This is a genomic window from Glycomyces niveus (assembly GCF_017592475.1).
Taxonomy (GTDB): Bacteria; Actinomycetota; Actinomycetes; order Mycobacteriales; family Micromonosporaceae; genus Glycomyces; species Glycomyces niveus.
Window position 1 is genome coordinate 169,972 of sequence record NZ_JAGFNP010000010.1, and the last position, 55,997, is coordinate 225,968.

The following is a 55,997-nucleotide window of genomic DNA, read 5'->3' on the forward strand; positions in this document are numbered from 1 at the left end:
GGGGGAGCGATCGGCCAGCGCGGTCCCGGCCGCTTCCGGGGATACCGCCTTGAATTTGTCTGGTCGCCCGTCGTAATGTCGTAGGGGACTGACACCGACCGATAGGACGAGCATGACCGCTCCCGTGTACCTCGACCCCGCCAGGCCCGTCGCCGAACGCGTGGAGGCGATCCTCGCCCTCATGAGCGACGAGCAGAAGCTCGCGTGCCTCAACGGCGTGCCCGAGACCGTCCTCGCCGACGGCTACACCCTCCCGGCCCTCTCGAACGCCTTCAACGAGGTCCTCCACAGCTCCGGCAAGAAGCCGGACGCCACGTTCTTTCCGCAGGCCATCGGCCTCGGCGCGACCTGGGACACCGAGCTCATTGAGGCCGTCGGCGCGGCCGTGGCCCACGAGGTGCGCGCCCGCGACACCGACGTCTTCGCGTCCTTCGGGCCCGTCGCCGACATCCGCTCCAACCCGCTCGCCGGGCGCTTCGAGGAGGGCTTCGGCGAGGACCCGCTCCATGTCGGCACGATGACGACCGCCTACGCCTGGGGCCTGCGCGGGCGCCACCCCGAGTACGTCAAGACCTTCACGCAGATGAAGCACTTCCTCGCGTACAACCACGAGTGGCACCGCTCGCAGAGCTCCGCCTCCATGGGCGCGCGCGCCTACCACGAGTACCAGGTCGTGCCGTACCGGATGCCGGTCGAGGCGGGCGCGGTGATGGGCGCGATGACCTCGTACAACAACGTCAACGGCGTGCCCTCGATCATCAACCCGATCCTGGAGACCGTGCGCTCGGAATGGACCGGGAACGGCCGGTTCTTCTTCCTGCCCGACGGCTGGGACGGCGTCAACCTCCACACCACCAAGGGCGAGCCGTGGGACACCTGGGAGGTCGACCCGCGCGGCGACGTGCCCTACCCGACCGCCCTCGCCGCCGAGGAAGGCCGCGCGATCGACGCGGACGAGAACGGCGTCTACGCCTCGGCCCTCATGCTCCACGCCGGGGTCACCCACTTCGCCGACGGCTCGGACCTGCCGTTCATCCCCAACGCGGCCGAAGCGGTCCGCCGCGGACTCCTCGGCGTGAACATGTCCCATGTGGACCGCTCGGTGCGCGACTGGCTCGACTTCCTCATCCGCACCGGCAAGCTCGACGGCGACGCCTGCGAGTACAACCTCATCCCGGCCGACCCGCACCCGCAGGACCGGCCCGAGCACATCGAACTCGCCCACCGCGCCGCCCGGGAGCAGCTCGTCCTGCTCAAGAACGACCAGGCCGCGCTGCCGCTGCCCGACACCGCGAGCCTCGCCGTCGTCGGCCCCCTCGCCGAGCTCAACCTCCGCGACTTCTACAGCCCCACCGTCCCCGCCGACCGCCGCCCCGCGCCCCTCCAGGCCCTGCGCGACCGCTTCGGCGCCGTGACCCACCACAGCGGCAACGACACCGTCGCCTGGCAGGTCGACGGCAAGTACCTCACCGTCGCCGAAGACGGCACCCTCCGCGCCACCGCCGAGCAGGCCGGCGGCACCGAGACGTTCGAGGTCTGGGACTGGGCGCACGACCAGCACATGTTCCGCCACAACGCCACCGGCAAGTTCGTCCAGGCGAACCTCCTCAAGCGCGACGACGGCCCCGCCACCTTCGAGAACCAGGCCGGCGCCTCCGGCGGCGGCGGACCGGTCCTCGAAGCGGTCACCACCGCGATGGAGGACGGCGACGCCTGGTTCACCCACCAGAACCTCCACTACCGCCGCCTCGGCGACGGCAACGTCGAACTGTTCGGCGTCAACCACGTCTCCGCCGAGGCCGACGGGCCCTACCGTCCGCGCCTCGCCGACGACGGGTCCCTGCCGCTCGCCAAGGGCGACAACGGCCTCCTCCTGGCCGAGACCGTCGTCGAGGACGGCCCCGCGGCCGCCGCCGCCGTCGCGGCCGAAGCGGACTGGGCCGTCGTCCTCGTCGGCAACCACCCGATGGTCAACGCCCGCGAATGCTTCGACCGCCCCGGCCTCGACCTCGCCCCCCGCCAGGCCGACCTCGTCCGCGAAGTCGCCGCCGCCAAGCCCGGCCGCACCATCGTGGTCGTCGTCTCCGCCTACCCGCTCGCGATCGGCGACATCGCCGCCGACCCGAACGTCGCCGCCATCATCTACACCTCCCACGCCGGGCAGGCGCTCGCGCCCGCGCTGGCCGAGGCCCTGGCCGGGGACTTCTCGCCGGCGGGCCGCCTGACCTCGACGTGGCTCGCGGACACGTCCTCGCTCCCGCAGGCCGGTCCCCGCGCCGAGGCGTTCCGCGTCAGCGACGTCGACATGCTCGAGTACGACGTCATCAGCGCCGGTCTCACCTACCAGTACTCGAAGGCCGAACCGGTCTTCGCGTTCGGGCACGGCCTGAGCTACACCGAGTTCGCTTACGGCGCACTCGAAGTCCCGGCCGAAGCCGAAGCCGAGACGCCGTTCGCGGCGGCGGTGAACGTGACGAACACCGGCGAGCGCACCTCCGACGAGGTCGTGCTGCTCTTCGCGGCCATCGCCGAATCCGCCTACGGCGACCGCGTCCCGGCCCGCCGCCTCGCGGGCTTCGCGCGCGCCAAGGACATCGCGCCCGGCGAGACCCGCCGCGTCGAGATCGAGGTCGACCCGCAGCACCTGTTCGTGTGGGACGTCGTGAGCGGCAAGCGCATCGTCGAGACCGGCGACTACCGCTTCACCGCCGGCGGCGCCGAGGCCGAGGTCCGCATCCAGGGCGAGGCCATCGCCGCGCTCGACCTCTCCGAGACCGCGAACGTCTGGGAGAAGTCCACGATCGCAGAGGGCCTCACCTACTGGGAGGTCTCGAAGCTCCACACCCTCAAGCGCGAGGGCGGCTACCACTCGACCGGCTCGCGCCGCGCGGGCAGCCACGTGGGCTTCACCAAGGCGGTCCTGGACGGCGCCAACGAGATCCACCTCCGCACCGCCACCACCACGGCCGACTGGACCGACCTCGCCGACCCGGTGATCGAAGTCCGCGCGGGCGCGGCCGACGGCCCCCTCCTGGCCGAAGTCGAGGTCCCCAAGACCGCCGGCTTCCAGTCCTTCGCGGACGTCACCGCCCCCCTGACCGGCGCCGAAGGCACGCAAGACCTCTACCTGGTCTTCCGCACCGGAGGCATCTACATCGACACCATCCGCCTGGCCCGCTAGGCGAATGCGAAAGGGGGCGCCGGGCCACAGGCCCGGCGCCCCCTTTGCCTTGTCGACTACTCCTCGAACAGGCCCGCTGCTGAACCGGAGGAGATGAACTTCGCAATCCAGGCCTCAAGCTCTTGGCGGTCGGTCGAAGCCTCGATGCGCTCGCGCTGCTCGGCGGTGATGCCGGTTTGCGTGGCCTCGAGCATGCTCACGAGGATGCGCCGCGATTGCAGGATGGCACCCTCTTCCCGGCCCTCTTCGCGGCCCTCGAAACGCAGGCGGTCGCTGTATTCGGAGTGGTACGGGCGGGTCTGCGTGCGCATGAGGTCCTCCAGCATCTGGGCGGGCTCGTCTTCCAGGATCGTGAGCAATTGCATGATGTAGTCGGCGGCTCGCCCCGGTTCGATGGTACCGAGGCGGCGGTCGAGTGTCGAGATGAGCAGTTCCGCTCTGCGCCCCTTCGGGGACTTGCTGATGGCGGCGGTCACCACTGCCGCAGCGGCCGTGGGCAGGTCCGAGACGCTGACCATCTCCGGAAGGTTCGAGGGACCGAGCGCGTGGACCTTGATGTTGTTGCTCGGCCCGAGCTGGATACCGCCCCGGAACCTGTGCGCCAGGGCGTCGGTGGAGCATATGACCAGCAGCTCGACCGGCAGCCGGTAGTCCTCGAAAGCGCGGGCCATGTAGCCGGGCAGCCGGTAGTACTTTTCGTTCTTCCATACATTCTGGACTTCGACGATGACAATCCGGTCGTCTTCGCCGGGGAACGAAAGCTTCACGACTGCATCGGCACGACGTTCGGTTCTTCCCGGCGAGCCGAGTGAGGTCGAGCGGGTTTCGGCGGCAGTGCAGCGCGCGAACTGCCGGTTCCAGTCGACCAGGTCCATCAGCCAGGCGGTGGTATGCGGTTCGTCTTCGATGGCCTTGATGATGAGCTCATGCGCGTCTCCGGGCATCAGGGGGATCCCTCTCGTCTCGTGGTGCTCCTGTGAAACGAGTGGGTTACACCCGAAGACGTGCCTTTGTCGGAAAACCGACAGTCTGCTCGAAAAAGGCTAGTCGTGGTGCTCGGTCGCCACCAGTTCGCCCGCGGCGGTGTGGAAGACCACGAAGGCGCCCTTCTCCAAGGGGGCCAGCGACACCGGTGTGCCGAGGCGGCCGCTCACATACGTGATCATCTCGTCGATGTGCTCGCCGTGGCCGCAGATCACCGCCGGCTTTCCGGCGGCGACGATCTCGTCCATGCGGGCGGCGACCTCGGCGGGCTTGCCGGTGCCCAAGGTGAACTCGGGCAGGCCCGTCACCGGGACCGACTCGGCCGCGCAGAACGGCAGCAGGGTCTCCAGGCAGCGGGCGCTGGTCGAGCTGTAGGCGCTGCCGGTCGGGTACCCGGCGAGCAGGACCTCGAGCTGCTGGGCCCGCTCGCGGCCGCGCTGGTTCAGGGGCCGCAGCTCGTCCTGGTCGAACCAGTCGGCCTTGGACATGGCGATCGCGTGGCGCACGAAGACGATCGGGACCGTCTCCCGGGCGAGCCGCCGGGAGAAGTCCTCCAGGACCGGCTGGTCCCGTTCGTAGGTGAGCCGGTCCGAGACCGCCGGGAGCGGGACCCATTCGAGGTCGTCGACCTCGCGCGGGTCCACCGCTTCGTCGACCGCGTCGCCCGCCGCCGGGGTGGCGCACCAGTAGTCGACGCGCTTGAGCTTGCCTTCCTTGTCGTAGAAGGAGGGCGCGAGCGGACGGCCCAGCACCGGGCGGATGCCCGTCTCCTCGAACACCTCCCGCTGCGCGGCCGCGAGCAGGTGCTCGCCGCGCTTCAGCTTGCCCTTCGGGAACGTCCAGTCGCCGTACTTGGGCCGGTGGATGAGGGCCAGCTCGGGCCCCTCATCGCCCTCGCGCCACAGGACGGCGCCGGCGGCGAAGATCTCTGGTTGGGTCAACGGTGCTCCTGCATGAGTTGTTCCTGGAGGTCGCTCCCGCTGCGCTGGCGGGTCCACAGGCCCAGCGGGCCGAGCCTCCAGGTCCGGATGTCGGCGTCCATACCGCGGTCGAGCAGCGAGGTGAGCTGCGCGCGGTGGGCGTCGCCTTCGACTCGCACGAGCACCTCGACCCGGCGGTCGAGGTTGCGGTGCATGAGGTCCGCGCTGCCCAACCATACTTCCGGGTCGCCGCCGTTCTCGAACACGTACACCCGGGAGTGTTCCAGGAAGCGCCCCAGGACGCTGCGGACCCGGATGGTCTCCGACAATCCGGGCACGCCCGGGCGGAGCGCGCAGATGCCGCGGATGTACAGGTCGACGGGCACGCCGGCCCGGGACGCGTGGTACAGCGCGTCGATGATGCCCTCGTCGGTGAGGGAGTTGCATTTGAACCGCAGCCGCGCGGGCAGGCCCTTGCGGTGGTTCTCGATCTCCCGCTCGATCCGCTCGATCAGGCCCTGCCGCAGCGAGTTCGGGGCGACGAGCAGCCGGTGGAGGTCCTCGTCGCGGGAGAACCCGGTGAGGTGGTTGAACACGGCGTTGACGTCTTCGCCGACCTCGGGGTCGGTGGTGAGGAGCCCGACGTCCTCGTAGAGCCGGGCCGTCGTCGGGTGGTAGTTGCCGGTGCCGACATGGCTGTACCGCAGGAGGGTCCCGTCGGCCTCCTGGCGCACCACGAGCGCGAGCTTGCAGTGGGTCTTGAGCCCGACGATGCCGTACATGACGTGGCAGCCGGCCTGCTCGAGCTTCTGCGCCCAGTCGATGTTGGCCTGCTCGTCGAAGCGGGCCTTGATCTCCACGACCACGACGACCTGCTTGCCGGCGTCGGCGGCGCTGATGAGCGCGTCGACGATGGGGGACTTGCCGCTCGTGCGGTACAGGGTCTGCTTGATCGCCAGGACCTTCGGGTCCGCGGCGGCCTCCTCGATGAGCCGCTCCACCGAGGCGGTGAACGAGTCGTAGGGGTGGTGGACGAGGACGTCGCGGTCGCGCATGACCGCGAACAGGTCGGCGTCGGGCGGGAGGACCTTCTCGGAGGGCCGGAACCGGGGGTACTTCATCTCGGTGCGGTCGAGGTCGGCGATCGCGTCGAGCCCGGCCAGGTCGAGCGGCCCGGGGAGCTTGTACACGACCTGCTCGTCCACGCCGAGTTCGGCGATGAGCCGGTCGAGGACCTTCGTGTCGATGGTGTCCTCGACCTCGAGGCGCACCACGGGCCCGAAGCGGCGGCGCAGCAGCTCCCGCTCGAGGGTCTGCAGCAGGTTCTCGGTGATGTCCTCGTCGATCTCGAGGTCCTGGTTGCGAGTGACGCGGAACGTGTGGTGCCCCAGCACGTCCATGCCCGGGAACAGCTGCGCGAGGTGCGCGGCGATGACGTCTTCGAGGGGCGTGAACCTGCCGGGCGCGACGGCCATGAACCGCGGGAGCAGCGGCGGCACCTTGACGCGCGCGAAGCGGGTGGTGCCGTTGCGAGGGTCGTGCACCTGGACGGCGAGGTTGAGGGACTTCCCGGAGATGTAGGGGAACGGGTGCGCGGGGTCGACGACGAGCGGGGTGAGCACGGGGTAGATGCGGGTGCGGAACAGCTCGTGCATGCGGGCCCGCTCGGATTCCTCGAGGTCGGCCCAGCGGACGATCGCGATGTCCTCCTTGGCGAGGAGCGGCGCGATCTCGTCGCGGAAGTACTCGGCGTGCTCGATGCTCAGCTGGTGGGCGAGGCGGGCGATGCGGGTGAGGACGGCGTGGGGGGAGCGGCCCGAGGAGGTGCGCACCGGCAGGCCCGTGGCGAGGCGGCGGATGAGTCCGGCGACGCGGACCATGAAGAACTCGTCGAGGTTGTTGGAGAAGATCGAGAGGAACCTGACCCGTTCGAGCAGGGGCAGTTCGGGGGACTGTGCCAGGCGCAGCACCCGGCCGTTGAACCGCAGCCAGCTCTCCTCGCGGTCGAGGAACCGGTCGGGCGGCAAACCGGTGTCAACGAGGGGAACAGGGTCACTATTCGTCATACATCACAAGGTTAACGAAGAAAATGAACTGACGGTGAACGCGCCTTGAAATTCGCTCACGATCACCGGATCACCATTCCCGCCACTCCCGCACCGCCCGAAGCGAACCGCAGACAGGCCCCGCGGCGGCCCCCGGCCGCGCCTCCGGGGTCCGAAGTGTCCACCAGGTTGCGAGCGGTGTCAAGGAGCCGCCGCCGTACGTCCGGGCGCCCGCACTGGTCTCCCGTTTCGGACAATGAGCACCGGGCACGAAAAAGCCCGCCGACGCATCGGCGGGCTTTCCATATTGCGGTCCCGACGGGATTTGAACCCGCGACCTCCACCTTGACAGGGTGGCGAGCACTCCTAGCTGCTCTACGGGACCTTGGTCGAACACTTTCGTGTCCTGCAAGGTCACAAGACCTCTGTATTTATACCAGGCGCTCACCGTGTGACCGGCGCCGCGTCTGGGCTGTACCCCCAACGGGATTCGAACCCGTGTTACCGCCTTGAAAGGGCGGCGTCCTAGGCCCCTAGACGATGGGGGCGCTCAGTGATCCTGGCACACGACCGCGAGAGTCGCATTCCGATTTCTCTGGGCTTACCACCGCGGAATTCCGCTTGGGCTCGACAATCATACGAGACCGCGGAAGCCCCGTCCACGGCGGGTCGCCGATGAGATCGCCGTCTCATCCTCCTCGGTGCCGTCCGGGACGCGGCCGGGCCGCGCCGCGCGGCTCGAAGCGCAGCTCGCGGGCCTGGTCCGGCCGGTCGCTTGCTAGCGTTGGGCCCATGGAGTTCGCTTTCCTCGGACCGCGCGGGACCTTCACGGAGGCCGCCCTCCGCCGCCTGCCCGCCGCCAAGACCGCCACCGCCACGCCGATGCCCTCGATCTTCGAAGTCCTCGACGCCGTGCGCCGCGGAGAGGTCGACGCGGGGTTCGTGCCCATCGAGAACTCCCAGGAGGGCACCGTCACGATCACCGTCGACGAGCTCGTGGGCGGGGACCCGCTCGTGATCGTCGGCGAGGTCGTCCTCCCGGTCACGTTCGTGCTCGCCTCCGAGAAGCCCGTCGGCGAGATCCGCACGGTCGCCTCGATGCCCGTCGCGCTCGCGCAGGTCCGCAAGTACCTGCGCCGCGAACTGCCCGACGCCGTGGTCCACCAGGCGCTGTCGACCGCGCAGGCGGCCCAGCGCGCCGCCGACGGCGAGTTCGACGCCGCCGTGTGCCCGCCGTTCGCCGCCGAGGCCGTCGGGCTTCCCGTGCAGGCCTTCGACATCGGCGACAACCCGAACGCCGAGACCCGCTTCGTGCACATCGTGCGCCCCACCGCGCCGCCGGAGCCGACCGGGAACGACATCACCTCGCTGGCCGTCTACATCGACTACGACCGGGTCGGGGCGCTGCTCGGCGTCCTCACCGAGTTCGCCATCCGCGGGATCAACCTCACACGGATCGAGTCGCGCCCGACCGGCGAGCGACTGGGCCGGTACGCGTTCTTCCTCGACTGCGCCGGGCACCTCGCCGACGCGCGCATGGGCGAGGCGCTCATGGGCCTGCGCCGCATCTGCGCCGACGTCCGCTACCTAGGCTCCTATCCGCGCGGCCACGCCGACAAGCCGGTCCCGCCGCCCGCCGGACTCAGCGACGCCGACTTCGCCGACGCCGCGGCGTGGCTCGACCGACTCCGCTCCGGGGGCGCGTGAACGGCCGCCGGCCGCTTTAAGCTGGGGGACATGACCTCCCTCGTCAGTGAACTCCTCCTGCTCGCCTACGACGACCGCACCGGCCGCGACCGTTCGGGCGGCTTCCTCGAGATCGGGCTGGGCGGCGCGGTCGTCCTCGAACTGGCGATCGCGGGCCGCCTCGACGTGGTCGACAAGCGCGTCCAAGTGGTCCCCGGCGCACCGCTCGGCGACCCGCTCCTCGACGAGCGCCTGGCCGCGATCGAGGCCGACAAGCCGCGCACGCCCAAGGCCGTGGTCGAGCGGACCGCGAAGAAGCTCAAGCCGGTCGTGCTCGAACAGCTGGTCGCGGGCGGCGTGCTGCGCCGCGAGCGCGACAAGGCCCTCGGGCTCTTCCCGTTCGACCGGTACCTGCCGAACGACCCGGCCGCCGAAGCCGAGGCGAAGGCTCGGCTCGGTGCGGCCGTGGACGCGGCGCGGGCCGAGGACGCGCGGACGGCGGCGCTGGCGACGCTCGTATACGCGCTGCGGCTCGAGCGGGCGGTGTTCCCGGACCGGAAGACCGGTCCGACTCGCAAGGCGCTCAAGGCGATCGCTGAGGGCTCGTGGGCGGGGGACGCGACGCGCAAGGCGGTGGAGGCCGCGCAGGCGGCGGTCATGGCCGGGGTGACGGCGGCGGTGGCCGCGAGCGTGGCGGCGTCGAGCTGAGCGAGTCCGGTGCGCCGGAGGCGCGAGGGTGTGGGGCCGGACGAAGTCCTCGGCCCGCCGCCGCGCGGGACGTGGTTAGCTTGACCTATGTCTGAAACACCTGCTTCGCGTCCTGCCGGGGTGCCTTGGCCGCCGGCCCCGTTGACGCCGCCGGCGGCGCCGCTGCCTCCGCCCGCGCCGCGTCCGGTGGACAACGAGCATGTGAAGATCACCGACCCCGAGCGGATGAAGGCGCTCGCGCATCCGGCGCGGATGGCGGTCTTCGACTTCCTGGCGGGGCAGCGGGTGTCGGGGTACGACGGGGCGACGGCGACGGAGATCGCCGAGGTCGCGGGGATGACGCCGAGCGCGATGAGCTACCACCTGCGCACGTTGGCGAAGGCGGGGTTCATCGAGGAGGCCCCGAGCCGGGGCGATGCGCGGGAGCGGTTGTGGCGCTTGAAGATCCACAGCTTCTCGATCCGCGCCGAGGCCGACGCGCCGGAGATCGACAAGGCGATCGAGCGGACCATGGGCGACGCGTTCATCGAGCAGCACGACCGGAACTTCTCGCGGTGGCTCGACAAGCGGTTCGACGTGGACCCGGCGCTGCGGGAGGCGTCGCTGACGCAGCAGGCGCAGGTGCGCTTGACGGTGGAGGAGGCGGCGGAGTTCAGCCGGCGCTTCCAGGAGCTGGAGCAGGAGTACGCGGACCTGACCGCGGAGCGGGCGGCGGCGGGCGCCGATCCTGAGGACGGCACGGTGGTGTTCTACACGATGTTCCGGTTCTTCCCGCGGGTCTGACCCGCCTGCACCGGTGCGGCCGCGGCCCGTCCCGGAAGATATGAAAGAAAAACTTCGAAAAATTTGAAAAACCTCTTTCGCATCTCGATATGAAAGAGTAGTTTCGAAACATGTCTTTCACGCCCTTCCTCGACGGGACCCGCTGGTCCGACGTCTATACTGCCGCGACCTGCGCGTTCCTCGCCGGAACCGCCATGTTCACGGCCGACTTCGCCCTCACCCTCCGCCTCCAGACGGAAGGCTTCGGTGGCTTCGCCATCGCCGCGCTCATCATCTGCGCGACCCTGCCCCTGGTCCTCCTCGCGCCGCTCACCGGGCGCATGGCCGACCGCTTCGACAGCCGCGCGCTCATGGCGTTCTCGGGCCTCGTCCAGACCGCCGCGATCGTCGCGATGGCGCTCACCGACAACCTGTACGCGCTCTACGTGTTGATGATCGTGAACGCCGCGGGGACGGCGGTCCTGCAGCCGGTGGTGAGCGCGCTCGTCCCGGCCATGGTCCGTCGGGAGGACCTGCCGCACGCGGTGGCGATGGTCCAGACCGGCACGCTGCTCGGCCTCGCGGCCGGGCCGGCCGCGGCCGGATTCCTCATCGGCGCGAACGGGGTCGGCGCGGCCCTCATGCTCGCTGCCGGCTGCGCGATGGCGCGGGTGCTGCTGTGCTGCGACATCCGCACGCGGCGCGGCGGCGTGCGCCGTGATCTGAACGCGCACCAGGCGAGTGGCGGCACCGGCTGGCGCCTGGGCGGCGACCGGCTGCTGACCGCGATGGTGCTGGGGCTCAGCGCGGTGATCGCGGCGATGTGCGCGGTGAACGTGCTGAGCGTGTTCCTGGTGCGCGAGGTCTACGGCGCGACCGAGAGCATGTACGGGCTCATCAAGGCGTGCTGGACGATCGGCATGGTCGGCGGGGCGTGGCTCGCGGCGGCCGTGATCCGGCGGCTCGACCGGGACGTCCAGCTCGCGTGGATGCTCATGGCGTGCCTCGCGGGGGTCGGGCTGGTGTGCTTCGGACAGGGGATGCCGCTGTTCACGGTGCTGCTCCTGGTGCCGCTCAACCTGATCGGCGGGATCTTCAACGCCGGGGAGAACTCGGCGCTGGGCATCGCGGTGGCACGCCGGGTCCCGGAAGCGTTCCGGGGCCGTGCGAACGCGGCGGTCGGCGGGCGGGTGAATGCGGCCCAGCTGATCGGGTTCCTGCTCGGCGGGGCGCTGTCGATGGTCCTGGACGTGCAGGTCGCGTTCGCCGCCGTCGGGCTCGTGTCGATCACGATCGTCCTCGCCTGCCTGCCGGTGATCCGCCGGGCGGCCCGCGAGGACGAGGCGGGCAAGGACGGCTCCAGCCCGGCTGCCGGCGAGACCGCCTCGGCCCGCGAACCTGAGCTCGCGGCGGCGTTAGCGCCGCCCGGTTCGGGATGGCCGCCGCGGATCGCGGTGTGAAGCTCCGGGGAAGGGTGGGTGGGGCAGGGACTACCATCCCAAACCCCCACCCACCCAGGGGAGTAGAAGGTAGGCCGATCCTCCCGCGCGGGTCCGACAAAAAGTCGGGCCCGCGCCCGTTTTGTCGCCAGATCGTGTGAGGAAAGGCGAGGGGGCATCGGAGCGGGCTCGGTGGGCGCGCGGTTGTGGAGCGCGGGCGGCGGGAGGTCGCGGGCCGAGCAGGGGCACGGGCGGCCCGGCGCGGTTGGGGCGCGGATGATGGCGACCAAGCGCGGGATCTGCGATGCGCTTGGTAGGTGATCATGCGATCAGGCCGGGTAGGCGCGGATTTCGGTCGCCTTTACCGCTGCCCAGATCCGTTGGCCCGGTTCGAGGCCGAGTTGGGCGGCCGCTGCGGGCGTCACGTCGGCGGCGGCGCGGAGGGGGCCGTCGAGTTGGACACGGAGGTGGTCGCCGTGCCGGTGGACGCCCGCGACCGTGGCCTCCCAGGTGTTGCGAGGGCTGCCGTCGGGCTCCGATCGGTACAGGGCGACCGCCGACGGCGGGAACGCCGCGAACGCCTCCCCCTCGAGCGCCTCGGCCGCAGTCAGCACCGCCCCCGAGTCCAGACGGATCGCGGTCCCGGAGGCCTTGCCCCGGTACAGGTTCAGGCCCACGAGCCGCGCGATGTAGTCCGTGCGCGGGCGGGCCGTGACCGACTCGGCGTCGCCCTCTTGGACCGCGCGGCCGTCTTCGACCACGACGAGCCGGTCGGCGAGCATGAGCGCGTCCACCGGGTCGTGCGTGACCACGATCGCGGGCCCCGTGTGCTCCGCCAGGTGCCGGTGGAGCTCCGCGCGGGTGTCGAGCCGGGTGCGCGCGTCGAGCGCCGCCAGCGGCTCGTCGAGCAGCAGCAGCGCCGGATCGGCCGCGAGCGCCCGCGCCAGCGCCACCCGCTGCGCCTGTCCGCCCGAGAGCTGCTTGGGGCGGCGTTTCCCGAAGCCGGCCAAGCCGACCCGGTCGAGCCAGGCGGACGCGAGCGCGCGGGCCTCGGCGCGTCCGGTGCCCCGGCGGCGCGGGCCGAACGCGACGTTGTCGATGGCGGTGAGGTGCGGGAACAGCAGGTAGTCCTGGAAGACGACGCCGATGCGGCGGTCTTCGGGCGGGACTGTGCTGCATGCGGCGCCGTCGAGCACGGCGCCGTTGAGGGCGATGTGCCCGTCCGTCAGCGCTTCGAGTCCGGCGAGCGCTCGCAGGGCCGTGGTCTTGCCCGCGCCGTTGGGGCCGAGGAGGGCGACGGTTTCGCCGGGGGCGACGTGGAGTCGCAGGTCGATGCGGAAGGCGCCGCGTTCGACGACGAGGTGCGCGTCCAGGCCTTCGGGCGTCGTGGCGTTCATGGGGTGGCCGTCCAGCGGTCGCGGAGCGAGGCGAGCACGATCACCGAGACCGCGAGGAGGATGAGGCTGAGGACGATGGCGGCCTCCAGGTCGGTCTGCAGCGCCAGGTAGACGGCGAGGGGCATTGTCTGGGTGCGGCCGGGGAAGTTGCCGGCGAAGGTGATCGTGGCCCCGAATTCGCCGAGGGCGCGGGCCCAGCAGAGCACGGCGCCGGCGAGGACGCCGGGGGCGACCATCGGGAGCGTGACGTGGGTGAATACGGTCCAGCGTCCGGCGCCGAGGGTCGCGGCGGCTTCTTCGAAGCGGAGGTCGGCGCCGCGGAGCGCGCCTTCGACCGAGACGACGAGGAACGGCATCGACACGAACGTCATCGCGAGGATCACTGCGGTGGTGGTGAACGGGATGGTGATGTCGAACCGGTCGTAGAGCCAGGAGCCGATGATGCCATTGCGGCCGAAGACGAGGAGCAGGGCGACGCCGCCGACGACGGGCGGGAGGACCAGCGGCACCGTCACGAGGGCGCGCAGGACGCTGCGGCCGGGGAAGTCGCCGCGGGCGAGGAGCCATGCGATGGGGACGCCGAAGAGCAGGGAGAGCGCGGTCGCGGCGGTGGCGGTGAGGAGCGAGAGCCGCAGGGCGGCGAGCATTTCGGGTTCGGCGAGACGCGCCGGGAGCTCGGCCCAGGGCGTGCGGGCGAGCAGGCCGGCGAGCGGGAGGATGAGGAACGCCAGGCCGATGACCGCGGGCGCCAGGAGTGCGGCCGGGACGCGGCGGCTTTGACGTTTCCGCTTGGCGGGCTTGGTGTTGCTCGCAGTCATGGGCGTTGGAATCCGGCGGTTTCGAGGACGGATTGGGCGTCGTCGGAGAGGACGTGGGCGGCGAACGCGGCGGCGAGTTCCGGGTTCGGGGCGTCTTCGAGCGCGGCGATCGGGTAGGTGTTCAGGGCCGCAGCGGATTCGGGGAACTCGATGCCGTCCACGTCGGTGCCGGCGGCGATGGCGTCGGTGCGGTAGACGAGGGCGGCGTCGACTTCGCCGAGGAGGAGTCTCTGGAGGGTGGATTTGACGTCGGCCTCGTAGGTGACGGGGGTGAGCCCGGTGCCGTCGAGCGCGGTCTGGGCGGCGGAGCCGCAGGGGACTTCGGTTGCGCAGGCGGCGAAGTCGAGCCCGGCGAGGTCGCCGAGGCCGGTGACGCCGTCAGGGTTGCCTTCGGGGACGGCGATCACGAGTTGGTTGAGGGCGAACGTCTCCGGTTCGGCGGCGGCGCCCGCCTCCACGACTTTGTCCATGTTGGACTCGTCGGCGGACGCGAAGACGTCGGCGGGCGCCCCCTCGGTGATCTGGGCGGCGAGGTCGGAGGAGCCGGCGAAGTTGAACTCGACCTTGACGCCGTCGTGCTCGGCCTCGAACTGCGCGCCGATCTCGGTGAAAGCCTCGGTGAGGGACGCGGCGGCGAAGACGGTCACGGTGCCGCCTGTATCGGCTTCGGCGCCGTTCCCGCACGCGGCGAGCGGGGCGAGGGCGAGCGCGGCGGCTGCGGCGATGATCGTCTTGCGGCGCATGGGGCTCCGTCCGGTACTGGTGGTCAGCGGTCGACGCGTTCGACGACGACGTTCGTGGACTTGACCACCGCGGTCCCCAGTGAGCCGACCTCGAGCCCGAGTTCGTCCACCGCTTCGCGGCTCATGAGGGAGACGACCCGGAACGGCCCCACCTGGAGATCGACCTGGGCCATGACCTGGTCTTTGGTGATCGCGGTGACGATGCCGCGCAGGCGGTTGCGCGCCGAGGAGGAGCCGGCGCCGGCGTCGGGCGCGCTGGCGCGTTCGCGCACGAACGCGGCGAGGTCGGCGCCGGAGATGAGCCGGTGGCCTTGGCCCTGGTCGTCCCGGGAGGCGGTGAGGCGCCCGGAGTCGATCCAACGGCGGACGGTGTCGGCGGAGACCCCGAGCAGTTCGGCGGCCTCCCCGATGCGGAACGTCGTCACACGGCCAGCTTAACCTCGCGGATGCAAGGATCAATAGACGATAAGACTCGTATTCACCAGACTGTTACGTGCGGACCGGCGCAGATGCTAGCCCCAGCCGAGTTCGTGGAGGCGCTCCTCTTCGATGCCGAAGTGGTGGGCGATCTCGTGAACGACCGTGACGGCGACCTCCTCGACGACCTCTTCGGGCGTCGAGCACATGCGCAGGGTCGGGCCGCGGTAGATGGTGATCGTGTCGGGCAGGACCCCGCCGTACTCCCAGCCCCGGTCGGTCAGCGCCGTGCCCTGGTAGAGGCCCAGCAGCTCCTTCTCGGGGCCGTCGGGTTCAGCCTCGACCAGGATCACCACGTTGTCGAGCATCGCCATCAGCTCCTGGGGGACCGCGTCCAGCGCGTCCGACACCGCGTCCTCGAATTCCGCCTCGCCCATATCGACCGCCACACGCCCACAATATGCGCTCGGGGCCGCGGTGAGCTGGCCGGTAATCTGGTCACGTGATTGATCTGCGTGCACTGCGAGACAACCCGGACGCCTACCGCGACAGCCAGCGCAAGAGGGGCGCGTCCGTCGGCGCCGTCGACGCCCTCCTCTCCGCGGACGCCGACCACCGCAGTGCCCTCCAGTCCTTCGAGACGCTCCGCGCCGAGCAGAAGGGCCTGGGCAAGAAGATCGCGGGCGCCGGCGCGGATGAGAAGCAGGCGCTGCTTGACCGCACCAAGGTCCTCTCGGAGGAGGTCAAGGCCGCCGAGCTGAAGGTGACGGCGACGGCTGCGGCGTTCGACGCGGCGGGGAAGGCCATCCCGAACCTGGTGGCCGAGGGCGCGCCCGCGGGCGGCGAGGACGACTACGTCGTGCTGCGCGAGGTGGGCGAGAAGAAGGCGATCGAGGACCCGAAGGACCACCTCGAGATCGGCACGGCCCTGGGTCTGCTCGACACCGAGCGGGGCGCGAAGACCTCCGGCGCGCGGTTCTACTACCTGACCGGGGACGGCGCGCTGCTGCAGCTGGCGATGCTCAACCTCGCGATCCAGCAGGCCGTCGAGACCGGGTTCACCCCGATGATCCCGCCGGTGCTGGTGCGGCCGGAGGCCATGGAGGGCACGGGTTTCCTCGGCGAGCACGCCGACGAGATCTACTACCTCGAGCGCGACGAGATGTACCTGGTGGGTACCTCGGAGGTGCCGCTCGCGGCGTACCACTCGGGGGAGAACCTGGGCGAGCTGACGTCGCCGCGGCGGTACGCGGGCTGGTCGTCGTGCTTCCGGCGCGAGGCGGGGTCGTACGGCAAGGACACGCGGGGCATCATCCGGGTGCACCAGTTCGACAAGGTCGAGATGTTCTCGTTCTGCCGGCCGGAGGACGCCGCGGCGGAGCACGAGAAGCTGCTGTCCTATGAGGAGCAGATGCTGCAGAAGATGGAGCTGCCGTACCGGGTCATCGACGTGGCCGCGGGCGACCTGGGCACTTCGGCTTCGCGGAAGTTCGACTGCGAGGCGTGGGTGCCGACGCAGGGCCGGTACCGGGAGCTGACGTCGACGTCGAACTGCACGACGTTCCAGGCGCGGCGCCTGAATGTGAAGTACCGCGACGAGCAGGGCAAGAACGCGGTGGCGGCGACCTTGAACGGGACGCTCGCGACCACGCGCTGGCTTGTGGCGATCCTCGAGAACCACCAGCAGCCGGACGGTTCGGTGGCGGTGCCGAAGGCGCTGCAGCCGTTCCTGGGCAAGGACGTGATCGAGCCGAAGAAGTAGCGCGAGAGCGCGAGCGGCCCGCCGATCCTCGGATCGGCGGGCCGTGGGCTTTTCGGGCGTTTCCGGTTGATTCGGCGACCCGACGAATTTCCGGGCCCCCGGTCGACAACCCTGACATACGGGTATGACAGACGCGGTGTGTCGCATTTCGCCGGGCTTCCCTACCAACCTGTGGGCCCCCGGTTCAACAACCCTGGCATGGGGGTCCGACAGGAATGAGGGTCATTCGGAAAGTTGCTCTTCGAGCCAGGCTTTGAGGACGAGGGCGTGATTGACGTTCTCGTCCTTGGCGGCGTAGAGGAGGGTGACGGGGCCTGAGCGTGCCGCCTCGAGGAGGGGTTCGGCGCGTTCGGGGTGGCCGTCGAGTTCGCTGCGGTAGCGGCCGGTGAACTCCTCGAACCGGTCGGCCATGTGGCCGAACCAGATGCGCAGGTTCGGGGACGGCGCGGCGTCCTGCGCCCAGGTGACCCCGTCGAGGTCCTCCTTGCTGACGCCGCGCGGCCAGAGCCGGTCGACGAGGAAGACCTTGCCGGCCCGCTGCGGGTCCCGCCGGTAGTCGTAGACGCGTTCGATCGTGATCTCGCCCATGGGGGAACCGTATGCCGCAGAGCCGCCCCGATGGGTGGGTTTGGTGTGATTGCAGGTCGTCATGAGCGCGGCGGCGTGCGTTCAAACGCCCGGTACCCCCGTGTTCACCCGGGCGGGGCTACGGTTGGAGCGTGTCATCCTCCGCCCCGGCCGCGCCCCGCACCGAACCCCCGAAGCTCGTCGCCGTCGACCTCGATGGAACGGTCGTGGACTACCACGGCCCGCGGGCGACGGTGCCCAGCCGCGCGGTGATCGACGCCCTGCAGGCCGTGCGCGACGCGGGCGTGCCGGTCGCGGTCGTCACCGGCCGCGCCATCTGGGGCGCGGTGCGCACCGCCGAGGACCTGGGGCTCGACGAGGGGTTCGCGTCCGCCTCGCACGGCGCCGGCGAATACGACCTGGGCGCCCGCGCGATCACGCACCAGCACACCGTCGACGCCGCGATCGCGGTCGAGGCGCTCATCGCCTCGGACCCGGCCGTCGAGTTCGCCGTCGAATGGGACCTCGACGGCTGGCGGCACACCAAGGGCTTCCGCCGCGACTTCCCCGCCCGGTGGGCCGGGGAGATCACCGTCGAGGAGCTCGTCTCGCGCCCGGCCCCGCGCCTGGTGGCGCGCGTGGACTCGAACAACCGGTACGGCGGGGCCGAGCGGTGCCCGCAGGCGATGCGCCTCGCCGCGGGTGCGGCGCTCGACGCCGCGGACTACCACGTCGAGGTCGGCTACAACGGCTGGGTCGACATCGGACCGCCCGGAGTCAGCAAGGCCACGGGCATCGCCCGTATCGCGGCCCGCTACGGCGTATCATCGTCCGACACCGTCGTGTTCGGCGACGCCCACAACGACCTGACCATGTTCGCGTGGGCGGGCTGGTCGGTGGCGATGGGGCAGGCGGTCCCCGAAGTGCGGGCCGCGGCCGACGAGGTCGCCCCTTCGGTGTGGGAGGACGGGGTGGCGAAGGTGCTGGCGCGGTGGTTCTGAACGCCATGGCGGGCGACGACGGAGGAGGACGCATGATCCAACTGGACCGAGTACCCCGACTGGTGGCGACGGACCTCGACGGTACCGTCGTCCGCTCCGACGAGACCGTGTCGCCGCGCACGCTGGCCGCGCTGAAGCGCCTGGCCGCCGCGGGCGTCATCCTGGTCGGCGCCACCGGGCGCGGGCCGCGGCTGCTCGAGCTGTGCCGCAACGACGTGCCTTCCGCGGACTTCCTCGTGCTCGGGCAGGGCGCGTTCGTCTACGAGTGCCGCTACGACGACACGGTCGTGCAGCTCGCGGACCGCTCCGTCGAGGGCGAGGTGCTGCACCAGGCGCTGCGCCTCATCGAGGCCGAGGTCGGGCCCGTGCGCGCGCTCGCCGAGCCCGCCGACCCCGACCGGCACATCACCGGCGACCCCATGCCCGACTGGCCGTGGACCGCCGTCACCCTCGAGACCGCGCCCCGCGACGTGGCCTTCCACGGGCCGATGGTCAAGGGCTACTTCGTGTCCGACGTCTACACCGGCCCCGAGCTGCTGGTCGCCGCGAAGGACGTCATCGACCCCTCGCTCGTCACCGTCACCGAGTCCGGCGTGGGCATGCTCGAGGTCTGCCCGGTCGGCGTCACCAAGGCCGCCGGCATCCAGGTCGTGCTCGACAAGTTCGGCATCGACTGGGCCGACGTGCTCGTCTTCGGCGACGCCACCAACGACCTGAGCATGATGGAGGCCGCCGGGCACTCCGTCGCGATGCCCAACGGGCACCCGTGGGTCCAGGCCGCCGCCACCGAGATCGCGCCCGCGGGCAACAACGACGACGGCGTCGCCCAGTACATCGAGGCGCTCCTCGAACTCCTGTAGGGCCACAAGGACACGGTCGGTGTCGGGTTCCTGACAGGACGGCCGGGAGCTGTTGCGCGCCAGACCCTCCGGCCCTAAGCTCCCATGTGGTGGGGACCACGGAGTCGGTGTCGATGGTGGGCGCAGCGGAGACATGCCGCGCCGCGATACGACAGGGCTTCGACGACCGTGCTGCCGCACCCCCAGGAGTTCCGCATGTCCAGCACCGAAGGCGCCACCGACGAAGCCCTCCCGTACGGCATGCCGTACGAGCGCGAGACCCGCTACGACCCGCCCGCCGGGCTCATGGCGTTGCAGGACAGGCCCATGCGCCCCATCCGCTACTACCCGGATGGCGCCGAGGGCTGGCTCGTCACCGGCCACGCCGAAGGCCGCAAGGTCCTCGCGGACCCCCGGTTCGTCACCGGCGAGCGGTTCACCCACTCGCCCACCGAGCTCCCGCACGTCTTCGTCTCCATCACCGAGCAGGTCCCGCCGGGGTTCTTCCTCTTCTACGACCCTCCCGAGCACACCCGTCTGCGCCGCAAGGTGACCGGCGTGTTCACCGTCAAGCGCATGAAGGACCTTGAGCCGCGCATCGAGGCCATCGTCGACGACCGCATCGCCGCGATGAGGGCGAATGGGAATGAGGCCGACCTCGTGCGCGACTTCGCGCTCCCCGTGCCCTCGCTCGTCATCTGCGAGATGCTCGGCGTCCCCTACGAGGACCGGGACGCCTTCCAGGAGAACTCGGCAACGATGCTCGATCTCTCGCTGTCCGTGGAGGACCGCAACAAGGCGATGGGCGCGATCTTCGCCTACCTCATGCAGCTCGTGCCCGCCAAGCGCGCCGCACCCGGCGACGACATGCTCAGCGCCCTCGCCGCCGATGAGGAGCTGCACGAGTCCGAAGCGGCCGGCGTCGCCCTGATCCTCCTGGTCGCCGGGCACGAGACGACCGCGAACATGCTCGCCCTGGGCACCTTCGCGCTACTCGAGCACCCCGACCAGCTGGCGCGGTTCCGCGCCGGACCCGAGACCGCGCCCCACGCCGTCGAAGAGTTGCTGCGGTACCTGACGGTGGCGCACAACGGGATCATGCGCATCGCCAAGGAGGACGCCGAGATCGACGGACAGCTCATCAAGGCCGGGCAGCACGTCACCGTGGCCCTCCAGGCCGCCAACCGCGACCCGCGCAAGTACGAGCTGCCCTGCGAACTCGACCTCGACCGGGACGCCCAGGGGCACTTGGCGTTCGGGCACGGAGTGCATCAGTGCGTGGGCCAGCAGCTCGCCCGCGTCGAGATGCGGATCGGGTTCGCCAAGCTCTTCGCGGCCTTCCCCGACCTGCGCCTCGCCGTCCCCTCCGGGGACATTCCGATGCGCAGCGAGATGAACGTGTACGGGGTCCACACCCTGCCCGTCGCCTGGTGACCGGCCCGCACCCGGCACCGGGCAACGGCCGTGCGGTCGCTCAATTGTCCTTAAAGGACTCGTAAACGCGCGGTCGGGACGCCGTTCCACCAGCGGAGGTCCCGGCCGCGCTTCACCGCACGTCCCACACCGGCTCGTCGGACTCGACCACTTCGCCGTCGTTCTGGAACACCACGAACCGGTCGAAGCCGCGCGTGAACCAGCGGTCGTGCGTGACGGCCAGGACCGTCCCGTCGAACGCCTTGAGGCCCTGCTCGAGCGCCTCCGCCGAAGCCAGGTCGAGGTTGTCCGTCGGCTCGTCGAGGAGTAGGCAGGTCGCGCCCGAGAGCTCCAGGAGCAGCACCATGAACCGCGCCTGCTGCCCGCCCGACAGCGTCTTGAAATCCTGTTCGGACTGTCCGGTGAGCTCATAGCGGTTGAGGGCGCTCATGGCCTTCGACCGGTCGAGCGAGGGCCGGTCCTCGTCGCCCTCCCAAAGGATCTCCCGGAGCGTGCGCCCGTCGAACTCCGGATGCTCGTGCGTCTGCGAGAAGTGCCCCGGATACACGCGCGCGCCCAACCGCGCGACACCGCTGTGCCGCACCGGGTCGAGCCGCCGCTTCCCCGCGACCCCGGCCTCCGGATCCGAGCCGCCCTGCGCGAGCAGGCGCAGGAAGTGGCTCTTGCCGGTCCCGTTGGCGCCCAGGACCGCCACCCGGTCCCCGTACCAGACCTCCAGGTCGAACGGGAACGTCAGGTCCTCCAGCTCCAACTGCTCGCAGACCACCGCACGCTTGCCGGTGCGCCCGCCCTCGAGCTTCACCCGGATGTCCTGCTCGCGCGGCGGCGACGGCGGCGGCCCCGCCTCCTCGAACTTCTGCAGCCGCGTCTGCGCGGCCCGGTACCGGGAGGCCATGTCGGCGTTGTACGCGGCCTTGTTCTTGTACATGAGCATCAGCTCGCGCAGCTTGTGATGCTCCTCGTCCCAACGACGGCGCAGCTCCTCGAACCGCTCGTGCCGCGCCGCGCGAGCGCCGTGCCAGCTCGCGAACCCGCCGCCGTGCGTCCAGGTCGTGCCCGCCTCGAGCGTCACGATCGAACCCGCCGCGTTCGCCAGCACCTCCCTGTCGTGCGAGACGAACAGGATCGACTTGGGCGAGTCCCGGATCGCCGCCTCCAGCTCCCGCTTCGCCGGGACGTCGAGGAAGTTGTCCGGTTCGTCCAGCACCAGCACCTCGTCGCGGCCCTGCAGCAGCAGCTGCAGGGCGAACCGCTTCTGCTCCCCGCCCGACAGCGTCCTGAGAGGACGGTCTTGCACCGCTTCCCAGGACCGGCCCAAGATCGAGACCGCGACCGTGTCGCACAACACGTCGAACTCGTACCCGCCGATCTCGCCGTAGTCCGCGAGCGCCTGCGCGTACGCCAACTGCTCGTCCGATCCGCCGCCGCCCATGCGCGACTCGGCCCGCTCCAAACGCGCTGCGGCCGTGCGCACCTGCGGCGGGGCCAGCTCGATCGCCAGGCGCCGCAACGACTGCTCGCCCTCCCGCATGCCCACGAGCTGCCGCATCACACCGAGCCCGCCCGCGTGCGAGACCGTGCCCGCGTCCGGGGCGAGCACGCCCGTCACGATGTTCAGCAGCGTCGTCTTCCCCGCGCCGTTCGCGCCGATGAGCGCGACCTTCGCGCCCTCGCCGACACGGAACGACACGTCGTCGAACAGGACGGTGCCGTCGCTGAGGCCGTACCGCACGCCGGAGAGGTCCACGAATCCCATGCACCGATTCTGTGCGGCCAACGGCACGTCGTCAAAGTCATTTGCCGTGTTGGATTCGCTGGGGTCCACTGCCTACGCTGGACGCATGAACGACACCCCTGACCCGAACGGACCCGGGCGGAAGCGCCGCTTCTGGCGCCCGAGCTCGGCGAGTGAATGGGTCGAGCTGGCGATCTACGTCTTCTTCGCCCTCATCGCCCTGCTGGCCGGCGTCGGCTGGCTCGTCGCCCGGCTGTGACCGGCGTCGATGGCGACCCGCTGTGACCGGTAGGCGCGCGGGCTCACCCCCCGGTGGCGCTTGAACGCCGTGGAGAACGCGAACGCGTCCCGGTAGCCGACCGCCGCCGCCGCCTTCGCCACCGGCACGCCCGGATCGGCGAGCAGGTCCGCGGCCAGCTCCATCCGGTGCTCGGCCACGTACCGCAGCGGCGGCTGCGCCATGACCGCGGTGAACCGCTTCGCGAAATGCGCGCGCGACACGTTCGCCTCGGCCGCAAGGGCTTCCACCGTCCACGCCCGCTGCGGGGCGCGGTGGACAGCCGCCAGCGCGGGCCCCACGACGGGGTCGAGCGCGCCCAGGTACCAGCCGGGCGCGGCGGCCTCCTGCCGGTCGAACCAGCATCCGAGAGTGCACACGAGGCCCCAGTCGAGGATCCGGTCGAGCATCGCCTGCCCGCCGGGCGCGTGCGCGCGGGCGAGGGCGACGCGCATCGAGTGGAGCCACAGCACGTCTTCGACCTCTTCGTCCAGGACGAGCGCTTCGGGCAGTGCGCGCAGGAGCCGCTGGTGCCGCGCCCCGGCGGGGCGGTAGACGCCTGCGACGAGCACGGTGGCCGCCGTTTCCTCTTGCGGCGCTTCGCTGATGGCGAGTGCCGGGAGCGGCCGGTCGAGGGTCGCGGCGGTGTCGGCGAGGTCGAAGGGGACGCGGGCGATCGCGGTCGAGCCGGCGGTGAGCCGGTGGCGGGCGCCGTCGGGGAGCACGAGTTCGGCGTGCCCGGAGACGGCGGTGACCATGGTCAGAGGCGCGTCGCCGTCGAAGCGCAGGCGCCAGGGCGGGGCGAGCGCGGCCCGGTGGGCCGAGGCGCCGTCGGAGCGGATGTCGGCGAGCATGTCGCTGAGCGGGTCCATGTCCGCAACGGTAGACGATCGCAAAGGTTTTCCCGGTTCTCGGCCATGGTCCGTCTGCGGGACCGGGGTTGTACTGGAGGGGCGCCGCCACCGCGGCGGCGCGCCGAACAGGAGGCCCTTGTGGACGTTCAACCGACTGCGCTCATCGTCGTCGCACACCACCGCGCCGATTCGCTCACTGCCGCCCTCGCCCGCCGCGCTGCGGCCCGCCTCGAGGCCGCGGGGTACTGGGTCGACCTGCTCGACCTGCACCGGGAGGGCTTCGACCCGCGGCACCGGGTCGAGGACGAGCCCGACTACGGGAACCGCGACAAGCGGTACTCCGACGAGGTGTACGCCCATGCCGAGCGGGTGCTGGCGGCCGACGTCATCGCCGCGGTGTTCCCGGTGTGGTGGTTCGGGTTGCCGGCCTTGCTGAAAGGCTGGATCGACCGGGTCTGGAACTACGGACTCACGTACGGGCGGCGCGAGAAGCCCATGGCGGGCAAGCGGATGCTGTGGGTCGGGCTGGCCGGGCTGGCCGAGGACGATCCGAACTCGGACCTCACCCGGGCACTGCTGGACGGGGCGCTGCGGCGCGGCATCGCGGAGTTCTGCGACATCACCGACGTGCATACGTTGGCGCTGTTCGACTCCGAGGCGCAGGGCCTGGTCGGAGCGGCGCGGGAGCGGCATTACGCGGCGTTGGAGGCCCGTGCGGACGAGGCGGTGGACAAGCTCGTGGCGGGGTGATCGAGGGGCTTGCGCCCTTTTGCGTATATACGTATAGTGTATCTATACGTAGGTCGCGCGGGGCGCGGCCGGAACACCACCGAGGAGACACCGATGTCAACACCCGCCGACGCTGCCGTGTCAACCGGCGACATCCCCTACGGCATCCCCCTCGAACGCGACCACCCGTTCGACCCGCCCGCCGCCGTCATGGCCCTGCACCGCGGGAGCGAGATGCGGCGCATGCGCTACTACCCCGAGGGCCGCCTGGGCTGGCTCGTCACCAGCCACCGCCTGGCGCGCAAGGTCCTGGCCGACACCCGGTTCAGCTCGACCCTCGGCGGCCCCGCGCAGGTGCCGATCCCCATGCCCGGTGTTGAGGCCTACCTCGACTTCGAGGGCGACTTCCCGCTCACCCCGGGCATGTTCATCGAGATGGACCCGCCCGACCACACCCGCCTGCGCCGCAAGCTCACCGGCGTGTTCACCGTCAAGCGGATGAAGCAGCTCGAGCCGCGCATCGCCGAGCACGTCAACGAGCGCCTGGACGCCCTCGCGGCCGGGCCGCGCCCGGCCGACCTCGTGCGCGAATTCGCGGTCCCGGTGCCCGCCATGATGATCTGCGAACTGCTGGGCGTCCCGTACGGGCAGCGTGAGCGGTTCGAGGCGGACGCGAGGGCGATCTTCACGACCGACGAGACCGGTGAGGGCAAGCAGCGGGCCATGCTGAACCTCTTCGCGTTCATCGGCGAACTGGTGGCCGCCAAGCGGGCGGACCCCACCGACGACCTGCTCTCCGACCTCGCCGCCGACGCCGACCTGACGGACGAGGAGGTGGCGGGCATGGCGATCCTCCTGCTCGTCGCCGGGCACGAGACCACCGCCAAGATGCTCGCCCTGGGCACCATGGCGCTCTTGGAGAACCGCGACCAGTGGGACCTGCTGCGCGAGCGGCCCGAGCTCATGGCCGGGGGCGTGGAGGAGCTGCTGCGCTACCTCACGATCATCCACACCGGACTCATCCGGCAGGTCAAGGAGGACTTCGAGTTCGAAGGGCACCAGATCAAGGCGCGCGAGTACGTCACGGTCTACGTGCAGACCGCCAACCGCGACGAGGCGCACTTCATCGAGCCCGAGAAGCTGGACGTTACCGGGGACGCCAAGGGACACTTGACGTTCGGGCACGGCGTGCACCAGTGCCTCGGGCAGCAGCTGGCGCGCATGGAGATGCGCATCGCGTTCGCCGGGCTCATCGAGCGGTTCCCCGGCCTGCGGTTGGCGGTGCCCGCCGCGGAGGTGCCGCTGGTGACCGGGCAGAGCTTCTACGGCGTCGCCGAACTCCCGGTGACCTGGTAAGGAGGACCCATGGTGAGGATCGTCGCCGACACGGAGGCGTGTGCGAGTTCGGGCATGTGCGCGCTGACCGCACCGGAGTACTTCGACCAGGACGACGAGGACGGCCGCGTCGTGCTCCTGGCGGACGAGGCCGAGGACTGCGACGGCGAGGTGGCCGACGCGGTGCGCCTGTGCCCGGCGGGCGCGCTCCGCCTCGAATCCTGAAGCCCGGCACCGCTGCACCGCGAGGCGACAGCGGGTGCCGTCGTCCTCAGTCGAGCGCGAGGAACTTCTCTAGGTGCTCGACGGCCCGGCGGTCGAGCGCCGCGTAGTGGGCGACCCGCTGCCCGCCCGTCAGTGCCTCGCCCTTGGTGAGATTCCCTTCGGCGTCGACGATCTGCGGCTCGCCCTCGGCGTCCGGCAGCACCGCCACGGCGGCGTCGGTGATCCCGCTGTAGAAGGAGATGCCATCGCGCAGTGTGCGATCGAGGATGTCCTGCAGCGAGGCCCAGTACTCGTCGCCTTCGGGGGCGCCCGCCGTCCCGATCCACAGCATCCGCTTCCCCGCGAGCCGGGGCTTGCTGCGCCCGTAGGAGAAGCCGTAGTTCCAGACCCGGTCGATCCATCCCTTGAGGAGGGCGGGCAACCCGTTCCAGTAGACGGGGAACACCGAGATGATGAGATCGGCGGCGAGGATCCGGTCCATGTGCGCCCGCGCCTCCGCGGAGTAGACCTTCTCGCGGTCGTCCCAGTCCGGCTGGTCCTCCACGGTCATGCGCGGGTCGAAGCCCTCGGCGCGCAGGTCGAGCAGGTCGACGGCGTACCCGGCCTCTTCGAGCCGCGCTGCCGCGACCGATCCGATGTGGGCGGTGAGCGAGTCGGCGCGGTGGTGCGAGACGACGACGAGCGCGGTCCGTCCGGTCATGATGTCCTCCAAGCGGTGGTGGTGCCTGGATCCAGTACAGCCGCGAACGGGTGGACGCGCGATGGCCGGAACGCTCCGATCCATGCGTGTGCGTCTACGATTGGCGGATGGACCCGCTCAGTGAACTCCTCGGAGGCATCCGCGCCGAAGGCGCCATCCTCAGCGACGCGATCCTCAAGGCCCCGTGGGTGGTCAGCTTCGACGACAGGGCCCCCTTGACGATGGTCACCGTGGCGCGCGGCGGCGGCGGGGTGCTCCTGCTCCACGACGGCACCCGAGTCGCGCTCAAGGCCGGGCAGACCGCCGTCGTGAGCGGGGGTGAGCCGTTCCGCATGGCAGACGAAGCCGCCTCGGTCGACCGCCCCCACCTCGAATACTGGCTCACCTGCTTCGACCCCGAGGCCTGCGCGGAAGCGGCGGTGTCGCAACCCATCGGCGGCGAAGGCGAGGCCACGGCCCTGTTCGTGGGCGCCTACCGGGCTTCGGGCCGCCGCCACGAACGCCTCCTGCGCGCCCTCCCGCCCGTCCTGGTCATCGACGACGACTCCGACATCTGCATCTGGCTCGACTCGTCGGCCGCCGACTTCGCCAGCCGCAAGCCCGGCACCCAGGCGTTCATCGACCGCCTCTTCGACTGGGGCCTCGTCTGCACCCTCCGCGCCTGGTTCGACCAGCAGGGAACCCAGGCCCCCGTCTGGTACCGCGGCTTCGCCGATCCCGTTGCGGGACCGGCCCTCGAAGCGATCCACACCCGGCCCGCGAACCCCTGGACCGTCGCCGGCCTCGCAGGTGAGGCCGGCGTCTCCCGCGCCCTGCTCGCCAAGCGCTTCAACGAGATCATGGGCGAACCGCCCCTCACCTACCTCACCGAATGGCGCATGCAGCTCGCCGAAGAACTCCTCGCCGACCCCGACCTCACCGTGGCCCAAGTGGCCCGCCGCATCGGCTACGCCGACCAGTTCGGCTTCAGCAACGCCTTCAAACGCCGCAAAGGCAAGAGCCCCAGTGAATACCGAAAAACGACAGGCGTGCTCGCCACGCTTTGACCACCGCCGCAAGTGATATCGGATACGCGACTGCCAGAGCGGCGCGTCGTTCCCGGGCAAGGACCGACCGGTCGAGCGCTTCGTCGACACGATCCTGCGGGCTGAGACCTCAGCCGGGCCGATGATGCTCGTAGTCGAGGCGCAGAACAAGGAAGACGAATCGAGGATCCGCAGCTGGGCCTACTACCTCAGCTATCTCGAGAACAAGTACCAGATCCCAGCTGTGCTGCTCGTCGTCACGCCGAGCGCCGCGACCGCCCGATCCACACCACGGCGCGCGCCTCGCCGAGCTGACGGAAGTCGGTCTCGGCGAAGGTTGCGCCAGAGAAATCTGGAGGAACATCATGCAGACCATGACCTACGAATGGGGCTCCGGGCTCGCCCGCAAGTCGGCCGCCGACCATGTCGCCGGGCTGGTGCTCAGAATCCTGAACGACCGCGGGATCCACTTGGATTCGGATCTCCGGGCGCGTATCGAGCGGTGCCAGGACCTCGAGATGCTCGACGCCTGGGCCGTGCGGGCGTCGACGGTGGATCAGGCCGAGGACCTTTTCTAGCGGTCGGTTCGGAGCCACCAATGGGCTCCTAGGCCCTCCGGATCGGTGAGCCTTGCTGCAGCGCTGGCTTCTGCCAGCGCTTCGGCGTATCCGACGGGATTCTGGAACGCCAGGTGGATCGGCGGCAGGGACGCGTCGAGGCCGAGCCGCCGGAGGGCCTCCCGCTGGGGCTCGCGGCGATCGCAGTCGATGGCGTCGACGGCGACATGCGCGGTGATGTCGCGGGTCGCATCCGGGATCGGGGGGACCTCTCGGCCGTCCCTGAAACCGCTCATGGTGCCGGCGGCGGGCCGGTGGTCCTTCATGTGGCCGTAGTCGATCGCGAGGGCGGTGCCCCGGGTGAGGCGGGCGGTGAGGCCGCGCCACTGGGCGTCGCGGGGCGCACCGATCTCGGCGCGCTCGCCTGGGGCGGTGATCGGCCACCACTCGGCGAGCCAGGCCGCGTCCTCGTCATCGACCGGGTCGCCGAGGCGGGTCGCGCCGGTGCCGTCGACCTCCTCGTACCGGACCCGCCCGTCCGGATCCACCACGGCCACATCGCAAGGGACGTTGTCGAGCAGTTCGCAGGCGATGAGCAGGCCGTCCACCGCATCGGGCAGGTCGGGCCCCCAGGCGATGCGGTCGGGCAGGTGCGGCGGCTTCGGCCGCAGCTCCACGGCCGCGAGTCGGAAGCGGTCGTCGAGGAGGCCCGCGAGGCGTTCGAGGAGCTCGCCCCCGCCCGCCCCCACATCGAGGATCGTGAATCGGTCGGGGCGGCCGAGGCGGGCGTCCACGTCGTCGGCGAGGCGCGCGACCGCCTCCGCGAAGACCGGGGTCTGCGCGCTCGTCGCGAAATGGCGTCCCGGCAGCTCACGCCGGTAGAACCCGCCCGGCCCGTACAGCGTCCGAGCCATCGCCGCGCTCCAGCGCTCGAACCCCGTCATGGCGCCGACCCTAGCGCCCCGAGTGAGAATTGCCACTCGTAGCCTCCCGGACTGGCGTTAGCAATCCTGCGAAGCACAATTAACGCGTAAGCAATGACCGGTACCTCCACAAGGACTGGATCAGCATCATGGATCAGCAGCGCAGCGCAGCCCCGCAGCGGCCCGCCTCCCGGCTCGCCGTCGGGGTCGTCTCCGCAGGCAGGGTCGGCTCCGTCGTCGGAGCGGCCCTCACCCGCGCCGGCCACCGGGTCGTCGCCGCCTCCGCCGTATCCGACGCCTCCCTCGCCCGCGTCGCCCGCCACCTCCCCGGCGCCGAGATCCTGCCCGCCCCTGACGTCGTCGCGGCCGCGGAACTCGTCCTCATCGCCGTCCCCGACGACGCGATCGCGCCCCTCGTCGCCTCCCTCCCGGTCCGGCCCGGACAGATCTGGGTCCACACCTCAGGCGCGCTCGGCGCCGACGTGCTGCGGCCCGCCCGCGACGCGGGGGCGCTCACCGTCGCGCTCGCGCCCGCGATGACCTTCACCGGCCGCGACGAGGACCTGGAGCGCCTCGCGGGCGTCTCCTGGGCGATCACCGGCGAAGCCGAGGCCCGGTTCGTGGGCGAAGCGCTCGTCCTCGAGATGGGCGGCGAGCCCGAGCATGTGGACGAGGCCGACCGCGCCCGCTACCACGCCGCACTCGTCTACGCCGCCAACCACCTCATGACGCTCGTGAACGACGCCGCCGACCAGCTGCGCGCCATCGGCGTCGCGAACCCGCAGCGGCTGCTCTCGCCGCTCGTGTCGGCCTCACTCGACAACGCGCTGCGCCACGGCGACGCCGGGCTCACCGGCCCCGTTTCGCGCGGCGACGCCGGCACCGTCGCCCGGCACCTCGGTGCGCTGGCCGGGACGGGCATCGAGGACGTGTACCGGACGATGGCCCGCCGCACCGCCGAGCGGGCGCTCGCGTCGGGCCGCCTGCAGAGCACCGACGCCGAAGGCCTGCTCGACGTGCTCGCCCAACCCCTGAAGGAGGAGTCGTGACGGTCCTGGTCCACACCAAGGCCGACCTGGCGAAGGCCCGCGCGGCCCTGCCCGGCCGCGTCGCCGTCGTCCCCACGATGGGCGCGCTGCACGACGGGCACCGGGCGAACTTCAAGCGCGCCAAGGCGGTCGCCGATTCGGTGATCGTGACGGTGTTCGTGAACCCGCTGCAGTTCAGGCCGAACGAGGATCTGGACAAGTACCCGCGCACGCTCGACGCGGACCTGGCGATGTGCGAGGCCGAGGGCGTGGACCTGGTGTTCGCGCCCAGCGTCAACGAGATGTACCCGGACGGCCGGGACGGCCTCACCACCGTCCACGCCGGACCTGACGGTGAGATCCTCGAGGGCGCTTCGCGGCCGGGGTTCTTCACCGGGGTGCTCACCGTCGTCTCGAAGCTCTTCCACCTGACGCGGCCCGACGCGGCCTGCTTCGGGGAGAAGGACTTCCAGCAGCTCGCGATGGTCCGGCGCATGGTCGCGGACCTCGACATGGGCATCGCGATCGAGGCCGTCGCGACCGACCGCGAGGCCGACGGCCTGGCCCGGTCGAGCCGGAACGTGTTCCTCTCCGAGTCCGAACGCGCTGCCGCCCTTGCCATCCCGCGCGCGATCAAGGCCGCGCAGGACTCGCCCGACCCGCTCGCCGCGGCCCAGCAGACCCTGGCCGCCGAGCCCGGCCTGGACGTCGATTACGTCGTCGTCCGGGCGAACGACCTCGGAGAGGCCCCCGCACAGGGGCCCGCGAGGCTGCTCATCGCCGCTAAGGCGGGCACGACCCGCCTGATCGACAACGCCCCCGTCACTATTGGAGACGCCCGATGATCCGGACCATGTTCAAGTCCAAGATCCACCGCGCCACCGTCACCCAGGCCGACCTGCACTACGTCGGGTCGGTCACCGTGGACGCGGACCTGCTCGACGCCGCCGACATCCTCGACGGCGAGATGGTCGCCATCGTCGACATCACCAACGGCGCCCGCCTCGAGACCTACACGATCGCGGGGGAGCGCGGCACCGGCGTCATCGGCATCAACGGCGCCGCCGCCCGACTCGTCCAACCCGGCGACCTTGTGATCCTCATCTCGTACGCGCAGATGGAGGACGCCGAGGCGCGCGCCTTCAAGCCCACCGTCGTCCATGTGAACGAGCGCAACGAGATCATCGAGGTCAACGCGGACAAGGCGAACCCCGCGCCCGGCACCGCCGGCAACCCTGTGGCGTCCCCACTAGCCGCGCGGTAAGTTCTGGTCTCATGAGCGACGAACCCAACAAGGACGACGCCGACAACGGCATCGTGAAGGACGAGGCGAAGGCGGCCGACAAGGCCGAACCCGCCGACGACCTCAAGACCACCCACCACACCCTCGGGGACCTCGCGTACACCGCGACCACCGGTCGGATCGTGCTCCGCGAGGAGATCACCGAGGACGACAAGTTCAACGGCCGCAAGCCCAAGGCCGAGGTCTCCATCACCTGGTACACCGTCGACGACGCCGAGGTCACCGACCGCCCCGTCACCTTCGCGTTCAACGGCGGCCCCGGCTCCTCCTCGATCTGGCTGCACATGGGCCTTCTCGGCCCCCGCCGCGTCGACTCCGGCGACGCCGGGAGCCTCACCCCGCCCCCGTACGGCCTCCTCGACAACGAGGAGTCCCTCCTGCGCCACACCGACCTCGTCTTCATCGACCCCGTCTCGACCGGCTGGTCGCGCGCCGTCGAAGGCGAGAAGGCCAAGGACTACCACGGGTTCACCCGCGACATCGAGTCCGTCGGCGAGATCATCCGCCTCTGGACCACCCGCCACAACCGCTGGCTCTCCCCGAAGTTCCTCATCGGCGAGTCCTACGGCGGCACCCGCGGCGCAGCCCTCGCCGACTACCTCCAGAGCCGCTTCGGCCTGTTCCTCAACGGCGTCATGTTCATCGCCCCCGCGTTCAACACCGAGACGCTCTACCACGCGAGCCGCTCCGAACTGCCCGACCCGCTGTTCCTCCCCACGTACGCGGCCACCGCGCACTACCACGGGCTCCACCCCGACCGGGCGCTCGAGGACGTCGTCGACGAGGCCCGCGCCTACGCCGACGAGTTCCGCGCCGTCCTCGCCAAGGGCCAGAACCTCACCCCCGAGGAGCGCGCCGCCGCCGTCGCCAAGATCGCCTCCCTCGCCGGGGTGAGCGAGGACTACGTCGACCGCGCCAACCTGCGCCTGGAGCACACCCGGTACTACGCCGAGCTGCTGCGCCACAAGCGCCTGGTCACCGGCCGCCTCGACACCCGCTTCACCGGCCCCGCCGACCACTACACGCACGAGCGGATGCCGTACGACCCCTTCCTCGTCGGCACCGACGGCCCGTACACGGCCGCCCTCCAGTACTACCTGCGCTCCGAGCTCGAGTACGAGAACGAGCACGTGTACGAGCGGCTCTCGCGCGCGGTGCACCCGTGGTCGTACAAGGAGTTCGAGGGCGAGGCCGTCGACGTCATCGGCAAACTCGGCAACGCCATGCGCCTCAACCCGTTCTTGCAGGTCCACGTCGCGATGGGCCGCTACGACGGCGGCGTCCCGATCGAGGCGATCGAGTACACCCTCGACCACCTCGAGATCCCCCTCGCCGACCGCGAGCGCATCGAGACGAAGACCTACCCCGCCGGGCACATGATGTACGTCCACGAGGAGTCGCGCATCCAGCAGTCCGCCGACCTCGCCGACTTCATCCAGCGCGCCGCCAACCGCGGCAACCGGGGCTAGCTGAGTCATGCACGCGAACCAGGGTCTCGCCGAGGCCGCCCGCGGCGGCCTCAGCGAGACCCTGGCGCGTCAAGCGACCCGCGCGGCGGACTCCGGCGAAGACCGCCCGTCGCCTCGCGCACCGCGCGGACCCGCAAGTGCCGATCGCTCCGATCGACGCGTGACGGATGCCTCGCTTCAGCTCCCCTTCAGGTTCGCGCCGCTAGCGTCGAAACCGGGGGTCCTTTCCCGGCGCCGAGTCGCACCTGCGGCGTGCCCCGAATCCGGGTCCGCTCCAGGGCGAGTCGCGACAACCCGCGGGATCGCGCCGCTCCGGGCAGCGAGCGCGGTCGGCGGAGCCGACAGCGCGGAACCCGCGCGGCGACCGCGCCGCACCGCGGCGGGCCTCCCGGCCCGCCTCGTGTCCGCCTCCCGCGTTCGGAAACCGGGACGCACGCCACACCTGGTTGGCACCTCGCGTGCCCGCAGGTGCACAGTTGAGCCGACCGCCGCGCCCATCGGCGGCGTACCCGACACCAGGGCACCCGGGCGACCGGGCGCCCGCCGCTAGAAGGGCAACGCGTGCCACCCGCGACCATGCCTCACACCGAGCCGCTGCCCGAACTGCCGCGCCTCCCGCGCCGGCTCCGGGCCGCGGCCCCGACCTGGACCGAGACCACCGACGTGTGCGTCATCGGCTCCGGCGTCGCCGGCCTCACCTGCGCCCTCAACCTGCGCCGCGCCGGCTTCCACGTCACCGTGGTCACCAAGGTCCGCATCGACGACGGCTCCACCCGCTGGGCCCAAGGCGGCGTCGCGGCCGTCCTCGACCCGCTCGACACCCCCGAATCCCACGCGCGCGACACCCAGATCGCCGGCGTCGGCCTCTGCGACCCGGCCGCGGTCGACGTCACCGTCACCGAAGGCCCCGCGCGCATCGCCGACCTCATCCACCTCGGCACCGAGTTCGACCGCCACCCCGACGGCTCGCTCCAGCTCACCCGCGAAGGCGGCCACCGCGCCCGCCGCATCGTCCACGCCGGCGGCGACGCCACCGGCGCCGAGATCCAGCGCGCTCTGCACGCCGCGGTCCTGCGCGACCCCTGGATCCGCATCATCGAGCACGCCATGGTCCTCGACCTGCTCACCGACGCCCGCGGGCACGCGGCCGGCGTCAGCCTCCACATCCTCGGCGAAGGCGTCGAGCACGGCGTCGGCGGTGTAGAGGCCCGCGCGGTCGTGCTCGCCACCGGCGGCCTCGGCCAGATCTACCAGTCCACCACCAACCCCTCGGTGTCCATCGGCGACGGCGTGGCGCTGGCCCTCCGGGCCGGGGCAACCGTTACCGACCTCGAGTTCGTCCAGTTCCACCCCACCGCGTTGTTCCTCGAAGGTATCGGAGGGGACCGACAGCCCCTGATCACCGAGGCCATCCGCGGCGAGGGCGCGCACCTGCGCGACTTCTCGGGCGACCGGTTCATGGTCGGCGCGCACGAGCTCGCCGAGCTCGCGCCCCGCGACGTCGTCGCCAAGGCCGCCACCGCCCGCATGCGCGCCGAAGGCCGCCCGCACGTGTGGCTCGACGCCCGCCACCTCGGCAAGGAGATGCTCGAGACCCGGTTCCCCACGGTCACTTCGTCCTGCCGCGAACTCGGCATCGACCCGGTCGTCGACATGATCCCGGTCGCGCCCGCCGCCCACTACTCCTCGGGCGGGGTGCGCACGGACCTGTTCGGCCGCACCAGCGTCCCGGGCCTGTACGCGGCCGGCGAGGCCGCCTGCACGGGCCTGCACGGCGCGAACCGCCTCGCCTCCAACTCGCTGCTCGAAGCGCTCGTCTTCGCCCAGCGCATCGCCGACGACCTCGCCGAGCGCAAGCCCAGCCCCGGCGTCGCCGAAGCGCCCGAGGGCGAAGGGGACGTCTGCTCCACGACCTCGCGCGCCCCGATCCAGGAGGCCATGACCGCCGGGGCCGGGGTGCTGAGGTCCGAATCGTCACTGGAGGCCACCGCTGCGTCGTTGACGGCTTTGGGGGACAATGTGTCTGGTCGTCCACGACCGGCCACATGGGAGGCGACGAACCTGCTGACCGTCGCCTCCGCGGTTACCGCCGCCGCCCACCGACGCCGCGAGACCCGCGGCAGTCACTGGCGCGAGGACCATCCTGACGCCGAAGCCGCCTGGCTCGGCCACCTCAGCCTCTCCATCAGCTCCGACGGGGAGCTCGACACCACATGGGAGCCCATCGCATGAGCCGATTCGCCGCTTCGCCCGGCGGGGCCGGACTGGACGAGCGCCTGCTCGCCCTCCGCCTCGACCCTGAAGACGTGTACGTCGCCGTCCAGGACTACCTCGACGAGGACCTCTCGCACGCTCGCCGCGACGTCACCTCCGAATCGATCTTCGGACCCGAGCACAAGTCCACTGTGGCCATCACGGCCCGCGCCGACGGGCTCCTCGCGGGCCTCCCGGTCGCGCACGCGGTCTTCCACGCCATGCCCGGCGACATCGAGTTCACCTACCTCGCCAACGAAGGCGCGCGCATCCGCGCCGGGCAGGTCCTCGCCCGCGTCTCCGGCCCCACCCGCTCGCTCCTCGCCGCCGAGCGCACGGCCCTGAACCTGCTGTGCCGCCTGTGCGGCATCGCCACCCACACCCGCCGCTTCGCGGACGTGCTCGCCGACTGGCACACCACCGTCCTCGACACCCGCAAGACCACGCCGGGCCTGCGCGCCCTGGAGAAGTACGCGGTGCGCGCCGGCGGCGGCGACAACAAGCGCATGGGCCTGTACGACGTGGCGATGATCAAGGACAACCACAAGGAGGCGGCCGGGTCCATCAGCGAGGCCTTCGCCGCCGTCCGCTCCGCCGAGCCCGAGATCGACATCCAAGTCGAGGTCGAGACCCTCGACGAGGCCCTCGAAGCGGTCGCCGCCGGGGCACTGTTCCTCCTGTGCGACAACATGAGCCCCAAGGAGCTCGCCGAGGTCGTCGAGGCCGTCGGGGACCGCGCCGAACTCGAGGCGACCGGCCGCATCAGCCTCGATTCCGTGGTCGACTACGCCGCCACCGGCGTCGACTACATCTCGGTCGGCGCGCTCACCCACTCGTCGCCCATTCTGGACATCGGCCTGGACTTCGAGGAGTAGACCGTGCTGCTGTGCGTGGACATCGGGAACACCAACACGGTGCTCGCCGTGTTCGAGGGCGAGACCCTCAAGCACTCGTGGCGGATCCGCACCGATCCGCACGCCACCGCCGACGAGCTCGGGCTCACCTTCCGGGCCCTGCTCGACGGCGACGGCGTCGACCTGAGCGGCATCGCGCTCTCGTCCACAGTGCCCCAGCAGGGCGCGGAGGTCGCTAAGATGGTGCAGCGGTACTACCCGCACGCGCACCTGGTGCAGATCGCGCCCGGCATCAAGACCGGTGTGCGCCTGAGCATCGACAACCCGCGCGAGGCCGGGCCCGACCGCATCGCGAACACGCACGCGGCCTTCCACCTCTACGGCGGGCCGTGCATCACCGTCGACTTCGGGACCTCGACGAACATCGACGTCATCTCCGAGCACGGCGACTTCCTCGGCGGGGCCTTCGCCCCGGGCATCGAGATCTCGATCGACGCCCTCGCCTCCCGTGCCGCGAACCTGCTGAAGATTCCGCTCGTCAAGCCGCGCAGCGTCATCGGCAAGAACACTGTGGAGTGTCTACAGTCGGGCATGGTGTACGGCACCGCGGCTCAGGTGGACGGCCTCGTCCGCCGCATCACCGCTGAACTCGGCACCGACCCGACCGCGGTCGTCGCCACCGGCGGCCTCGCCCCGGTCGTGATCGAGCAGTGCGAGACGGTCACCCACTACGAACCGAACCTGACCCTGCACGGCCTCAGGATGATCTGGGACCGCAACCGCTGACCCAGGCCCCGCGGGCGGGCCTCACTCTTGCCTTGGGGAGGCCTCGCTCGCGGGCCGCGGTGCGCGCCTCGCTCACGGGTCGCGGGAGCGGCGAGTGAGCGAGGCGGGAGGCGGAAGTGAGCGGCGCGTGAGCGCCGCTCCATAGGTTGGGTCCATGACCCAGCACACCAGCACTTCTCCGCTTCGGCGCACCATCACCTTGTGCGCCCGCACCATCGCCGCCGGCTCGCTGGCGGGCCTGGCCGTGGCCGCGTTCGCCGCCCCCGCGTCTGCCGACACCACTGACACCTTCACGCCGCCGTACAGCAGCGACAGCGTGCGGATCACCGGCGGCGCGACCGACGGCTTCACGCCGCCGTACCCGAGCGTCCGCATCACGGGCGACGAGGTCGACAACCGCGACTTCAGTGTCCGCATCACGGGCGATGGAGCCGACAACCGGGAGTTCAACTTGGGCCCCGACACCTTCCTGCCGCCCTACAGCGTCCGGATCACCGGCGCCGAGCCCGACAACCGCGACTTCAGCGTCCGCATCACCGGCGACGACGTTCGCCGTCTCCCGGACAACCGCGACTTCAGCGTCCGGATCACCGGCGCCGAGCCCGACAACCGCGACTACTGACCCAACACCCGCGCCGCCCTCCGTAGGCGGCGCGGAAGGGGCGTCCGGCCACACCTTCGCCGGACGCCCCTTCCTTGTCGTCTCCGGTTCAGAATTCGCCTTGCCCCTCAAGGAGGTCGCGGATCTCCGCCGCGCGCGGATCGTCGATCTCAGTCGCGATCTCCAACGCCCGCAACAGGACGGCCTCGGCCTCCTCCTCGCGCCCGTCCGCCCGCAGCTCCCGGCCCAGGAGCGTCAGGCTCCCCGACTCGTACCACCGGTCGCCGATCCCGGCGAACAGGTCAGACGCCCTCCGCAGCCACGACGCCGCGACCGCGTGCTCGCCGAGCTGCCCGTGCGCCCGTCCGATCGTCTCCATCGCCCGACCCTGTCCGCGCTGGTGGGCGAGCTCGCGCAGCAGCTCCAGCGACCGACCGGCCGTCTCGACCGCCTCCGCCGCCCGGCCCGCCTCCGAATAGGACTGCGCGAGGTTCAGCAGCGACACCGCCAGGTCGCCCGGCTCATCGGTCTCCTCGTCAAGGCGAACACACCGACGCAGATGCTCGATCGCCTCCTCATGCCTTCCCATGCTGCGGAAGATCATCCCCAGGTTGTTCAGCACCGTCGCCTGCCCGCTGCGACTCCCGCTCTCCAGGTAGATCTCCAACGCCTGCCGCTGCGACGCGATCGCCTCGTCGAACCGCCGCAGATGCCGCAGACTCGCCCCCATCGTGAGCATCTCGGCCTCCCCGGCCCGGTCGCCCGCCCGCCGCGCCGCCGCCAAACCGGCCGCGCCGAGCGACGCGATCTCCGGCCAGGCCCGGCACCGGTCCAGGTGCGCCCACAGGATGTGCACCAGCCGCCAGCAGTTCCGGTCCAGCCCAGCGGCTTCGGCCGCACCCGCCCCGGCGATGAGGTTGTCGTGCTCGGTCTCGAACCAGTCGAGCGCCGCCGGGGCGTCCGCGAACGCGAGCGGCGCGACCTCGGTGCGCGGCGTCTCCAGGCCCGGACCCATCGACGTGGGCTGCAAGTGCGACCAAGCGGCGAGTCCGGTCGCGATGTACCAGTCGAGAAGCCGCGCGAGCGCCCGCGCTCGACCCTGCTCACCGTCCACTGCGGACGCGAGCTCGGCGGCGTAGACCCGCAGCAGGTCGTGCAGCTCGTACCGGCCCGGGCGGGGCCGTTTCAGCAGATTGTGGTCGACGAGCAGCTCCAGGTTCCGGAGCGCGACCACGGTCGTCGTGCCCGCCAGGGCCGCCGCGGCCGGCGCGTCGATATCGGGACCGGGAGCTGTGCCGAGCAGCCGGAACAGCTTCGCGGGCAGCGGCGGCAGCGCCCGGTACGACCACTCGAAGACCTTGCGCACATCGTCGGCCCCGTCATCGAGCGCGTCGAGCCGCGCAGTCCCGTCGCTGGCCTCCTCGACCAGGTCCGGCACCGAGACACCGGTGTTGCGGACCCGTTCGGCGGCAAGGGCGACGGCCAGCGGCAGGTGCCCGCACAACCCGGCGAGCTCCGCGATCGCGTTGGGGTGCTTCAAGACCGCCTCAGGGCCGAGCACGCGCTGCAGGAGCGCGGCCGACTCTGCGGGCGTGAACGGGTCGAGTTCGACCAGGGCCGCGCCTTCATGCCGACGCAGGCTCCGCAGCCGGTTCCGACTGGTGATGAGGACCAGGCCGTCCGCGCCCGGGAGCAGGGGCCGCACCTGGTCGGCGTCCCGCACATTGTCGAGGAGCATGAGCACGCGGCGGCCCGCGAGCGCAGTGCGCAGCGCCGCCGAGCGGCCCTCCGTGTCCGGCGGGATCCGCTCGGGCGGCGTTCCAAGCGACAGCAGCAGTGTCATCAGGGCGGCGTCGGCGGAGCCGCCTTGCCAGTGGCCGGAGAGGTTCAGGTGCAGCTGCCCGTCGGGGAACCGGTCGGCGACCTGATGCGCCCAGTGCACGGCCAGCGTGGTCTTGCCGACCCCGGCCGGACCGCTGATCACCGCGATCGAGACGGGCGCGCGGCCGTGCTCGGCATCGGCGAGCAGCCGGTCGAGCTCGGCGAGGCGGTCGGCGCGGCCGGTGAACCCGGGGATGTCGGTCGCGAGCTGCCTCGGCGCCGGGACGGCCACCGGCGCGGCGGCCCGGGCGGTCTCCGGCTCCGGCTCTTGGCGCAGCACCGTGCGGTGGACGCGCTGCAGCTCCTCACCGGGATCGACGCCGAGCCGGTCGGCCAGGAGGGTGCGGATGCGCTGGTACGCAGCGAGGGCTTCGGCTTGGCGTCCGGACCGGTGCAGGGCGAGCATGAGCCGCGACCACAGGAACTCGCGCAGCGGGTGCGCGTTCGTGAGCGCCTGCAGTTCGGCCACGAGCTCGGCGTGCCCGCCCGCATCGAGGACGAGGTCAGCGCGGCGTTCGAGCGCGCGCAGCCGCTCCTCGACCAGCGTCGGTGCATGCGCCGATGCGAGCGCATCGGCGTCCACATCGGCCAGAGGCTCGCCGCGCCAGAGCCCGAGCGCCTGGTCCAGGATCGCGAGTTCGGCGGCACCGTCGGCGTGCTTCGACTCGTGGATCAACGCCCGGAACCGTTGCACATCAACCGCATCAGCCTCCAGAACCAATGTGTACTCACCAGGCGAAGAGCGAATGGCGTCAGCGCCGAGGACCTGCCGCAGCCGGTTGACGACGGCGTGCAGGCGGTGCCGAGCGGTCGGCTCATCCTCGCCCCAGACGAGTGCGGCGAGCGCGCTGCTGCGCACCGGCCTGCCCGCCGCGAGGGCGAGGGCGGCGAGGACGGCCCGCTGCCGGCCGCCGTCGATCGGCGCAGGCCGGCCGTCGACGGTGACCTGGAACGGCCCGAGCAGTCCGATTCGGATCATGTCTGTCATGGCGCGGCATCTCGCAGTGATGGTTGCATTCGCCACGCAGCGGGGCCGGGCGATCGCGGGGGCAGGGCGCGGGCGGTGCGCCCGGCGGCGGTGCCGCCGAACGCCCACATTAACCGTGCCGCGCTCGCGGAGAACGAACCGCGACCGCCGGTCCGCGATCCGGCCCGGGGCTGCACCGGGTGTCACTGCGGCGCGGCCCCGGACCGGTGCCGTTCACTCCTCAGGTCGACCCAGGATCCAGACGGTCATGCGCTTCCGGGCGTGGAAGACGAGGTGATCCGGGTTGGCCTTGAGCCAGTGGTGCTGGCTCAGTTCGTGGATGAGCGCGGTGTAGTGGGCTTGGCTCTGGCGTTGTTCGGTGAGCGGTTCGGCGAGGTGCGGTTCGCCGTAGAGCGCACGGGTGACGGCTTCGACGGCGAGGTGGTCCGGCGGCGGAACGGTGCTGCGCCCGGCCTGGCGCATTTCGGTCATGAACGCGCCCAACCGGATGTAGTCGATCGGCCCGGCCCCGAGCCCGGCGCCCGGACCGAAGCGGAATTCGAGGACCACGGCAGTGGCGGCCCGGAGGAGGTCGGCGGCGAAGGCGTGGTCTCTCACTTGGAACCGCTGCCGGAGGTTCGCGGCGGTCGCGATTTCGCCGGTGACGAGCGCCGTCAGGTGGGCGCGGTGGAGCGCGTCGGGTGTCATGCGTCGATTCCTTCCGGGGCGGGTGCGGACTGCGCGGGAGCGGCCGGTTGAGTCTTTGACGACTTGAGCGTTGGTGAGTCGAGGGCCTTGCCCAGGAGGTCTTCCCGTGCTTCTTCGACGAGATCGAAGAGTTCATCCATTTCGGACTCGGTCAGCTTCGGATCGGCGAACTCGTCGATGACCGCCCACATGTACGCGGCCTGTTCGGTGTGCGGGATCTCGGTGAGCAGCACCGATTCGGAGGTGACCGCCCGGACCATGGCCTCGGCGCGCAGCGCCTCGAACGGCCGCTCCGGGCTGTAGTGCTTGTCGTGCAGGCGTTTCGTGAAGGCCGCGAGTTCGGCCGGGTCGGGCTCGTAGCCGAGTTCCTCGACCACGAACTGGGTGAAGAGCGTCAGCGTGAACAGCAGGTGGCTCATGCGCTGCTCGACGCTGATCTGCGCGGCGAGACGCGCGGCCTCGGCCGCCTCGCCCCGCAGGCGCGCCATGGCGTGCGCGCGGAACAGTGCGGTCTGGTTGGCGGGATCCACGGATACACCTTTCGTGAGTGAGTTATCCACAGGCCGTTGATCTGCGGATTTGCCTGTCGGGACGGGAGTTATCCACAGGCGGGAAATGCGTCGTTGAACTGCTTGACTTTCTGTGACAGGCTGGCTTCAGTTTTGGTGTAGGTGAGGCGGTTGGAGAGGGCCGCGCGGACCGCCTGGAAGTCTCGGGTCGCGGGGTTGGCTCCCGCGCCCGGGCACCTGCATCAGACTCCGCGGAGGCGCGGGCGGTCGGCTTTGCCAGAGCCGACCGCCCCGCCACAACACTTCAGCCGGGCTTCAGCGGTCGCAGTCTTGTTGGGCGGTTGTCAGACTGTGATCGCTTCGCGTTCGACGCGGGCGGTGCGCGAACTCGCCCGGGATCGCAAGCGAATCGGGGTCATTCCCGGAGAAGGAGCGCACCGGCAACGGGTCTGGTTGAGCGCCTGGCCATACCAGGCGCGGACGCGGTGGGGTGCGAGTCGGCCTACGCCCACGCCGCACCTCCGGACAGGTGCCCGCGAACCGCCTCCGGGGACACGGCGGAGCGGGCGCGCTGCGCGCCTCGCATCGCCTGCGCGAACCGCCTGGTCCGATCGGCGAGCGCGGCATGCCGCTCGGGCGGGACGGCGTCGGCCCCGCGCGGCCGGAGCCTGTCGGGCGAGGCCGGGTCTGCCCCGCGCGGCCGCCTGTCAGCCGAAACCGGATCGGTCCCGCCCGGCCGGGGCCGGTGGCGGAGGAGCCCGGCGATCAGACGCAGCCCTCGCGCGATCCGGCCGATGGTCGGCCCGCCTTCGCGTTCGACCGCGGTCCCACGGTTCGTGCGGGACTGCAGGTGGGCGGCGGCAAGGCCGGCGGACTTGTCGAGGAACCGGTCCCAGGCGTCTTCGCGGAGCTTCGAGAACCGGAACCCGGCGACCGGGTCCACCCATTCGCCTCCGTGCGGTTCTTCTTGGCGATCGACTTTCGGCCAGGGACGAAGCCGCGGACGCGCTGGCACGCTCGCCAACGGGGTCCCTCGGCCGGGGATCGGGCCTTCGGAAGCTGCGGGCCGCTGTCGGGCCGTGTGTACCTGATGCGGGCCTTCGCCTTCGGCCTCGACCGGCCCGTGACGGAACCCGAACCCCTTCGGTCCGTCGCCTCCGGCCTCGACCGACCACTGCGGGGACGGGCGATCGGACCCCGAGCGCCGTGCTCGCGGCTGCTGCGAGCGCTGATCGGGAACGACGCGCAGGTTCGCGGGCGTCACCGCCGGAGGCGTCGGCCCCGACCGGTCCTCGCCATCCCGCTTCCGCTCTCCGGCTTCTCGGCCCTCGCGGCTCTCGGAGCCGCGAATCTCGCGCTCGCCCGCCCCACTGACCTCGCCCGCCCGACCCGCATCGCGAGCCTCGCGGGCTTCGCGCTCGCGGGTGAGGCGGGTGCGACGGTCGTAGAGCGCTTCGGCCCGCTCCGCCCACTCGGCCTTCTCGGGATCTTCCTCGATCTCCCACCACGGGATCGGATCGGGGAGTTCGTCGCGACGGTGACGGCCGGTGCGACGGTCGGGGAACCACCCCGGGGTCCCGAACGGACCCGGATCGAGCACGTCGTACGGACGGTTCTTGTCGATCAGCCAGTCGTCGCCGGGCTTGTGGCGCAGGTGGTCTGGCTCGTAGCGGGGCGACCAGGGGTCGTCGTCGGCGGCGTCGAGGAGGCAGAGGTCGGGACGGGTTTGGTAGCGGTACGCACCGGGTGTCATCGGATCGGGTGAACCGTCGGACAGGAACAGGCGGCGGTCCGCCCAGTCATAGAACCCATCGACCTCTTCGAACAGGCCCGGATTCTTGGGGTGCGGGTAGGCCGGGTTGTGGCGCGGGTCGGACGAGACGGGATCGGCTGTGCATGCCGAAACCTGCGGCAGCGCAGTCGGTCCGGTTGCTGGCGCTCCGGACTGCGGCCGGACGAACGGTCCGACTTCTCCCGCCTCCGCCTGCGGGAGCGAGGTCGAGTCGCCGGAGGAGCGGCCCGCCAGCCGGCTGCGCCCTCGGCCCGCCGAGTCACCCGCCAGCGGTGCGGCGCTCTGCCTCGCCCCCCTTGCCGCGACCTGCGGCAGCGACACCGAACGGTTCGCAGGGAGGCCCGCCCTCGCGCCGCCTGGGGCGTGGCCGCTCGAATTCGGGACGCCCGGGGCAAGGCCCGAACTCGAGCCGTGGGAGGCATCGCCCTCCCCTGGGGCGCTGGTCGAGTCGCGCGATGAGTTGTCCTCCATCGAAGCGGTCGCGAAGCTGCGCAAGGCGTTGCCCGGCATCGGGTCACGCGGTGTGCCGCCCGTAAGCGTGAGGTTCGGGACGTCCGACGAGGTCCGCGAGTCGAAATCGCGAGCGGCCATGTCGCGGAGCCGAGCGCGGAGGAGCTCAGCGAGCTCCCGGTCGCGGTCATCGAACGGTTCGGAATCGACCTGACCGGCGGCCGACACGGCTGCGGTCGGCTCGGTCGATTCAGTCGAGGGTGCGGTGGAGTACGCGGCGGTGTCGGTGTTGAAGCCGCGCGAATGGCTGTTTTCAGGTACGCCGGAATAGCGTATCGTCGTAGACGACACAGAAGCTCCGTTTCTGTTGTTGGCCGCCCGGCGGGCCTGTGATTGGTAGTCGTGGACCACCGGGCGGCCTTTACATTCTGGCCTATCGATAAAGTCTGATGTGAGCTGGATGTTCCGTAACAAGCTCCGTTCGAGACGTAAGAACCTGGCTCGCTTTCGATTGCGCGAGAACTTGTCTCGATGATGACTCTTCAAAAACTTACGTGTCAACTTACGTGACAAAAGTGTCTAGAAGTTTCTTGAAAACGCTTGGGGGGCAAGGCCAAAGGCCTTGCCCCCAAGTTCGTGAGGGTCGTGAGCGTGGTTACACCTCGCTCAGCCACTCCAGTGCAAGCGTCTTCGCTTCAGCGAGGTACTGATCGAGCTGCGCGTAGACCCCAGGCGACTTGTGGACGATCATTCGGAGCGCCATCGTCTGATATCGGAGTTGCTCTTTGGCGGAGACTTCATCGAGCGACTGGTCTTCATCGTAGACCGCTCGGATCAGCACTTCCATCGCCAGCGAGCGGAAAGGTGGCTTCGCGGTGCGGTAGGCATTCGCCATCTCATCAACGAAGTCTTTGATCGCGACGAGGCCGTGATCCTCCTCGAAGAGTGCATCCACGAGCTCGGTAAACACAGCCGCGATGTAGACGACGTACTCGCGCTCGTCTTCGTCTGGCATCTGCTCGATCAGCTCACGCGCGTTCGCGCCTTCGCCGAGCGCAAGCGCCTTGGCGATCTTCTGAAACAGTTCGTAGTTAGCCATTTTCCTTCTTCCGAGACAGGCGAGTTGCCGCTTCAAAGGCGAACGCCGCGATCACGATCGTAGAGCTGAGCAAGTCACCGGCTTTGATGCCTTCGGCCTCGACGCGGCTGACAAAGACAGGTGGCTGGCCAGTTGGCACCTCGACGATAGCTTGTGCCTGGGAGCCCCAGGGATCGAAGTCGTCCTCGATGTCGAAGGTGAACTCGCCCGCCGCCTGCTTCGTGGTACCGGCAAGTTCGTCGGTATTGCGGACCGCAGATCGACCGAAGCGGCTCAGCGCACCTCGCCTACGGTCGGCGTTGGCATTTTCGTGCTCCTTCTGGAAGGGGCCGATGGAGGGATCGACTCCGGACAGCTCCTCACCGGTCGGGACCGGATCATCTCTGAGATGCCTTGGGATGGCATCAAGCCCGGCCTTCGGGGCGCCATCGGCATCGATCCGCGTCAGCGGCACGACCGCCCCAGACCCGGGGGCTCCCGGTCCCATGTTGCCCTGGATGGCCGACATGACCATGAAGTGCGCCTTCGTCAAGGCCCCCTCAAGTGCAGCCCGAAGCGACTCCGCCTCCTCGACCTCATCGACAACCTTCCGCATCCTCGCGGCGCTGCCTTCAAGCCCAAGGCCGATCATCGCTGTGATCGTGTGCTCCGCCTGTCCCTTAGACGAATTGATCGGCCCCGCGACCTCCGCCGCCGCCGCACGATCAGCCTCGATCTTGGCGGCCAGGTCATTCAGACTTCCCACGACCGGTCCCTACTGTCCCGTGGCAGCCGCGGCCGAAGTCATCGCCTCGCTCAACTTGTTCTGCAGTGCGGCTGCGAACGCATCGCACGCCGCGAGCTGATCCTTCACCGCGCCGAGTGCCGCCGCCTTGCCCTGAAGACCAATCTCCTGCAACTGTTTCAGCATCTCCTCGGCCATGGCGGTCGTGCCATGGATCTGACCTTGCAAGTCGGTCACCGCGTTCGAGTTCGCGCTGAGCGAGGAGATCACTTCGTCAATGCTCGACATGGAGGTCCGCCGTCCTCATTCGGGTTGGGGTGCAAGAGGATCGCGCAGCACCGGAAGAACCCTGCGCAACCGCCGCCGCGCGCCACGTTACCCGAACCAGGCCAACCCTGCATGACACGAAAACCGGTCCGGTCAAGCGGAACGCGGCGATTCCTTCTCCGAGGTTCCGCCAAAGAGCCCTTCCACCCAGCCAGGCGGGAGCTTCAAACACTCTGCGATGCGATCCCCGAGACGGGGATTTGGAATTAGCCGCACGGGATAACCCTGGAAGTCGGCGGTCTCGATCTCCCCACCGACATATCTCGCGCCGCTCAGGTCAACCTTCCCGCTGGAGAACTTCGCCGAGTCGAAATCGACATGGCCGCCGGAGAACTTCGCTTCGTTGAAATAAACCTGGCTGCCCGAGAACAACGTCGAGATAAAACGGATAACCCCGCCGGAGAACTGCGTCTTGTAGAAGCTGATCTGGCCGCCCGTGCACTCCGCCGCGTAGAAGCTGACTTTGCCACCGGCGAGTTCCGCCTCATTGAAGCTGATCCGGCCGCCGGCGAACACCGCCGCGTTGAATTTGGCATGGCCGCCGTAGAACTTCGCCTCGCTGAATCTGACCCGGCCGTCAGAAAAGACCGCCTCATCGAAGGCAAGCTGTCCGCCTGTCATGACGAGGCCGTTAAAGTCGAGTAGACCGGTCCTGTGAACGATCTTTCTAAAGGACATCACTCCTCCGGTAACCAGAATGCCTGAGAAGTCCGCATCATCGAAGTATGCCTTCGTGAAGTCGAAGTCGCAGCTGTGCCAAGTTCGACCAGCCATTGGTGCTTCCCTCAACCGCGCCCGGATGGCACTGATGATGGTCTCCCGAACCTGCGCCTCCTGGCTCCGTGCGCGCTCCTCGGCTCGATGTTCAGCCCGTTCGGCACTATCAGCCCCTTCCGGCGGCGGCTCGCCGGTCGGAGGGTCGAAGGGCATGCGCAGATACGCACACAAGACATTGATGCAGGTCTGCCGACCCTGGTCCCAGTCGTCGGCAAGCCCCGCCATCGCATAGACCCCAGCCAACCGGTTCGCGGCCTGCTCAGCCGACAGCTGCTCCGACGCACTCTTGAACCGCTCGTTGAAGACCTTGCTCTCCTCGCGAGCTTCCGCGCGCTCGACCCGGACCTCCGCAGCCTCGTTCAACCCCTGCCTGCGATAAGCAATGACCAGTGCGAAGACACCACCGATCCCGGCAATGATGTACAGGATCAGCCGGATGACCTCGACCTTCAGCTCATCCTTGAGCCCCGCAGCGAACACCCCCTGGAAAATCACCCAGAGCACGAAAACCGAAGCGACCGCGACCCCGAAGAACAGCGCAATGTGCAGCCACAATCGCAGCGGCAGCCATCGCTGCTCATCCCCGGTAATGAGGAACCGCAGCGGCCCCAGCTCACCTTGAAGCACCGCAACCAGATGAGTCCTGATCGGTGCCCGTTTCGGGCCGGCTCGATGTCGCCTCTTGGTACTTGGCCGGTCGTCCGCTCCGACCTCGGGAGGGGTGGTCATCCGCCAGTTCTATCAGAGTTCGGCCTGCTCAAGTGTCCGGGACGAACCGGGACAGGTTCCAGGTGGCTGGGTGCTTGACGGCCGCAACCGCGTTCGCGACGATTTCCCCAACCGTGTTGACTCCTTCGCCGAACGAGGTGCAGTGCAATGAAAGTCAAACCCGACGACCTCGAAGACGCGGGCGGCCACCTCAAATCCCTGGCTGATGCCTACGACGACCTCGTGCTCGATGTGGCCACGTCGACCCGGAACCGCGCCGACGCGTTCACCGGCAACGGGAGTTCCAAGGCGCTGATGGAAACGTTCGATGAGGCGTACGAGATCTTCTACACCTTCATCTACCAAACAGGCGTGAACATCCGGGCCATGGGATTGACCCTCGAAGACTTCGCCGAGAACCACCGGATGACCGACCGCGAGGTCGAGCGCTCGTTCGAAGAGCATGAAGAGGACATCGACGAGGTACGCAAGCGCGACCGCAAGGTCGGCCCGAGCCTGCCGCCCGCGCCCGAACGCAAGGACGACCCCGGCCCCTACAACCGAGGGGGCGTCAACTGATGGCGTTTCCCGCTGGAACACCCACACTGGAGCAGGTCAACGGCCTCTGGGAGCGGGCCAAGAACCAGATCGAGGTCCGCTACATCCTCGAAGCCTTCAACATGTGGATAGCCGACCAGGCAAAGCAAGGCCGCGCCGTCGATCGATGGGTGGAAGGCATCGCCATCGCCCGCATCCCCGCGAACTACGGAGAAGCCAACGCAGCGAGGCTCAAAGAGCAGGCGAAGCAGGCCGCCACGAAGACCATCGACGCCTTCGAAGCGCGCTACAGCCCCTATTTCGACAAGGGCCAGGAAGCGGCGCTCGGAGAGCTGTACTCGAAGTACACCGGCTACCGGGGGACCCTCGACCAACTCCATGAGAGCCGCGACATCAAGTGGGCCAAGCACTACACCGACGACTGGCGGGAGAAGGCGGCCGAACCCTTCCGGAAGGAGTTCATGGAGCCGTTGGAAGGCGCGATCACCCGCCACCGGGACATAGCGAAATACCTGGCCGGCGCGGTCTCGTTGGAGGCATGGGGGCAGGTGGCCATCCGGAAGTCGTTCGCCGAGCTGCCCCTGGCCGCCTGCGGCGGTGGCGTCACGAAGGAAAGGGCGGAAGAGCTCAAGAAGACCAAGGGAGCACTGGAGACGACTTCGGACGCGAGCGGCATCGTCGGGCTGGGACTGTTCGCCTTCCCGGCCGCGGGCCTCATCGTCGGCGGGATCGGGGTGGTCGCGTCGGCGCTGGCTGACTCGATCGAGCCCGTGGTCATCTCGCTGGAGCTTCCGGACACGACGAGCATGAGCTACACCGCCTGGGTGAAGCTCGTCCACGACGCGATCACCTCGCTGACGGACGGTCTCGACAAGGGCCGCGACGGCGCCGCGAAGGACCTTCGGAGCGAGATGATCGGTGCGATCAAGGACCTCGAGAACTGGGAGACCCTGCCGAGGCATTTCGTGCCGGGCGGCGAACTGCTCGACTGACCTCTTCAGACACAACCGTGGTGTGGTGGCCGTGCGGCGCCAGAGGTCGTCCCGTAAGCCTGCGAGGGTGAGGTTGTAGAGCCGGTCGGTCAGCGGTTCTTCTTGCGCGAAGCGACGGTGTGTTCTCGGCTGTGAACGTCTCGGGGCTTCGGGCCGAGTCCGATTGCAACGCAACAGGTGAGGCCGAGCGTAGAAGCTACTGTCGTCCAGTCACTTCGCTTTGTGGAGGAACCCCCGTTGAAGCTCATGCCCGCCCGCGCACTGGCGGTGCTGTCCCTGCTGCTCATGGCCGGGGCCTGCGCCGCCCCCCAGACGGGGACGTTCACGCCGGCGCCGATCGTCCCGGCGGTGTCGATGGACGCCGTGGAGGACCAGGACCCGACCGCTCCGTTCACGCTCTCCGTCGTGGACGGCATCCTCGAAGAGGTCAACGTCACCTCCGACCGCTCCGAGACCATCGAGGGCGCGTTCTCCGAGGACCTCACCTCGTGGACCTCTGAAGGCATCATGGACGCCGGGTCCACCCACACCGTGGTCGCGAAGGCCGTCAGCTCGGACGGCACCGTCACCGAGTTCGAGCAGCAGTTCACCACTCAGGCCCGCGAGAGCTCGGGCTTCGAGGTCGCCGACGTCACCCCGGTGGCCGAGGGCGAGGAGGTCGGCGTGGGCGCGCCGATCATCGTGACCTTCACCGAGGACGCCCCCGACCGCGCCGCTGTCGAGCGGCTGCTGGTCGTCGAGTCCGAGAAGGGCCACGAGGGCGCCTGGCGGTGGATCGACGACGACACGGTGATCTACCGCACCAAGGAGTACTGGGAGGGCCACCAGACGGTGACCTTCACCGCGGACTTCGAGGGCGAGTTCCTGGGCGACGACACGTGGGGCGGCGAGGACTACACCGCGCAGCTGAAGATCGGCGAGGCCAACATCTCCCGCGCCGACCTCGACTCCCACACCATGACCGTCGAGGTCGACGGCGAGGTCGCCAAGGAGATCCCGATCAGCGGCGGCTCCGGCGACGAGTGGGAGTACCACACCGCAACGGGCACCCACCTGGTGATGGAGAAGTTCGAGGACAAGACGATGGTCTCCCCCGGACGTCAAGAGGGCGATGAGGGCTACTACTCGACTGAGGTCAAGTGGGCCACCCGCATCAACGCCTCCGGTGAGTTCGTACATGGTGCGCCCTGGGCCGAGGAGGAGGGGCGACTCGGCAATTGGAACGGCTCGCACGGCTGCCTGAACGCGAGCCTCGCGGACGCCGAATGGTTCTTCCACATGGCGCAGCGCGGCGACCCGGTCGAGATCACCGGCTCGCCGCGCCCGATGCCGTGGGACAACGGCTGGGGCTACTGGGTGATGTCCTACGACGAGTGGAAGGAAGGCTCGGCCCTCTAGTACTCCAGTGAGAGTTCCGGGTTTGAGCTGCGGGGATGCAGACGCTGGACGCGGAACGGCCGACGTGAGCATTGTTGTTGGGACGCAACTGAAGATCGCGACGACCGTGGAGACGAGAGCAGACGTGGGTTGCCTGCGGTCGGATCTGGACGCGCTGTGGACGCGCATCGCGACTTACGGGACATCGCTAGGATGCCGCGGTCGCGGCGGTTGCGAGGCAGATGATCATGCGGGCTGCTTCGCGGCGTGCGCTAGATGGTGCCGTCGGGTCGGATGTCGTAGGAGGTGACCACGGCGGAGCCGTAGCGCTGGTAGCTGATGCGTCTGCTGTCGACGCTGTTCAGGGCGGCGCAAGAGGGGCATCTGACCGCGGTCGAATGCTGGTACCGCACGCCGTCCTCCCATTCGTGCCGGCAGTTGCCGCAGCGCACGCAGACGATGAAGTTGTCGGTGCTGCCGTTGTCGATGGCGACGAAACCGGTCGCGCCGGTCATGACCCCGATGATGTCGCCCTGGTGTTCGGCAGCGGTGACGTCCCGTTGCCAAGGGAGCAGGTTCTCCAGGTACAGGCCGTCGATGTCCTTGCCCCAGTGGCCGTTCGGGGTTTCAACCACGTAATAGGTCAGTTCGCGGGTCACGTTGATCTCGTCGCGAAGGTACTGCTTGGCCTTCTCGGTGTCGCTGCCGCGGAACACGTAGTAGGTGCCGCTGGCGTTGCGCAGAAGTCCGTACCCGGGCTCCAGCCCGGCCGCGGCCTGCTTCGCCTTGGCCGCTTCGGCGTCGGCGCGGGTCGCGAAGACGATCGGCCCGGCGTCGCGGGAGCGACGCTTCTTGAACCAGCCCATGTGCTCTCCTCGGGAGGGATCTGCCAGGTGGTTCGAAGCTAGCCGGGGATCCTCGGGAGGGGTCCCGGGGACTTAGTCGCGAGGGTCGGCGCCTCTGAACCAGAGGGCGTTCTCGGTGCGCAGCAAGGCGAGAGGGATCAGAGCGGCGAGGAACGCGATGGCCGCCAGGGTGTCGGCGGCAGGGACCCACCAGGGGAGGGTTTCGAGCATCCTGTCCAGGATGACGACCGTGCTCTCGCGTCCCGCGGTGCGCATCCGGAGCCAGAGCACCGGCTGCCCCGCGCACCCGAGCGCCGCCCACACGGCGGCGAAGAGGGCGAGCCGGAACGATCGACGTCGGCCCTCGCCGACACTCTTTGCGGCGCAAATGAACAGAACGGCGGCAATCCCGAAGCCGAGCGCCGCCAGGACCGCGGCGATCTCGAGGAGGAACGGCACCGATTCGAGCAGGTCGGGGTCGGTGTTCTCGATCCTGGCGGCGCGGTACTGCGCGTCGCGGCCAGTTCTCATGAAGGTGCCGAGCCCGGCCACCTTGAGGGCGAAGGCCGCGGCGAACGCGATCGCGACCATCCACAGTACCGTGACGGCCTGGCCGACTTCGGGCGGTCGATCGGGCTTTCGCATGACTGCGGTGGTCACGTAGCGCCCCCGGGGGCCATGGTTCAGTGCGGCGAACCGAGCGGACGGACGGCGGTGAGGCCGTTGGATTCCGGACAGTCTAGGGACGGATGTCAAGTCGGAAGCGGCGGCCGGGCGCTTGGCGACACGCGGTAGCTTCATTGCACCACCGAGCTAAGGAGTCTGGACCACTATGGCCGGAGCGCTGTCACGCCGCAACCTCTTCAAGATCGGCGGAGGTGCGGCCGCTGCGGGAGTCGGCGCTTCTCTCGCCGCGCCGGCGCGGGCACAGGAGGCCACATGGCAGTCCGAGCTCGTGACCATCGGCGCGGACGGGATGCTGAACTACCACTTGGAGAAGGTCAGCGAGAAGAAGATCCCGAACTTCAGCTGGGCGGGCTACCGCAACGGCGAGAGGCTGATTCCGGACGTCAGGGAGGTCCCGGCGCGTCCCACGGACGTCCCGATCGTCAAGAAGATAGGTCCCGTCTCCGGCGACAACACCGCGCACCTGCAGGCGGCCCTCGACGAGGTGGGCGCGATGCCGATGCAGGAGAACGGCTTCCGCGGCGCGCTGCTGCTGAAGCCGGGCGTGTACGAGGTCGCGGAGACCGTCTACATGGAGCGGAGCGGCGTGGTGCTCCGCGGTTCGAGCCGTTCGGCCGATCCCAGCGTCGGCACGATCATCCGATCGACCGCGACCGCAGGGGTTGATACGAAAGGCGGCGTCGAATGCCCCCTCTGGATCGGCGGCAAAGCCGGCGGCTGGGAAGCGGACGTGATCGACCCCGTCACCGGAGCGCCGGTGCCGGTGAAGGACACCGCCACTGACGTGACCTCCGAGGTCGTGCAGGCCGGTTCGCGGCGGCTCGCCCTCGCGTCGGTCGCGGACTTCAAGGTCGGCGACAACATCATCATCTGGCATCCCTGCACGCAGGAATGGATCGACAAGATCGGCGGTGGCGGCGGGGTGCCGTGGTCGCCCGGCGACGAACCGATCGCCTACAACCGGTACATCAAGGCGATCGACGCGGCCAAGAACGAGATCCTCATCTGCGCGCCCGTGTTCAACGACCTCGAGCGAGCGGTCGCGCAGTCCTATGTGTACGTGTGGAACCGGGTGGGCCTGGTGCGCAACGTGGGTGTGGAGAACCTGCGGGTCGACATGGTCCACCAGGGCTTGGAGGACGAAGACCACGCGGACAGCTGCATCGCCGTGATCCGCACCGAGGACGCGTGGGTGCGCGACGTCTCGACCCTGCATTTCAAGCACGCCGGGGTCATCGTGCGGCGGAGCACGCGCGTCACCGTCGAGAACGTGACGGCGCACCATCCGCGTTCGCGCATCGTGGGCAGGATGCGGTACAGCTTCAACGCCGGACACATGGCGCAGCTGGTGCTGTTCAAGGACCTCGAGACCTCGGAGGCCAGGCACGCGTTCGTCTCGGGCGGACAGGCCACCTCCTCGGGCAACGTCTGGACCCACTGCGTGGCCCGCGACGGGTGGGCCGAGTCGGGCGGCCACGCGCATTGGAGCCAGGGGCTGCTGTACGACAACGTCAAGGAGCTGTACAACCAGGGCGAGCACGACTGGGTGCTGAGCCTGCACAACCGCGCGACCGGCGGTATGAACCAAGACCAGGGCTGGTCGTCGGTGTACAGCGTCCTGTGGAACTGCACGGTGAGCAGCGGTTCGACCGCGTGCGTCCAACGTCCGCCGACCTCGCAGAACTTCGCCATCGGTATGAACGGCACCGTCAACGGCGTGAACCAGTTCCCGGGCAATCCGACCGGTTACATCTCGCCGAAGAGCGGGCCCGGTCTGGAACCCGCTTCGCTGTACCGCGCCCAGCTTGAGAACCGGGTGGGGATCAGCATCGACTTCTGAGCCCGGCGCTCAACGCCGCGGCCGACCGCAGCGGGCGGCCCGTCCAGATGGCCGGGCCGCCCGCTCAGCAGGTAGAGCCGGTCAGGCGGCCGGGCCGTTGACCGGGCCGTGCGCGAGATGAACGCTCTTCGCGCCGCCGCGCATTCGGATGCGGCGCGCCAGGGCGACCGCGTGCTTCACGTCGGTGGCGAGGAAGAGGACCGTGGGGCCCGACCCGGAGACGTGCGCGGCGAGCGCGCCCTCCTCAAGGCCGCCGTGCATGAGCGAGGCGAGCTGCGGGCGGAGGCTCACGGCGGCGGCCTCCATGTCGTTGATGAGCAGGCGCGCGAGGTCGTCGGCGCTCGCGCCGGACTCGAAGGCCCGCACGAGGGGGGCCACATCGGAGGAGTAGCGGCCGATGCCGTCCTCGCGGAGGCGGTCCACTTCCTTGTAGCACTCAGGGGTGGAGATCTGGGTGTCCGTGGTGGCGACGACCCAGTGCCAGGTGCCCTTGGCGTCCACAGGAGTCAGTTTCTCGCCGCGGCCGCTGCCGATCGCGGTGCCGCCCTTGAGGCAGAACGGCACGTCGGAACCGAGGCCCGCGGCGAGGCGCTCGAGTTCGGCGTCGCCGATCTCGACCTCCCACAGGCGCGCGCAGGCGATGAGCGCCCCCGCGGCGTCGGCCGAGCCGCCCGCGAGGCCGCCGGCGACGGGGATGCGCTTGTTCAAGTGCAGCTTGACGTCGGGTTCGATCCCCGCGTACAGGGCGATGAGCTTGGCGGCCTTGTGGGCGAGATTGGCCTCGCCGGTGGGCAGGGTGCCCGCGCCCTCGCCGGAGATGGTGATCTCGATGCCGGGCTCGCCGCGCCGCTCGGCGGTCACGGTGTCGTGCAGGCTGATCGCCTGGTACACAGTGGAGAGGGCGTGGTAGCCGTCCGCGCGGGCGTCGCCGACGCCGAGGTGCGGGTTGATCTTGGCGGGCACGTCGACGCTGATCGAAGCGCCAGGCTGGGCGGGCGCGGTCTGTCCGGTCATGAGGCCTCCTGAGACGGTGCGGTCTCGCCCAGAGCCTCCTTGGCGTCGGCGAGGGCGATGAACTCCGCTATGTCCAACGATTCACCCCGCCTGGTGGGTTCGATCCCCGCCCGTTCGAGCACGGCGTCCACGTCGGCGCCCGCCCAGGCCTTGAGGGACTGGCGCAGCATCTTGCGGCGCTGGTTGAACGCGGCGTCCACGGCGCCGAAGACCTCGACCCGGTTGGCCTCCGGGCTCTCGATGCGCTCGAAGGCGACGAGCCCGCTCGCGACGTTGGGGACCGGCCAGAACACGTTGGGCGAGACCGACCCGGCGCGCCGGGCCTTCGCGTACCAGGCCATCTTGATGCTGGGCGCGCCGTAGATCTTGGAGCCGGGCCCGGCGGTGAGCCGGTCGCCGACCTCGGCCTGGACCATGACGAGGCCCTTCTGGAGGCTCGGGAAGGTCTCCAGGGCGTGCAGGACCACGGGCACCGCCACGTTGTACGGCAGGTTCGCGACGAGCGCGGTGGGAGGCTCGGGCATCTGCTCGGGCTTGATGCGGGCGGCGTCGGTCTCCACGACGGTGAGCCGCTCGTGCTCCTCGGGCGCGCGGTGCTCCACCGTGGTCGGGAGGGCGAGGGCGAGCTTCGGGTCGATCTCGACGGCGATCACGCGGCGGGCGATCTCGATGAGCGCCAAGGTGAGCGAGCCGAGTCCGGGGCCGACCTCCATGACGACGTCGTCGGCGTCGAGCTTGGCGACGTTCGCGATGCGGCGCACCGTGTTGGCGTCGACGACGAAGTTCTGGCCCCACTTCTTCGTCGGCGTGATCTGCAGACCGCGCGACAGGGAGCGGATGTCGCCCGAGGTCAGCAGGCGCGCCATCAGCCCTGGCCCCCGGCGAGGAGCGGTTCGAGGACGAGCCCGGGGTAGTCGTTCACGATCGTCTGGATGCGGTACTTGTTCGGCAGCGCCACCAGGAACGCGCCGTCCCTCGGACGGGTGAACACCTCGACGCCGGGGGCAGTGCGCAGGCGCTGCGCGCCTTCGGCGTCGGTGAGGCGCGCGAGCTGGAACGGCAGGTGGTCGATCGTCGCCGGGACGTCGAACTCCGCCTGCAGGCGCGCGACCGTGACCTCGAACTGGAGGGGCCCGACGGCGGCCAGGACGGGCGTGGCCTCGCCGCGCCGCTCGGAGTAGAGGACCTGCACCACGCCCTCGGCGTCGAGCTGCGCGATGCCGCGCCGGAAGCGCTTGGCCTTCGACGTGTCGTGCATCTGCAGCGCCCCGAAGTGCTCGGGCGCGAACGCCGGCAGCGGCGGGTACTCGACGGCCTTGCCCGCGTAGATCGTGTCGCCCACCGAGAGGCCGGTGGCGTTGACCAGGCCCACGATGTCGCCCGGC

53 protein-coding genes and 2 tRNA genes (1 of these 55 running past the window's edge) are annotated in these 55,997 nt (G+C 70.0%); 27 read left to right on the top strand and 28 right to left on the bottom strand.

The annotated features are described in order from the left end of the window. The first annotated feature begins 112 nt into the window (after positions 1–112). Positions 113–3,181, top strand: coding sequence for a glycoside hydrolase family 3 C-terminal domain-containing protein (locus J5V16_RS17635; protein ID WP_208497827.1), 3,069 nt, complete (start codon positions 113–115; stop codon positions 3,179–3,181). Positions 3,182–3,237: 56 nt separating this feature from the next. Here the strand turns inward: J5V16_RS17635 and J5V16_RS17640 are convergent, their stop codons facing one another. From J5V16_RS17640 to J5V16_RS17660, 5 genes are all read right to left on the bottom strand, one after another. Beyond that, the gene (locus J5V16_RS17640) at positions 3,238–4,125 is read right to left on the bottom strand and encodes a hypothetical protein (RefSeq protein WP_208497828.1); all 888 of its coding nucleotides are present in this window, start codon (positions 4,123–4,125) and stop codon (positions 3,238–3,240) included. Between the two features lie 99 nt (positions 4,126–4,224). Further along, positions 4,225–5,106: an NUDIX hydrolase gene (locus tag J5V16_RS17645; protein ID WP_208497829.1), complete on the bottom strand. Its 882-nt coding sequence runs from the start codon at positions 5,104–5,106 to the stop codon at positions 4,225–4,227. Further along, complete coding sequence (locus J5V16_RS17650) at positions 5,103–7,151, bottom strand: RNA degradosome polyphosphate kinase (RefSeq protein WP_208497831.1); 2,049 nt, start codon at positions 7,149–7,151, stop codon at positions 5,103–5,105. Before J5V16_RS17650 ends, J5V16_RS17645 begins: the two co-directional genes overlap by 4 nt. 289 nt (positions 7,152–7,440) lie before the next feature. Continuing rightward, positions 7,441–7,515 (bottom strand) — tRNA-Asp (locus J5V16_RS17655). A gap of 90 nt (positions 7,516–7,605) precedes the next feature. Continuing rightward, positions 7,606–7,678 (bottom strand) — tRNA-Glu (locus J5V16_RS17660). Between the two features lie 244 nt (positions 7,679–7,922). Here J5V16_RS17660 and pheA point away from each other — a divergent pair. The 4 genes from pheA to J5V16_RS17680 all read left to right on the top strand — a co-directional run bounded on the left by pheA (position 7,923) and on the right by J5V16_RS17680 (position 11,746). Further along, on the top strand, positions 7,923–8,837 hold the full coding sequence (gene pheA / locus J5V16_RS17665) for a prephenate dehydratase (protein WP_208497833.1): 915 nt from the start codon (positions 7,923–7,925) through the stop codon (positions 8,835–8,837). Positions 8,838–8,867: 30 nt separating this feature from the next. Beyond that, positions 8,868–9,524: a GOLPH3/VPS74 family protein gene (locus tag J5V16_RS17670; protein WP_208497835.1), complete on the top strand. Its 657-nt coding sequence runs from the start codon at positions 8,868–8,870 to the stop codon at positions 9,522–9,524. A gap of 201 nt (positions 9,525–9,725) precedes the next feature. Then, on the top strand, positions 9,726–10,307 hold the full coding sequence (locus J5V16_RS17675; protein ID WP_208497836.1) for an ArsR/SmtB family transcription factor: 582 nt from the start codon (positions 9,726–9,728) through the stop codon (positions 10,305–10,307). A 110-nt stretch (positions 10,308–10,417) separates the two neighbouring features. Beyond that, complete coding sequence (locus tag J5V16_RS17680) at positions 10,418–11,746, top strand: MFS transporter (protein WP_208497839.1); 1,329 nt, start codon at positions 10,418–10,420, stop codon at positions 11,744–11,746. Positions 11,747–12,054: 308 nt separating this feature from the next. Here J5V16_RS17680 and J5V16_RS17685 read toward each other — a convergent pair whose 3' ends face one another. From J5V16_RS17685 to J5V16_RS17705, 5 genes are all read right to left on the bottom strand, one after another. Then, positions 12,055–13,122, bottom strand: coding sequence for an ABC transporter ATP-binding protein (locus J5V16_RS17685; protein ID WP_208497840.1), 1,068 nt, complete (start codon positions 13,120–13,122; stop codon positions 12,055–12,057). After that, the gene (locus tag J5V16_RS17690; RefSeq protein WP_208497847.1) at positions 13,119–13,940 is read right to left on the bottom strand and encodes an ABC transporter permease; all 822 of its coding nucleotides are present in this window, start codon (positions 13,938–13,940) and stop codon (positions 13,119–13,121) included. The genes J5V16_RS17685 and J5V16_RS17690 overlap by 4 nt, the downstream gene beginning before the upstream one ends. Continuing rightward, entirely contained in the window at positions 13,937–14,683 is a 747-nt protein-coding gene (modA, locus tag J5V16_RS17695; protein WP_208497849.1) for a molybdate ABC transporter substrate-binding protein, read from the bottom strand. The genes J5V16_RS17690 and modA overlap by 4 nt, the downstream gene beginning before the upstream one ends. Positions 14,684–14,706: 23 nt before the next feature. After that, positions 14,707–15,108, bottom strand: coding sequence for a TOBE domain-containing protein (locus J5V16_RS17700; protein WP_208497851.1), 402 nt, complete (start codon positions 15,106–15,108; stop codon positions 14,707–14,709). A gap of 87 nt (positions 15,109–15,195) precedes the next feature. Next, entirely contained in the window at positions 15,196–15,537 is a 342-nt protein-coding gene (locus tag J5V16_RS17705; RefSeq protein WP_208498009.1) for a metallopeptidase family protein, read from the bottom strand. A 65-nt stretch (positions 15,538–15,602) separates the two neighbouring features. On the opposite strand from J5V16_RS17705, the gene serS reads away from it, so the two are divergent. Further along, a complete protein-coding gene (serS, locus tag J5V16_RS17710) occupies positions 15,603–16,862 on the top strand; it encodes a serine--tRNA ligase (RefSeq protein ID WP_208497853.1) in 1,260 nt (419 codons plus the stop codon). 222 nt (positions 16,863–17,084) lie between these two features. On the opposite strand, the gene J5V16_RS17715 is transcribed toward serS, so the two are convergent. Then, on the bottom strand, positions 17,085–17,450 hold the full coding sequence (locus J5V16_RS17715) for a DUF488 domain-containing protein (RefSeq protein WP_208497855.1): 366 nt from the start codon (positions 17,448–17,450) through the stop codon (positions 17,085–17,087). A gap of 131 nt (positions 17,451–17,581) precedes the next feature. Between J5V16_RS17715 and J5V16_RS17720 the strand changes: the two genes are divergently transcribed. The 3 genes from J5V16_RS17720 to J5V16_RS17730 all read left to right on the top strand — a co-directional run bounded on the left by J5V16_RS17720 (position 17,582) and on the right by J5V16_RS17730 (position 20,703). After that, the gene (locus tag J5V16_RS17720; RefSeq protein ID WP_208497857.1) at positions 17,582–18,430 is read left to right on the top strand and encodes an HAD family hydrolase; all 849 of its coding nucleotides are present in this window, start codon (positions 17,582–17,584) and stop codon (positions 18,428–18,430) included. Positions 18,431–18,462: 32 nt separating this feature from the next. Next, a complete protein-coding gene (locus tag J5V16_RS17725; protein WP_208497859.1) occupies positions 18,463–19,290 on the top strand; it encodes an HAD family hydrolase in 828 nt (275 codons plus the stop codon). Positions 19,291–19,485: 195 nt separating this feature from the next. Then, positions 19,486–20,703 carry a cytochrome P450 gene (locus J5V16_RS17730; protein ID WP_208497861.1) on the top strand — a complete coding sequence of 406 codons (1,218 nt, stop codon included), beginning with the start codon at positions 19,486–19,488 and terminating at the stop codon, positions 20,701–20,703. A gap of 112 nt (positions 20,704–20,815) precedes the next feature. On the opposite strand, the gene J5V16_RS17735 is transcribed toward J5V16_RS17730, so the two are convergent. Further along, positions 20,816–22,459, bottom strand: a complete 1,644-nt coding sequence (locus J5V16_RS17735) for an ABC-F family ATP-binding cassette domain-containing protein (RefSeq protein WP_208497863.1) — start codon at positions 22,457–22,459, stop codon at positions 20,816–20,818. 85 nt (positions 22,460–22,544) lie between these two features. Between J5V16_RS17735 and J5V16_RS17740 the strand changes: the two genes are divergently transcribed. After that, complete coding sequence (locus J5V16_RS17740; protein ID WP_208497865.1) at positions 22,545–22,697, top strand: hypothetical protein; 153 nt, start codon at positions 22,545–22,547, stop codon at positions 22,695–22,697. On the opposite strand, the gene J5V16_RS17745 is transcribed toward J5V16_RS17740, so the two are convergent. Beyond that, a complete protein-coding gene (locus tag J5V16_RS17745; protein WP_208497867.1) occupies positions 22,634–23,587 on the bottom strand; it encodes an AraC family transcriptional regulator in 954 nt (317 codons plus the stop codon). The genes J5V16_RS17740 and J5V16_RS17745 overlap by 64 nt on opposite strands. Before the next feature lie 120 nt (positions 23,588–23,707). Between J5V16_RS17745 and J5V16_RS17750 the strand changes: the two genes are divergently transcribed. The 3 genes from J5V16_RS17750 (at position 23,708) to J5V16_RS17760 (ending at position 25,858) form a co-directional block, all read left to right on the top strand. Beyond that, positions 23,708–24,319 (top strand): NAD(P)H oxidoreductase, encoded by a 612-nt coding sequence (locus J5V16_RS17750; protein WP_307793006.1) that lies wholly within the window; start codon positions 23,708–23,710, stop codon positions 24,317–24,319. A gap of 93 nt (positions 24,320–24,412) precedes the next feature. Then, positions 24,413–25,654 carry a cytochrome P450 gene (locus J5V16_RS17755; protein WP_208497871.1) on the top strand — a complete coding sequence of 414 codons (1,242 nt, stop codon included), beginning with the start codon at positions 24,413–24,415 and terminating at the stop codon, positions 25,652–25,654. A 9-nt stretch (positions 25,655–25,663) separates the two neighbouring features. Next, the gene (locus tag J5V16_RS17760; RefSeq protein ID WP_243901370.1) at positions 25,664–25,858 is read left to right on the top strand and encodes a ferredoxin; all 195 of its coding nucleotides are present in this window, start codon (positions 25,664–25,666) and stop codon (positions 25,856–25,858) included. Between the two features lie 46 nt (positions 25,859–25,904). On the opposite strand, the gene J5V16_RS17765 is transcribed toward J5V16_RS17760, so the two are convergent. Continuing rightward, entirely contained in the window at positions 25,905–26,558 is a 654-nt protein-coding gene (locus J5V16_RS17765; protein WP_208497873.1) for an NAD(P)H-dependent oxidoreductase, read from the bottom strand. A 107-nt stretch (positions 26,559–26,665) separates the two neighbouring features. On the opposite strand from J5V16_RS17765, the gene J5V16_RS17770 reads away from it, so the two are divergent. Together J5V16_RS17770 and J5V16_RS17775 are read left to right on the top strand one after the other, a co-directional pair. Further along, positions 26,666–27,604, top strand: coding sequence for an AraC family transcriptional regulator (locus tag J5V16_RS17770; protein ID WP_208497875.1), 939 nt, complete (start codon positions 26,666–26,668; stop codon positions 27,602–27,604). 344 nt (positions 27,605–27,948) lie between these two features. Continuing rightward, a complete protein-coding gene (locus tag J5V16_RS17775; protein WP_208497877.1) occupies positions 27,949–28,161 on the top strand; it encodes a hypothetical protein in 213 nt (70 codons plus the stop codon). Here J5V16_RS17775 and J5V16_RS17780 read toward each other — a convergent pair. After that, positions 28,158–29,084, bottom strand: coding sequence for an SAM-dependent methyltransferase (locus tag J5V16_RS17780; protein WP_208497884.1), 927 nt, complete (start codon positions 29,082–29,084; stop codon positions 28,158–28,160). The genes J5V16_RS17775 and J5V16_RS17780 overlap by 4 nt on opposite strands. Before the next feature lie 128 nt (positions 29,085–29,212). Between J5V16_RS17780 and J5V16_RS17785 the strand changes: the two genes are divergently transcribed. The 8 genes from J5V16_RS17785 (at position 29,213) to J5V16_RS25890 (ending at position 37,378) form a co-directional block, all read left to right on the top strand. Beyond that, on the top strand, positions 29,213–30,112 hold the full coding sequence (locus J5V16_RS17785; RefSeq protein ID WP_208497885.1) for a Rossmann-like and DUF2520 domain-containing protein: 900 nt from the start codon (positions 29,213–29,215) through the stop codon (positions 30,110–30,112). Then, positions 30,109–30,936 carry a pantoate--beta-alanine ligase gene (gene panC / locus J5V16_RS17790; protein ID WP_208497886.1) on the top strand — a complete coding sequence of 276 codons (828 nt, stop codon included), beginning with the start codon at positions 30,109–30,111 and terminating at the stop codon, positions 30,934–30,936. The genes J5V16_RS17785 and panC overlap by 4 nt, the downstream gene beginning before the upstream one ends. Beyond that, positions 30,933–31,355, top strand: a complete 423-nt coding sequence (gene panD, locus J5V16_RS17795; protein ID WP_208497895.1) for an aspartate 1-decarboxylase — start codon at positions 30,933–30,935, stop codon at positions 31,353–31,355. The genes panC and panD overlap by 4 nt, the downstream gene beginning before the upstream one ends. Positions 31,356–31,366: 11 nt before the next feature. Further along, on the top strand, positions 31,367–32,863 hold the full coding sequence (locus J5V16_RS17800) for a S10 family peptidase (RefSeq protein WP_208497897.1): 1,497 nt from the start codon (positions 31,367–31,369) through the stop codon (positions 32,861–32,863). A gap of 576 nt (positions 32,864–33,439) precedes the next feature. Further along, on the top strand, positions 33,440–35,095 hold the full coding sequence (locus J5V16_RS17805) for an L-aspartate oxidase (protein WP_208498013.1): 1,656 nt from the start codon (positions 33,440–33,442) through the stop codon (positions 35,093–35,095). Then, positions 35,092–35,991, top strand: coding sequence for a carboxylating nicotinate-nucleotide diphosphorylase (gene nadC, locus J5V16_RS17810; RefSeq protein WP_208497899.1), 900 nt, complete (start codon positions 35,092–35,094; stop codon positions 35,989–35,991). The genes J5V16_RS17805 and nadC overlap by 4 nt, the downstream gene beginning before the upstream one ends. Positions 35,992–35,994: 3 nt before the next feature. Continuing rightward, complete coding sequence (locus J5V16_RS17815; RefSeq protein WP_208497900.1) at positions 35,995–36,756, top strand: type III pantothenate kinase; 762 nt, start codon at positions 35,995–35,997, stop codon at positions 36,754–36,756. Positions 36,757–36,910: 154 nt separating this feature from the next. Then, positions 36,911–37,378, top strand: coding sequence for a hypothetical protein (locus J5V16_RS25890; protein ID WP_243901371.1), 468 nt, complete (start codon positions 36,911–36,913; stop codon positions 37,376–37,378). A gap of 88 nt (positions 37,379–37,466) precedes the next feature. Here the strand turns inward: J5V16_RS25890 and J5V16_RS17830 are convergent, their stop codons facing one another. From J5V16_RS17830 to J5V16_RS17865, 8 genes are all read right to left on the bottom strand, one after another. Continuing rightward, positions 37,467–40,217 (bottom strand): AfsR/SARP family transcriptional regulator, encoded by a 2,751-nt coding sequence (locus tag J5V16_RS17830; protein WP_208497906.1) that lies wholly within the window; start codon positions 40,215–40,217, stop codon positions 37,467–37,469. A gap of 222 nt (positions 40,218–40,439) precedes the next feature. Continuing rightward, positions 40,440–40,913, bottom strand: coding sequence for a hypothetical protein (locus J5V16_RS17835; RefSeq protein WP_208497909.1), 474 nt, complete (start codon positions 40,911–40,913; stop codon positions 40,440–40,442). Beyond that, positions 40,910–41,443, bottom strand: coding sequence for a hypothetical protein (locus J5V16_RS17840; protein ID WP_208497911.1), 534 nt, complete (start codon positions 41,441–41,443; stop codon positions 40,910–40,912). The genes J5V16_RS17835 and J5V16_RS17840 overlap by 4 nt, the downstream gene beginning before the upstream one ends. A 481-nt stretch (positions 41,444–41,924) precedes the next feature. Continuing rightward, positions 41,925–44,075 (bottom strand): hypothetical protein, encoded by a 2,151-nt coding sequence (locus J5V16_RS17845; protein ID WP_208497913.1) that lies wholly within the window; start codon positions 44,073–44,075, stop codon positions 41,925–41,927. Positions 44,076–44,319: 244 nt separating this feature from the next. Further along, positions 44,320–44,763 (bottom strand): hypothetical protein, encoded by a 444-nt coding sequence (locus J5V16_RS17850; RefSeq protein WP_208497915.1) that lies wholly within the window; start codon positions 44,761–44,763, stop codon positions 44,320–44,322. Further along, positions 44,756–45,508, bottom strand: a complete 753-nt coding sequence (locus J5V16_RS17855) for a hypothetical protein (protein WP_208497917.1) — start codon at positions 45,506–45,508, stop codon at positions 44,756–44,758. The genes J5V16_RS17850 and J5V16_RS17855 overlap by 8 nt, the downstream gene beginning before the upstream one ends. 9 nt (positions 45,509–45,517) lie before the next feature. Continuing rightward, a complete protein-coding gene (locus J5V16_RS17860) occupies positions 45,518–45,775 on the bottom strand; it encodes a hypothetical protein (RefSeq protein ID WP_208497919.1) in 258 nt (85 codons plus the stop codon). 132 nt (positions 45,776–45,907) lie between these two features. After that, positions 45,908–47,320, bottom strand: coding sequence for a pentapeptide repeat-containing protein (locus J5V16_RS17865; RefSeq protein ID WP_208497921.1), 1,413 nt, complete (start codon positions 47,318–47,320; stop codon positions 45,908–45,910). Positions 47,321–47,467: 147 nt separating this feature from the next. Here J5V16_RS17865 and J5V16_RS17870 point away from each other — a divergent pair, with 147 nt between their 5' ends. From J5V16_RS17870 to J5V16_RS17880, 3 genes are all read left to right on the top strand, one after another. Beyond that, entirely contained in the window at positions 47,468–47,878 is a 411-nt protein-coding gene (locus J5V16_RS17870) for a hypothetical protein (protein ID WP_208497923.1), read from the top strand. Further along, the gene (locus J5V16_RS17875; protein WP_208497925.1) at positions 47,878–48,849 is read left to right on the top strand and encodes a hypothetical protein; all 972 of its coding nucleotides are present in this window, start codon (positions 47,878–47,880) and stop codon (positions 48,847–48,849) included. Before J5V16_RS17870 ends, J5V16_RS17875 begins: the two co-directional genes overlap by 1 nt. Positions 48,850–49,095: 246 nt before the next feature. Continuing rightward, positions 49,096–50,247 (top strand): L,D-transpeptidase, encoded by a 1,152-nt coding sequence (locus J5V16_RS17880; protein WP_243901409.1) that lies wholly within the window; start codon positions 49,096–49,098, stop codon positions 50,245–50,247. Positions 50,248–50,498: 251 nt separating this feature from the next. Here J5V16_RS17880 and J5V16_RS17885 read toward each other — a convergent pair whose 3' ends face one another. After that, positions 50,499–51,092 carry a hypothetical protein gene (locus J5V16_RS17885; protein ID WP_208497934.1) on the bottom strand — a complete coding sequence of 198 codons (594 nt, stop codon included), beginning with the start codon at positions 51,090–51,092 and terminating at the stop codon, positions 50,499–50,501. A gap of 72 nt (positions 51,093–51,164) precedes the next feature. After that, positions 51,165–51,716: a hypothetical protein gene (locus J5V16_RS17890; protein WP_208497936.1), complete on the bottom strand. Its 552-nt coding sequence runs from the start codon at positions 51,714–51,716 to the stop codon at positions 51,165–51,167. Positions 51,717–51,903: 187 nt separating this feature from the next. On the opposite strand from J5V16_RS17890, the gene J5V16_RS17895 reads away from it, so the two are divergent. Further along, positions 51,904–53,598, top strand: coding sequence for a hypothetical protein (locus tag J5V16_RS17895; RefSeq protein WP_208497938.1), 1,695 nt, complete (start codon positions 51,904–51,906; stop codon positions 53,596–53,598). Positions 53,599–53,679: 81 nt separating this feature from the next. Here the strand turns inward: J5V16_RS17895 and J5V16_RS17900 are convergent, their stop codons facing one another. The 3 genes in view from J5V16_RS17900 to J5V16_RS17910 are tightly spaced (each overlapping or abutting the next) and all read right to left on the bottom strand, a layout consistent with a single transcriptional unit that may run on beyond the window. Further along, positions 53,680–54,612 (bottom strand): 4-(cytidine 5'-diphospho)-2-C-methyl-D-erythritol kinase, encoded by a 933-nt coding sequence (locus tag J5V16_RS17900; RefSeq protein ID WP_208497940.1) that lies wholly within the window; start codon positions 54,610–54,612, stop codon positions 53,680–53,682. Next, complete coding sequence (gene rsmA, locus J5V16_RS17905) at positions 54,609–55,478, bottom strand: 16S rRNA (adenine(1518)-N(6)/adenine(1519)-N(6))-dimethyltransferase RsmA (protein ID WP_208497942.1); 870 nt, start codon at positions 55,476–55,478, stop codon at positions 54,609–54,611. The genes J5V16_RS17900 and rsmA overlap by 4 nt, the downstream gene beginning before the upstream one ends. Further along, positions 55,478–55,997 carry the 3' portion of a peptide chain release factor 3 gene (locus tag J5V16_RS17910; protein WP_208497944.1) on the bottom strand. It continues 1,112 nt past the right edge of the window, so the window shows 520 of its 1,632 coding nt (coding positions 1,113–1,632); its start codon lies beyond the right edge, outside the window; the stop codon is at positions 55,478–55,480. The genes rsmA and J5V16_RS17910 overlap by 1 nt, the downstream gene beginning before the upstream one ends.

Coding starts and splice junctions, on each gene's coding strand:
- J5V16_RS17635 (WP_208497827.1), top strand. CDS start 113: ATGACCGCTCCCGTGTACCTCGACCCCGCCAGGCCCGTCGCCGAACGC.
- J5V16_RS17640 (WP_208497828.1), bottom strand. CDS start 4,125: ATGCCCGGAGACGCGCATGAGCTCATCATCAAGGCCATCGAAGACGAA.
- J5V16_RS17865 (WP_208497921.1), bottom strand. CDS start 47,320: ATGACCACCCCTCCCGAGGTCGGAGCGGACGACCGGCCAAGTACCAAG.
- nadC (WP_208497899.1), top strand. CDS start 35,092: ATGAGCCGATTCGCCGCTTCGCCCGGCGGGGCCGGACTGGACGAGCGC.
- rsmA (WP_208497942.1), bottom strand. CDS start 55,478: ATGGCGCGCCTGCTGACCTCGGGCGACATCCGCTCCCTGTCGCGCGGT.
- J5V16_RS17895 (WP_208497938.1), top strand. CDS start 51,904: ATGGCCGGAGCGCTGTCACGCCGCAACCTCTTCAAGATCGGCGGAGGT.
- J5V16_RS17900 (WP_208497940.1), bottom strand. CDS start 54,612: ATGACCGGACAGACCGCGCCCGCCCAGCCTGGCGCTTCGATCAGCGTC.
- J5V16_RS17885 (WP_208497934.1), bottom strand. CDS start 51,092: ATGGGCTGGTTCAAGAAGCGTCGCTCCCGCGACGCCGGGCCGATCGTC.
- J5V16_RS17715 (WP_208497855.1), bottom strand. CDS start 17,450: ATGGGCGAGATCACGATCGAACGCGTCTACGACTACCGGCGGGACCCG.
- modA (WP_208497849.1), bottom strand. CDS start 14,683: ATGCGCCGCAAGACGATCATCGCCGCAGCCGCCGCGCTCGCCCTCGCC.
- J5V16_RS17800 (WP_208497897.1), top strand. CDS start 31,367: ATGAGCGACGAACCCAACAAGGACGACGCCGACAACGGCATCGTGAAG.
- J5V16_RS17745 (WP_208497867.1), bottom strand. CDS start 23,587: ATGGACCCGCTCAGCGACATGCTCGCCGACATCCGCTCCGACGGCGCC.
- J5V16_RS25890 (WP_243901371.1), top strand. CDS start 36,911: ATGACCCAGCACACCAGCACTTCTCCGCTTCGGCGCACCATCACCTTG.
- J5V16_RS17850 (WP_208497915.1), bottom strand. CDS start 44,763: ATGGCTAACTACGAACTGTTTCAGAAGATCGCCAAGGCGCTTGCGCTC.
- J5V16_RS17670 (WP_208497835.1), top strand. CDS start 8,868: ATGACCTCCCTCGTCAGTGAACTCCTCCTGCTCGCCTACGACGACCGC.
- J5V16_RS17780 (WP_208497884.1), bottom strand. CDS start 29,084: ATGACGGGGTTCGAGCGCTGGAGCGCGGCGATGGCTCGGACGCTGTAC.
- J5V16_RS17735 (WP_208497863.1), bottom strand. CDS start 22,459: ATGGGATTCGTGGACCTCTCCGGCGTGCGGTACGGCCTCAGCGACGGC.
- J5V16_RS17875 (WP_208497925.1), top strand. CDS start 47,878: ATGGCGTTTCCCGCTGGAACACCCACACTGGAGCAGGTCAACGGCCTC.
- J5V16_RS17880 (WP_243901409.1), top strand. CDS start 49,096: ATGCCCGCCCGCGCACTGGCGGTGCTGTCCCTGCTGCTCATGGCCGGG.
- J5V16_RS17805 (WP_208498013.1), top strand. CDS start 33,440: ATGCCTCACACCGAGCCGCTGCCCGAACTGCCGCGCCTCCCGCGCCGG.
- J5V16_RS17760 (WP_243901370.1), top strand. CDS start 25,664: ATGGTGAGGATCGTCGCCGACACGGAGGCGTGTGCGAGTTCGGGCATG.
- J5V16_RS17765 (WP_208497873.1), bottom strand. CDS start 26,558: ATGACCGGACGGACCGCGCTCGTCGTCGTCTCGCACCACCGCGCCGAC.
- J5V16_RS17650 (WP_208497831.1), bottom strand. CDS start 7,151: ATGACGAATAGTGACCCTGTTCCCCTCGTTGACACCGGTTTGCCGCCC.
- J5V16_RS17770 (WP_208497875.1), top strand. CDS start 26,666: ATGGACCCGCTCAGTGAACTCCTCGGAGGCATCCGCGCCGAAGGCGCC.
- panD (WP_208497895.1), top strand. CDS start 30,933: ATGATCCGGACCATGTTCAAGTCCAAGATCCACCGCGCCACCGTCACC.
- J5V16_RS17785 (WP_208497885.1), top strand. CDS start 29,213: ATGGATCAGCAGCGCAGCGCAGCCCCGCAGCGGCCCGCCTCCCGGCTC.
- J5V16_RS17870 (WP_208497923.1), top strand. CDS start 47,468: ATGAAAGTCAAACCCGACGACCTCGAAGACGCGGGCGGCCACCTCAAA.
- J5V16_RS17890 (WP_208497936.1), bottom strand. CDS start 51,716: ATGCGAAAGCCCGATCGACCGCCCGAAGTCGGCCAGGCCGTCACGGTA.
- J5V16_RS17690 (WP_208497847.1), bottom strand. CDS start 13,940: ATGACTGCGAGCAACACCAAGCCCGCCAAGCGGAAACGTCAAAGCCGC.
- J5V16_RS17830 (WP_208497906.1), bottom strand. CDS start 40,217: ATGATCCGAATCGGACTGCTCGGGCCGTTCCAGGTCACCGTCGACGGC.
- J5V16_RS17705 (WP_208498009.1), bottom strand. CDS start 15,537: ATGGGCGAGGCGGAATTCGAGGACGCGGTGTCGGACGCGCTGGACGCG.
- J5V16_RS17725 (WP_208497859.1), top strand. CDS start 18,463: ATGATCCAACTGGACCGAGTACCCCGACTGGTGGCGACGGACCTCGAC.
- J5V16_RS17775 (WP_208497877.1), top strand. CDS start 27,949: ATGCAGACCATGACCTACGAATGGGGCTCCGGGCTCGCCCGCAAGTCG.
- J5V16_RS17740 (WP_208497865.1), top strand. CDS start 22,545: ATGAACGACACCCCTGACCCGAACGGACCCGGGCGGAAGCGCCGCTTC.
- J5V16_RS17680 (WP_208497839.1), top strand. CDS start 10,418: ATGTCTTTCACGCCCTTCCTCGACGGGACCCGCTGGTCCGACGTCTAT.
- J5V16_RS17755 (WP_208497871.1), top strand. CDS start 24,413: ATGTCAACACCCGCCGACGCTGCCGTGTCAACCGGCGACATCCCCTAC.
- pheA (WP_208497833.1), top strand. CDS start 7,923: ATGGAGTTCGCTTTCCTCGGACCGCGCGGGACCTTCACGGAGGCCGCC.
- J5V16_RS17835 (WP_208497909.1), bottom strand. CDS start 40,913: ATGACACCCGACGCGCTCCACCGCGCCCACCTGACGGCGCTCGTCACC.
- J5V16_RS17730 (WP_208497861.1), top strand. CDS start 19,486: ATGTCCAGCACCGAAGGCGCCACCGACGAAGCCCTCCCGTACGGCATG.
- J5V16_RS17860 (WP_208497919.1), bottom strand. CDS start 45,775: ATGTCGAGCATTGACGAAGTGATCTCCTCGCTCAGCGCGAACTCGAAC.
- J5V16_RS17685 (WP_208497840.1), bottom strand. CDS start 13,122: ATGAACGCCACGACGCCCGAAGGCCTGGACGCGCACCTCGTCGTCGAA.